This window comes from Arthrobacter sp. WCS2018Hpa-7 (genome assembly GCF_031843805.1).
Taxonomy (GTDB): domain Bacteria; phylum Actinomycetota; class Actinomycetes; order Actinomycetales; family Micrococcaceae; genus Arthrobacter.
The window spans coordinates 1-57671 of the sequence record NZ_JAVTJB010000009.1 but is presented as its reverse complement, the minus strand read 5'-3'; the positions used below and the strand labels follow the sequence as shown (position 1 = coordinate 57671).

At 63.1% G+C, this 57671-nt stretch carries 52 protein-coding genes and 1 riboswitch (1 of these 53 running past the window's edge); of the genes, 40 read left to right on the top strand and 12 right to left on the bottom strand.

Translation table 11 applies throughout. The annotated features are described in order from the left end of the window. From leuD to RQH14_RS11790, 5 genes are all read left to right on the top strand, one after another. Positions 1–481 carry the 3' portion of a 3-isopropylmalate dehydratase small subunit gene (leuD, locus tag RQH14_RS11810; protein WP_311213423.1) on the top strand. The gene continues 128 nt to the left of window position 1, outside the view, so only the last 481 of its 609 coding nucleotides appear in the window; its start codon lies off the left edge, out of view; it ends in the stop codon at positions 479–481. A gap of 209 nt (positions 482–690) precedes the next feature. Further along, entirely contained in the window at positions 691–2016 is a 1326-nt protein-coding gene (gene murA, locus RQH14_RS11805) for a UDP-N-acetylglucosamine 1-carboxyvinyltransferase (protein ID WP_089595453.1), read from the top strand. Between the two features lie 11 nt (positions 2017–2027). Beyond that, positions 2028–2801, top strand: coding sequence for a lysophospholipid acyltransferase family protein (locus RQH14_RS11800; RefSeq protein WP_311213422.1), 774 nt, complete (start codon positions 2028–2030; stop codon positions 2799–2801). Continuing rightward, on the top strand, positions 2798–3850 hold the full coding sequence (locus tag RQH14_RS11795) for an NAD(P)H-dependent glycerol-3-phosphate dehydrogenase (protein ID WP_311213421.1): 1053 nt from the start codon (positions 2798–2800) through the stop codon (positions 3848–3850). Before RQH14_RS11800 ends, RQH14_RS11795 begins: the two co-directional genes overlap by 4 nt. Then, a complete protein-coding gene (locus RQH14_RS11790) occupies positions 3850–4986 on the top strand; it encodes a D-alanine--D-alanine ligase family protein (protein WP_311213420.1) in 1137 nt (378 codons plus the stop codon). The genes RQH14_RS11795 and RQH14_RS11790 overlap by 1 nt, the downstream gene beginning before the upstream one ends. Before the next feature lie 32 nt (positions 4987–5018). Here RQH14_RS11790 and RQH14_RS11785 read toward each other — a convergent pair whose 3' ends face one another. After that, positions 5019–5528 (bottom strand): DUF3515 domain-containing protein, encoded by a 510-nt coding sequence (locus tag RQH14_RS11785; protein WP_311213419.1) that lies wholly within the window; start codon positions 5526–5528, stop codon positions 5019–5021. Between the two features lie 122 nt (positions 5529–5650). On the opposite strand from RQH14_RS11785, the gene RQH14_RS11780 reads away from it, so the two are divergent. The 4 genes from RQH14_RS11780 to rsmD are packed head-to-tail and all read left to right on the top strand — an operon-like array spanning position 5651 to position 10590. Beyond that, a complete protein-coding gene (locus tag RQH14_RS11780) occupies positions 5651–6664 on the top strand; it encodes a thiamine-phosphate kinase (protein WP_311213418.1) in 1014 nt (337 codons plus the stop codon). A 22-nt stretch (positions 6665–6686) separates the two neighbouring features. Further along, the gene (locus RQH14_RS11775; protein ID WP_311213417.1) at positions 6687–7727 is read left to right on the top strand and encodes a DAK2 domain-containing protein; all 1041 of its coding nucleotides are present in this window, start codon (positions 6687–6689) and stop codon (positions 7725–7727) included. After that, on the top strand, positions 7717–9972 hold the full coding sequence (locus RQH14_RS11770) for an ATP-dependent DNA helicase RecG (RefSeq protein ID WP_311213416.1): 2256 nt from the start codon (positions 7717–7719) through the stop codon (positions 9970–9972). Before RQH14_RS11775 ends, RQH14_RS11770 begins: the two co-directional genes overlap by 11 nt. A 51-nt stretch (positions 9973–10023) precedes the next feature. Further along, positions 10024–10590, top strand: a complete 567-nt coding sequence (gene rsmD / locus RQH14_RS11765) for a 16S rRNA (guanine(966)-N(2))-methyltransferase RsmD (RefSeq protein ID WP_311213415.1) — start codon at positions 10024–10026, stop codon at positions 10588–10590. Between the two features lie 36 nt (positions 10591–10626). Here rsmD and RQH14_RS11760 read toward each other — a convergent pair whose 3' ends face one another. Beyond that, a complete protein-coding gene (locus tag RQH14_RS11760) occupies positions 10627–11421 on the bottom strand; it encodes a fused MFS/spermidine synthase (protein WP_311213504.1) in 795 nt (264 codons plus the stop codon). After that, positions 11418–12683, bottom strand: a complete 1266-nt coding sequence (locus RQH14_RS11755; RefSeq protein WP_311213414.1) for an aminotransferase class I/II-fold pyridoxal phosphate-dependent enzyme — start codon at positions 12681–12683, stop codon at positions 11418–11420. Before RQH14_RS11755 ends, RQH14_RS11760 begins: the two co-directional genes overlap by 4 nt. A gap of 35 nt (positions 12684–12718) precedes the next feature. On the opposite strand from RQH14_RS11755, the gene coaD reads away from it, so the two are divergent. From coaD to RQH14_RS11715, 8 genes are all read left to right on the top strand, one after another. Beyond that, entirely contained in the window at positions 12719–13219 is a 501-nt protein-coding gene (coaD, locus tag RQH14_RS11750; RefSeq protein ID WP_159702284.1) for a pantetheine-phosphate adenylyltransferase, read from the top strand. A 166-nt stretch (positions 13220–13385) separates the two neighbouring features. Then, positions 13386–13913 (top strand): DUF177 domain-containing protein, encoded by a 528-nt coding sequence (locus tag RQH14_RS11745; RefSeq protein WP_089595442.1) that lies wholly within the window; start codon positions 13386–13388, stop codon positions 13911–13913. Between the two features lie 33 nt (positions 13914–13946). After that, entirely contained in the window at positions 13947–14150 is a 204-nt protein-coding gene (gene rpmF / locus RQH14_RS11740) for a 50S ribosomal protein L32 (RefSeq protein WP_011775139.1), read from the top strand. Positions 14151–14173: 23 nt separating this feature from the next. Continuing rightward, positions 14174–14884 (top strand): ribonuclease III, encoded by a 711-nt coding sequence (gene rnc, locus RQH14_RS11735; RefSeq protein ID WP_311213413.1) that lies wholly within the window; start codon positions 14174–14176, stop codon positions 14882–14884. 6 nt (positions 14885–14890) lie between these two features. Beyond that, on the top strand, positions 14891–15859 hold the full coding sequence (mutM, locus tag RQH14_RS11730; RefSeq protein WP_311213412.1) for a bifunctional DNA-formamidopyrimidine glycosylase/DNA-(apurinic or apyrimidinic site) lyase: 969 nt from the start codon (positions 14891–14893) through the stop codon (positions 15857–15859). Between the two features lie 183 nt (positions 15860–16042). Continuing rightward, entirely contained in the window at positions 16043–16765 is a 723-nt protein-coding gene (locus RQH14_RS11725; RefSeq protein WP_311213411.1) for a hypothetical protein, read from the top strand. Positions 16766–16851: 86 nt separating this feature from the next. After that, on the top strand, positions 16852–18075 hold the full coding sequence (locus RQH14_RS11720) for an MFS transporter (protein WP_311213503.1): 1224 nt from the start codon (positions 16852–16854) through the stop codon (positions 18073–18075). Further along, positions 18072–19100 carry a hypothetical protein gene (locus tag RQH14_RS11715; RefSeq protein WP_311213410.1) on the top strand — a complete coding sequence of 343 codons (1029 nt, stop codon included), beginning with the start codon at positions 18072–18074 and terminating at the stop codon, positions 19098–19100. Before RQH14_RS11720 ends, RQH14_RS11715 begins: the two co-directional genes overlap by 4 nt. A gap of 184 nt (positions 19101–19284) precedes the next feature. Here the strand turns inward: RQH14_RS11715 and RQH14_RS11710 are convergent, their stop codons facing one another. After that, a complete protein-coding gene (locus RQH14_RS11710; RefSeq protein ID WP_311213409.1) occupies positions 19285–24195 on the bottom strand; it encodes a DUF4082 domain-containing protein in 4911 nt (1636 codons plus the stop codon). 357 nt (positions 24196–24552) lie between these two features. Here RQH14_RS11710 and smc point away from each other — a divergent pair, with 357 nt between their 5' ends. After that, complete coding sequence (gene smc, locus RQH14_RS11705) at positions 24553–28131, top strand: chromosome segregation protein SMC (RefSeq protein ID WP_311213408.1); 3579 nt, start codon at positions 24553–24555, stop codon at positions 28129–28131. Between the two features lie 20 nt (positions 28132–28151). Then, positions 28152–29357 (top strand): signal recognition particle-docking protein FtsY, encoded by a 1206-nt coding sequence (gene ftsY, locus RQH14_RS11700; protein WP_311213407.1) that lies wholly within the window; start codon positions 28152–28154, stop codon positions 29355–29357. A gap of 80 nt (positions 29358–29437) precedes the next feature. Here ftsY and RQH14_RS11695 read toward each other — a convergent pair whose 3' ends face one another. After that, positions 29438–30658 (bottom strand): MFS transporter, encoded by a 1221-nt coding sequence (locus tag RQH14_RS11695; protein WP_311213406.1) that lies wholly within the window; start codon positions 30656–30658, stop codon positions 29438–29440. A gap of 260 nt (positions 30659–30918) precedes the next feature. Between RQH14_RS11695 and RQH14_RS11690 the strand changes: the two genes are divergently transcribed. Then, positions 30919–32247 carry an ammonium transporter gene (locus tag RQH14_RS11690; protein WP_311213405.1) on the top strand — a complete coding sequence of 443 codons (1329 nt, stop codon included), beginning with the start codon at positions 30919–30921 and terminating at the stop codon, positions 32245–32247. Then, positions 32244–32582: a P-II family nitrogen regulator gene (locus tag RQH14_RS11685; protein ID WP_089595433.1), complete on the top strand. Its 339-nt coding sequence runs from the start codon at positions 32244–32246 to the stop codon at positions 32580–32582. The genes RQH14_RS11690 and RQH14_RS11685 overlap by 4 nt, the downstream gene beginning before the upstream one ends. Positions 32583–32686: 104 nt before the next feature. Here the strand turns inward: RQH14_RS11685 and RQH14_RS11680 are convergent, their stop codons facing one another. Continuing rightward, a complete protein-coding gene (locus RQH14_RS11680; protein WP_311213404.1) occupies positions 32687–34087 on the bottom strand; it encodes a glucose-6-phosphate dehydrogenase in 1401 nt (466 codons plus the stop codon). 167 nt (positions 34088–34254) lie between these two features. Between RQH14_RS11680 and ffh the strand changes: the two genes are divergently transcribed. Then, positions 34255–35835, top strand: coding sequence for a signal recognition particle protein (gene ffh, locus RQH14_RS11675; RefSeq protein WP_311213403.1), 1581 nt, complete (start codon positions 34255–34257; stop codon positions 35833–35835). A 64-nt stretch (positions 35836–35899) separates the two neighbouring features. Next, on the top strand, positions 35900–36622 hold the full coding sequence (locus RQH14_RS11670) for an alpha/beta hydrolase (protein WP_311213402.1): 723 nt from the start codon (positions 35900–35902) through the stop codon (positions 36620–36622). Here RQH14_RS11670 and thiC read toward each other — a convergent pair. Further along, on the bottom strand, positions 36605–38458 hold the full coding sequence (gene thiC, locus RQH14_RS11665; protein ID WP_311213401.1) for a phosphomethylpyrimidine synthase ThiC: 1854 nt from the start codon (positions 38456–38458) through the stop codon (positions 36605–36607). The genes RQH14_RS11670 and thiC overlap by 18 nt on opposite strands. Further along, positions 38454–38561, bottom strand: a riboswitch (TPP riboswitch). Its footprint overlaps the gene before it by 5 nt. Before the next feature lie 96 nt (positions 38562–38657). Between thiC and RQH14_RS11660 the strand changes: the two genes are divergently transcribed. From RQH14_RS11660 to RQH14_RS11580, 17 genes are all read left to right on the top strand, one after another. Further along, complete coding sequence (locus tag RQH14_RS11660) at positions 38658–39740, top strand: amidohydrolase family protein (RefSeq protein ID WP_311213400.1); 1083 nt, start codon at positions 38658–38660, stop codon at positions 39738–39740. A 78-nt stretch (positions 39741–39818) separates the two neighbouring features. After that, positions 39819–40691 carry a VOC family protein gene (locus RQH14_RS11655; protein ID WP_311213399.1) on the top strand — a complete coding sequence of 291 codons (873 nt, stop codon included), beginning with the start codon at positions 39819–39821 and terminating at the stop codon, positions 40689–40691. 120 nt (positions 40692–40811) lie between these two features. After that, on the top strand, positions 40812–41264 hold the full coding sequence (locus tag RQH14_RS11650) for a hypothetical protein (protein ID WP_311213398.1): 453 nt from the start codon (positions 40812–40814) through the stop codon (positions 41262–41264). A 236-nt stretch (positions 41265–41500) separates the two neighbouring features. Continuing rightward, complete coding sequence (gene rpsP, locus RQH14_RS11645; protein ID WP_017199647.1) at positions 41501–41920, top strand: 30S ribosomal protein S16; 420 nt, start codon at positions 41501–41503, stop codon at positions 41918–41920. 1 nt (position 41921) lies between these two features. Then, positions 41922–42164, top strand: coding sequence for an RNA-binding protein (locus RQH14_RS11640; protein WP_011775119.1), 243 nt, complete (start codon positions 41922–41924; stop codon positions 42162–42164). 129 nt (positions 42165–42293) lie between these two features. Continuing rightward, positions 42294–42848, top strand: coding sequence for a ribosome maturation factor RimM (rimM, locus tag RQH14_RS11635; RefSeq protein WP_311213397.1), 555 nt, complete (start codon positions 42294–42296; stop codon positions 42846–42848). Further along, entirely contained in the window at positions 42849–43649 is an 801-nt protein-coding gene (gene trmD / locus RQH14_RS11630) for a tRNA (guanosine(37)-N1)-methyltransferase TrmD (RefSeq protein ID WP_311213396.1), read from the top strand. A 265-nt stretch (positions 43650–43914) separates the two neighbouring features. After that, entirely contained in the window at positions 43915–44268 is a 354-nt protein-coding gene (rplS, locus tag RQH14_RS11625; RefSeq protein ID WP_014922079.1) for a 50S ribosomal protein L19, read from the top strand. An 80-nt stretch (positions 44269–44348) separates the two neighbouring features. Beyond that, complete coding sequence (lepB, locus tag RQH14_RS11620) at positions 44349–45023, top strand: signal peptidase I (RefSeq protein WP_311213395.1); 675 nt, start codon at positions 44349–44351, stop codon at positions 45021–45023. After that, positions 45024–45902 (top strand): signal peptidase I, encoded by an 879-nt coding sequence (gene lepB / locus RQH14_RS11615; RefSeq protein ID WP_311213394.1) that lies wholly within the window; start codon positions 45024–45026, stop codon positions 45900–45902. After that, positions 45902–46678, top strand: a complete 777-nt coding sequence (locus RQH14_RS11610; protein ID WP_311213393.1) for a ribonuclease HII — start codon at positions 45902–45904, stop codon at positions 46676–46678. The genes lepB (RQH14_RS11615) and RQH14_RS11610 overlap by 1 nt, the downstream gene beginning before the upstream one ends. 106 nt (positions 46679–46784) lie before the next feature. Beyond that, entirely contained in the window at positions 46785–47129 is a 345-nt protein-coding gene (locus tag RQH14_RS11605; RefSeq protein ID WP_018776202.1) for a DUF2469 domain-containing protein, read from the top strand. A gap of 103 nt (positions 47130–47232) precedes the next feature. After that, positions 47233–47598, top strand: coding sequence for a YraN family protein (locus tag RQH14_RS11600; RefSeq protein WP_311213392.1), 366 nt, complete (start codon positions 47233–47235; stop codon positions 47596–47598). Then, positions 47599–49137 (top strand): YifB family Mg chelatase-like AAA ATPase, encoded by a 1539-nt coding sequence (locus tag RQH14_RS11595; protein ID WP_311213391.1) that lies wholly within the window; start codon positions 47599–47601, stop codon positions 49135–49137. Beyond that, positions 49134–50366 carry a DNA-processing protein DprA gene (gene dprA / locus RQH14_RS11590; protein ID WP_311213390.1) on the top strand — a complete coding sequence of 411 codons (1233 nt, stop codon included), beginning with the start codon at positions 49134–49136 and terminating at the stop codon, positions 50364–50366. The genes RQH14_RS11595 and dprA overlap by 4 nt, the downstream gene beginning before the upstream one ends. Positions 50367–50453: 87 nt before the next feature. Then, entirely contained in the window at positions 50454–51353 is a 900-nt protein-coding gene (locus tag RQH14_RS11585; protein ID WP_311213502.1) for a tyrosine recombinase XerC, read from the top strand. Between the two features lie 241 nt (positions 51354–51594). Further along, positions 51595–52098: a DUF3145 domain-containing protein gene (locus RQH14_RS11580; RefSeq protein ID WP_026005636.1), complete on the top strand. Its 504-nt coding sequence runs from the start codon at positions 51595–51597 to the stop codon at positions 52096–52098. A 149-nt stretch (positions 52099–52247) separates the two neighbouring features. On the opposite strand, the gene RQH14_RS11575 is transcribed toward RQH14_RS11580, so the two are convergent. From RQH14_RS11575 to RQH14_RS11555, 5 genes are all read right to left on the bottom strand, one after another. Then, entirely contained in the window at positions 52248–53483 is a 1236-nt protein-coding gene (locus RQH14_RS11575) for a beta-ketoacyl-[acyl-carrier-protein] synthase II (RefSeq protein ID WP_311213389.1), read from the bottom strand. A 133-nt stretch (positions 53484–53616) separates the two neighbouring features. Then, complete coding sequence (locus RQH14_RS11570; protein WP_011692310.1) at positions 53617–53862, bottom strand: acyl carrier protein; 246 nt, start codon at positions 53860–53862, stop codon at positions 53617–53619. 116 nt (positions 53863–53978) lie between these two features. Further along, a complete protein-coding gene (locus tag RQH14_RS11565; RefSeq protein WP_311213388.1) occupies positions 53979–55040 on the bottom strand; it encodes a beta-ketoacyl-ACP synthase III in 1062 nt (353 codons plus the stop codon). Then, positions 55037–55966 carry an ACP S-malonyltransferase gene (locus RQH14_RS11560; RefSeq protein WP_311213387.1) on the bottom strand — a complete coding sequence of 310 codons (930 nt, stop codon included), beginning with the start codon at positions 55964–55966 and terminating at the stop codon, positions 55037–55039. The genes RQH14_RS11565 and RQH14_RS11560 overlap by 4 nt, the downstream gene beginning before the upstream one ends. Before the next feature lie 88 nt (positions 55967–56054). After that, positions 56055–57299 carry a helix-turn-helix domain-containing protein gene (locus RQH14_RS11555; protein ID WP_311213386.1) on the bottom strand — a complete coding sequence of 415 codons (1245 nt, stop codon included), beginning with the start codon at positions 57297–57299 and terminating at the stop codon, positions 56055–56057. Positions 57300–57671 lie beyond the last annotated feature (372 nt).

The window sequence follows — 57671 nt, the reverse complement described above, 5'->3', positions numbered from 1 at the left end:
CGCCGCCTGGCGCAAGGACGAATCCTTCATCCTCAACCAGGTCCCGTTCAATGCCGGTTCCGTCCTGGTGGCTGGGCCGGACTTCGGCACGGGTTCATCCCGTGAGCATGCTGTCTGGGCGCTGAAGGACTACGGCTTCAAAGCCGTGTTGTCTTCCCGGTTTGCCGATATCTTCCGGGGAAACTCCGGCAAGCAGGGTCTGCTCGCCGCGCAGCTCGCACAGGATGACATTGAGCTCATTTGGAAAGTGCTGGAAAACGCTCCCGGCACCGAAGTCAAGGTTGACCTTGTCAGCAAGACCGTGGAGTGCGGCAACATCGTGGCTCCGTTCGACATTGACGACTACACCCGCTGGCGGCTCCTGGAGGGCCTCGATGACATCGGCCTGACACTTCAGCATGAAGAAGACATCACCGCCTACGAGGCCACGCGTCCTTCCTTCAAGCCCAAGACGCTTCCCGCGAAGCTTCAGGCTGGATAGCGGCGCCATCTGAGGCCGCAGAGCGGCAGAATATGGACCGGTGGGCACCCGTTGGGAGTGCCCACCGGTCCTTTTTCGTCAACGTTCAACTGATGCCTGAAGCTCGCGGCGCCGGGTGCGTCCATTTCGGTTCGGTAACGCGAGCTTCTATGCTTAGCTGGAGCCTTTGTAAGTTTGGGGGGCGAGTAGTCGTGAGGAAACCGGTATAGATGAGTAGTGTTCTGACAATCCGCGGTGGCGTCCCCTTAACAGGACGAGTGACCGTTCGCGGTGCCAAGAACCTGGTGCCCAAGGCCATGGTGGCGGCGTTGCTGGGCAGCGAACCATCGGTGCTGAGGAACGTGCCGGAAATCAAGGACGTAGAGGTTGTTACCAGCCTGCTGCAGCTGCACGGCGTGACAGTAGTGAAGGATCCGGTCACGGGTGACCTCACCCTGGATCCCAAGGATGCCAAGACTGCGTCCAGTACCGCGATTGATGCCCACGCCGGGGATTCCCGGATTCCCATCCTGCTGTGCGGACCCCTGATCCACGCCATTGGCGAGGCCTTTATCCCTGACTTGGGTGGCTGCAAAATTGGCGACAGGCCCATCGATTACCACCTGAACGTGCTCCGCCAGTTCGGCGCAGTAGTTGAAAAGCGCCCGGGCGGCATCCACATTTCCGCGCCGCACGGCCTCCATGGAGCCAAAATCTCCCTTCCGTATCCGTCGGTTGGTGCCACGGAGCAGGTGCTGCTGAGCGCAACGCGAGCCGAGGGAATCACTGAACTCATCGGCGCCGCAACTGAGCCCGAGATCATCGACCTCATTGCTGTCCTGCAGAAAATGGGCGCCATCATCAGCGTCCAGACTGACCGCACCATCCGGATTGAAGGCGTCAAGGATCTCCGCGGGTACAACCACCGTGCTCTCCCGGACCGCAACGAGTCCGCGTCCTGGGCGTCCGCTGCGTTGGTGACCCGGGGCGACATCTTCGTTGAAGGCGCATCGCAGCGGGACATGATGACCTTCCTGAACACCTACCGCAAAGTGGGTGGCGGAATGGACATCGGCGACGACGGCATCCGCTTCTACCACCAGGGCGGGAAGCTCTCCCCCTTGGTCCTGGAGACGGACGTGCACCCCGGGTTCATGACGGACTGGCAGCAGCCCCTGGTCGTGGCCCTGACACAGGCAGAAGGCGTGTCGATCGTCCACGAGACCGTCTATGAAAACCGGTTCGGGTTCACTGATGCGTTGGCCCGGATGGGCGCGAATATTCAAGTGCACCGCGAGTGCCTGGGCAGCGTCCCGTGTCGGTTCGGACAGCGGAACTTCCTTCACTCCGCCGTCATCTCAGGACCCACCCCGCTCCGGGGTACCGACATCGATATCCCGGACCTTCGGGGCGGCTTCAGCCACCTCATCGCGGCGCTGGCAGCTACTGGTACCTCCAGGGTGACGGGCATCGACATCATCAACCGCGGTTACGAGCGCTTTACCGAGAAGCTGGCCGGCCTGGGCGCCGACTTCGATATCACCACCACCAAGTAGCGGGGGATCCCTTGAAGGAATCGGCCAAGAGCCGTGCCACGTTCGTGCTGCTGGCGGGCCTCGCGCGCCCGTTGATGAACCTCCTGATGGCCAAAAAGTGGGAGGGTGTTGAGAACCTTCCGCCAGGCGGTTTCATTGCGGCACCAAACCACTGCACTGAGATTGACCCCATCGTGATCGGGCACATGGTGTACAACCAGCAGCGTCCGCCGCACTTCCTGGCGAAGAAGGGCCTCTTCAAGGTGCCCGTGCTCGGAGCCCTGTTGCATGCCACCAAGCAGATACCCGTGGAACGCTCGACGGCGGGAGCGAACCGCTCGCTGCAAGTCGCCAAAGAGGTGGTGGATGCCGGCGGTGCCATCATTATCTATCCCGAAGGTACGCTGACCCGCGATCCCGACCTTTGGCCCATGAAGGGGCATACGGGGGCCGCCCGGCTTGCCTTGCAGACCGGAGCGCCTGTAGTGCCCATGGCGCACTGGGGTGCGCAGGAAGTCTTCCCGCGCTACGCCAAGCGCTTCCACCTTTTCCCGCGCAGGACGGTGCGGGTCCTCGTCGGTAAACCGGTGGACCTCAGTGCCTTCGCGGACCGGCCGATGGACCGCTCCACGCTGACTGAGGCAACCGAGGTCATAATGGATGCCATCACCGGGCTGCTGGCGACACTGCGCAACGAGCCCGCTCCTGCTGAACGCTGGGATCCGGCTGTTCACAAACAGTCAAAGCACGGCCGTTTCGTTGAGCGCGGATCCTCCGACGCGCCGGAACCGGAGGATGGTAAGTGACACTTCTCCAAAGCCCCGTCCACACACCGGACATCGTGGCGGTTTTGGGTGCCGGATCGTGGGGCACTACCTTTGCCAAAATCCTCGCCGACGCCGCGGAGGCTGCCGGCGCTGAACGCACCATCCGAATCTGGGGCCGCCGTCCCGAGGTCGTGGAGCAGATCAATTCGCAGCACCGCAATGCCCAGTACCTGAAAGACATCGAGCTTCCCGCAACCATCACCGCGTCCACGGACGTGGCGGAGGTCCTGAAGGACGCAACGTTGGTGGTCCTCGCGGTTCCGGCCCAATCCCTCCGGCCACAACTGGGCGAGTGGAAGCCGTTGCTGGCCCCCGACGCCGTGGTGGTGTCCCTGATGAAGGGATTGGAGCTGGGGACTGATGCCCGGATGAGCGAGGTCATTGCGCAGGAGCTGGGGCTTCCCGCCTCCCGTGTAGCAGTGGTTTCCGGTCCCAACCTGGCGATGGAAATCGCCAGGGAGCAACCAACCGCGTCCGTGGTTGCCTGCAGCGACGCTGATACCGCCGCTGCGATCGCGTTGTCCTGCACCGCGCCCTACTTCCGGCCGTACACCAGCACAGACGTTGTGGGTGTTGAGATTGGCGGAATCGTCAAGAATGTCATTGCCCTTGCCGTGGGCATATGCGAAGGCCGGCAAATGGGCGACAACACCAAGGCCTCGGTGATCACCCGGGGACTCGCAGAGACCTCCAGGCTCGCCCTGGCCCTCGGCGGTGAAGCCCACACCATGGCCGGGCTGGCCGGCTTGGGCGATCTGGTGGCCACCTGCTCATCGGCGTTGTCGCGCAATCACACTGCGGGCCGGTTGCTCGGAGAAGGGCTCAGCCTGGAACAGGTTGCAGAACAGATGACGCAGACCGCCGAAGGCATCAAGTCCGGCCCCGCCGTGCACGAGCTGGCCGGCAAGTTGAACGTTGAAATGCCCATTACGGCAGCCGTGGTAGCGGTGCTGGAAGGCAGAATGTCCGTTGATGACCTGGGACCACGTTTGCTGGCCCGGGCACTGAAGTCCGAAGGCGACTACTGATGGTGTCAGATCACTCCACCCCTGCAACCGGCCGCCCCCGCGTAGCGGTTCTCTTTGGCGGGCGCTCCAGCGAACATGCCGTCAGCTGTGTCACCGCGGCCGGCGTCATGGGCGCCATCGATAAGAGCAAGTACGAGGTCATTCCCATCGGCATCGCCAAATCCGGACAGTGGGTCCTGGCCTCGGGCGACACCAGTCAGTGGTCCTTAAGTTCCGCAGCGCTTCCTGAAGTGGCGCCGTCGGGAAAGACTGTGACGTTGGCCGAAGTGGGCGGTGAGCACCAGCTGATCGTGACCCAGCCCAACGCCGTCCCGCAAGAGCTGGGATCCGTGGACGTCGTATTTCCGCTGCTTCATGGGCCCTGGGGCGAAGACGGAACCATCCAGGGCCTCCTGGAACTCTCCGACACCCGCTATGTTGGCGCCGGCGTCCTGGCCTCCGCAGTCGGGATGGACAAGCACTTCATGAAGGTGGTGTTCGAGTCCGCGGGTCTGAGCGTTGGACCGTACATTGCAGTCACGGACCGTGAATGGCTGACCGACGCCGAGGCTGTCCGGAAGCGCGTGGACAAGCTCGGGTTCCCCGTGTTCGTCAAGCCTGCCCGCGCCGGTTCGTCCATGGGAATCTCGAAAGTGGATTCCCTGGAGGGCTTGGACGCCGCGATTGAAGAAGCCCGCCGGCATGACCTGAAGCTGGTGATCGAAGCCGGCATTGTGGGCCGCGAGATTGAATGTGCCGTCCTCCAGGGACGCGGCACCGATGCGCCCCGAACGTCCATGCCCGGTGAAATCGCGGTGGCAGCGGGGGAGCACCAGTTCTACGACTTCGCCGCCAAGTATGTCGAAGACGGTGCGGCCGCTCTGAGCTGCCCGGCCGACATGCCCGAAGAAGCCATCAGCCGCGTGCGTGAGCTCGCTGCTGTGGCTTTCGATGCTGTGGGAGCCGAAGGCCTCAGCCGTGTGGACTTTTTCTACACCCCTGCCGGCGAGCTGATCATCAACGAGATCAACACCATGCCGGGCTTCACACCCAAGAGCATGTACCCGCAAATGTGGGCAGCATCAGGTCTGGCCTATGGTGAGCTGATCGACGAATTGATTCACCTGGCGCTGACCCGCAAGACCGGCCTGCGCTGACCCATGGCCTGCTGACCGTGGCCGGCCGGGCACTATTTGCCGGCCGGCAGGTTCTGCAGGTCTTCCTGGCCCACGCATTTGCCGGTTGCCTTGATTTTGCCCACCGCGGCCGCGAGTTCAGTGAGCACCGTTGCGGAGCTGATGTTCGCCGCTTCCAACTTGACCGGATCAATAAGGATCTCGGTGGCCGGTTCGCGGCCAAAGGTGGTCAGGGTGTAAACAGGATCGCCTTCTTTGATGACCCAGTCGATGTCATTGACGCTCACGCAGCGGTCTGTAGTGGGCCCGGGAACATTCACTCCGCACCGGAGGATAACCTGCGACGGCTCGCCCCAAGCTGCCGTGGCCTGGCTGTTGGTCTTGCGGAGTGCGGCATCGCCGATCTGGTCGGGCAAGGCGACCATCATCGGGGCGCAGGCAGGATTGGCGGCGTCGGTAGCGGCCGTGACATCAACGGTAGGGGCACAAGCCGACAAAGCGAGGACGGCCACAGAGGCCATGGATACTGCCAAGGCTGTCCGGCGGAGGGTCTTTCGATGCATCCATCCAGCCTATCCCGCGCGTCCCGCCCGGCAGACCCGCGTATCCGGGGTCACATTCCCTTACCTGCTCCGCGGCAGGTGCACGGCATTATTCTGTCAGTGGATCGCGATAGCGTAGAGCCGTGCCCGCAGAACAATTGACCGTCCAAGACCTTTCGGAATCCGAGCTCCTTGCCAGGATCTTTCCGCGCCTGAACCACAGCCCCGGCGTCCTGCTGGGCCCGGGAGACGATGCTGCCCTGATCGCGGCACCGGATGGCCGCGCCCTGGTTTCCATTGACACCCAAACCCAGGACCAGGACTTCAGGTTGGAGTGGAAGAACGGATACCGGACCACTGGATACGACGTCGGGTGGAAGGCTGCGGCGCAAAACCTGAGCGATATCAATGCCATGGGCGGCAGCGCCACTTCTCTTGTCGTCAGCCTGACCATGCCGCCGGACACTCCAGTCGAGTGGGTCGAGGCATTCGCCGATGGCCTCACTGCGGCAATCGTAGGCCTGGGCGCCCCTGATTGTTCCGTCGCCGGTGGAGACCTCGGACGGGGCCGCGAGCTGGCCGTCACGGTGGCTGTCGTAGGAACTCTGGGTGGTGTGCCGCCGGTGCTGCGGTCCGGAGCCAAACCGGGTGACATGGTGGCCGTCGCAGGGACCTTGGGGAGGGCTGCTGCCGGCTGGGCATTGTTGGAAAGCGAAATTCCCATGGACAACCTGGACACAGAGCAACGGGGTTTGGTGGAGAGCCAGTGCCGTCCGCAGCCTCCTTTGGCAGCAGGACCCTTGGCAGCCCGCGCAGGGGCAACCGCCATGATGGATATTTCCGACGGCCTGCTTCGGGACGGGAGCAGGCTCGCTGCCGCCAGCAACGTTGCCCTCGACTTCGACCCCGTGGCCTTGAAGACCCATGCGCTGCCGCTGGAACCGGCCGCCGCCCTCCTGGGCCGCGACGCGATGACCTGGGTCTTGGGCGGGGGAGAGGACCATGGATTGCTTGCCACCTTCCCAGCAGGAATTCAGCTGCCGTGGGGGTTCACTGCGATAGGCTCAGTTCAAACCGTTGTCGAGCCGCCAGGCAGCGGCGTCCGGATCGCCGGGCAAGCTGCTGACACCGTTGGATGGGATCACTTTGCAGACTAAGATCGCCGCGAATGCGCACGCCATGAAACGTTGGCTCGGCAAGGCGGAGGTTGTCCTCGGCAACCACAGTGATCGCCTCAACGCGATCAACATCTTCCCCGTAGCCGACGGCGATACCGGAACCAACCTGTACCTCACGGTTCGCGCAGCGGTGTCCGCCCTTGATGGCGCAGCCCCGGACACTACCGAAATGGGCAACGACGTCGGTGCTGTCCTATCGCGCGCCGGCCAGGCTGCCATGGAGCAGGCGCGGGGTAATTCGGGCACGCTGTTCGCTGTCTTCCTGTGTGCTGCTGCCGAACCGTTGGCCGGCAAATCGCGACTCAGCGCACCGCTGCTTGCCACAGCGCTGAACAGGGCCCAGATCCGGGCCTGGTCCGCGTTGAGCGAGCCGGTAGCCGGAACCATGCTTTCGGTCCTGGAAGCGGCATCGGATGCTGCGCAGGCGGTGGAAGCTGCCCAGAACGCCGACGACAGCAACCACGCCCTGGGCCTTTCCCTTGACGCCATTGTGGAAGCTGCCTACCAAGCAGTTGTCCGAACCGAGGGTGAGCTCGCCCAACTCCAGGAAGCCCACGTGGTGGATGCCGGGGGCGTTGGCATGCTCCTGATCCTGGACTGCCTGCGTTCTGCCGTCCTGGGCGAAGAACTCCAGGACGAACTCCTGGACGGGCTTCACGGCTATAAACTGCAGGACCCGCACATCCATGAGCACATGCCGGCCGACGACGGCGTGGAAGTCATGTGCACCATCAACCTTTCCCCCTTGAATGCGGCCATCCTGAGGCAACGCCTGGATGAGATGGGTAATTCGGTCATCATGAGCCAAGTGGGCGGTGCCCGGGGCCAGGAGGATGAGGACGAGGAATCCACGGTGGAAGCAAGCTACCGGTGGAGGGTCCATGTTCACGTTCCGGATCCCGGTCCGGCGGTCGCCCTGATTCGTTCACTGGGCGAGCCCACCGACATCGCTGTCAGCCAATTGGCGCTGCCCAGCGGGGATGGAACGGCGCCAACGTCACAGGAGCCCAGCATTACAGGCCAGTCACGGCATGATTACTGAGCTGGAACTTCCCCTCGAGCGCAGAATCGGCAAGCGGTCCGCGGCGGTCATCGAAAAGCATCTGGGCCTCAAAACCACGGGTGCCTTGCTGAACTACTTCCCGCGCCGGTATCTGAGCCGTGGCGAGCTGACCCCCATCAGTAACCTTCCGTTGGATGAGGAGGTCACTTTGATTGCCCGGGTCCTGTCCAACAGCACGCGCCAGATGCGTGCCCGCCGAGGCTCCATCACGGATGTTGTGGTGACGGACGAGGCCGGTGGAAGCGGTGCTCCGGGCACGCTGAAAGTCAGCTTCTTCAACGGTTTCAGGGCCAAAGCGGAACTTCAGACAGGCAGGCGGGCCATGTTCTCCGGCAAAGTGACCCGCTATGGTGGCTCACTTGGCCTGACCAACCCGGACTTTCTGCTGCTGGACGAGGACCCGGAAGCCGAAGGCTTCATGGACCCCGAAAAGCTTGCCGCCATGCCCATCCCTGTCTATCCGGCAACCGCCAAACTGACCAGCTGGTCCATCCACAAGGTGATCACGGCCCTGCTTCAGACCATGGACCTTGACGCCCTGGAAGATCCACTTCCGGCAAGCATCGTCCGCAGGGATGGGCTGCTCAGCGTAGTTGAGGCCTACCGCCTGATCCATTCGCCGGAGACCGCCAAGGACTGGCAGCGGGCACAGGAACGCTTTCGGTATCAGGAAGCACTGGTCCTGCAGACGGCCCTCGCGCGGCGTCGCGCCCAGCTTGCGGCCGAGGAAGCCACCGCCCGCCGACCCCGAGCCGACGGATTGCTCAGCAGCTTTGACCGAAACCTGCCCTTTACACTGACCGCCGGCCAGTCCGCCGTCGGAAAGACGCTTGCTGAAGAACTGGCGCGGGATGCGCCCATGAACCGGCTGTTGCAGGGCGAAGTGGGTTCCGGAAAAACCATTGTTGCCCTCAGGGCCATGTTGCAGGTGGTGGATGCCGGGGGCCAGGCTGCGCTGTTGGCACCGACCGAAGTGTTGGCGGCACAACATTTCCACTCGATCCGCCGGACGTTGGGATCGTTGGCACGTGACGATGTCTTCGGCGGGGCGGGGATGCTCGGCGGGGACCCGGCGCAGGAATCCGTCCACGTGACGCTCCTGACGGGCTCCATGCCCACAGCGGCGCGCAAACAGGCCATGTTGGACGCCGCCTCGGGTAATGCCGGAATCGTTATTGGCACCCACGCCTTGCTCAGTGACAAGACCAGCTTCCAGGATCTCGGCCTTATTGTGGTGGACGAGCAACACCGTTTCGGCGTTGAGCAACGTGACGCCCTCCGGGCCAAAGCGCAGCGGCCGCCCCACCTGCTGGTCATGACGGCAACCCCCATTCCGCGCACCGTGGCGATGACTGTTTTCGGAGACCTTGAGACCTCCATCCTGGATGAGCTTCCCGCTGGTCGGGCCCCTATCACCACGCATGTGGTGGGACTGGTGGAGAACCCCGGGTGGGTGGATCGTATCTGGAAACGGTCGCGTGAAGAGGTTGAGTCGGGCCATCAGGTGTACGTGGTGTGCCCCAAGATTGGAACGGACGACGACGGCGATTTCAGTCCGGGGGAGGCCGAACCCAGCGATGCCGACCTCGCGGAAGAAGGATCGGCGCGGGAGCTGGCATCGGTGACGGCCGTCGTCGAGAGCCTTCTGCAGGAGCCGGCCCTGGCCGGTGTCCCTGTGGCGCCGCTTCATGGCCGGCAGGACCCGCAACTGAAGTCCGAGACCATGGCATCCTTTGCCGCGAACCAGGTCAAGGTGCTCGTCTCCACCACGGTCATTGAGGTGGGTGTGGATGTCCACAACGCCACCCTGATGGTGATCCTGGACGCCGACCGTTTCGGAATTTCCCAACTTCACCAGCTCCGTGGCCGTGTAGGGCGTGGCGGCTTGCCTGGCACTTGCCTGCTTGTGACCACCTTGGAACCCGGGCACCCGAGCCGCCGGCGGCTTGAGGCCGTGGCATCAACCACAGACGGGTTTGAACTCTCGCAGGAAGACCTGAAGCTCCGCCGCGAAGGCGACATCCTGGGGGCCTCACAATCCGGTGGGCGCTCCACGCTTAAGCTGCTCCGTGTCCTGGAGCATGAAGACATCATTGCCCGCGCACGCACAGACGCCCAGGGCTTCGTTGCAGAGGACCCCACCCTCCAGCACCAGCCGGGACTTGCCGCGGCCATCGATGAGTACTTGAACCCTGAGAAGGAGGCGTTCCTTGAACGCGGTTAGAAACCCAGGCAATGGCGGCCAGCAAGGCGCGTCAGCTCCCGGAGCGATCCTTTGAGCCGGATCATTGCCGGAGTCGGTGGTGGGAATCCGCTGACCAGCGTCCCCGGAACTGCCACGCGGCCTACGACCGACCGTGTCAAGGAAGCGCTTTTTTCCCGGCTGGAGTCGTTGGCGGTTATCGCCGATGCCCGCGTCCTGGACCTTTACGCCGGCTCGGGAGCCCTGGGCATTGAGAGCGCCAGCCGGGGTGCAGGCAGCGTGGACCTGGTGGAGTTTGATGCCAAGGCGAGCGACGTCTGCCAGCGCAATGCGGACTTGGTGAACCAGCTTCTGGGCGGCAGGAAGGTCTCGGTCCACCGGTCCAAAGTGGAGTCGTTCCTGGAACGGGCACGTGAGGGCGCGCTGTGGGACTTGGTTTTCCTCGATCCGCCATACCCCTTGGACGAACCGGCCCTGAGCGAGGTGTTGGATAAACTCGCGCCCCATTTGGATGAGGGCGCCGTGGTGGTTGTCGAGCGGAGTTCCAGGAGCCCGGAACCGGCGTGGCCTGAGACCATGGAGTGCTTCGCCGACAAGAAGTACGGCGAAACCAAGCTATGGTTCGCTGAACCGGCCTAGCGGGTCGAGCTGCCGTGGTGGGTGGGGGACGGGGCCTTAGCCGGCAATCCGGTCCAAGTCCATCCCGGTGAGGACAGCGGCAGGATGCGGGCCGCGGGCCAGCAACTCCACCGTCCATTCCGTCGTCCACCGTCTGCGTGTGCCAACAAGAATGATGTTGCCGGGAAAACGGCCCTCAAACATGCCCGTTTCCGCGACGGCGGCAACATCCTGCATGGCCTCACGCAGGGCCGTCACCTGGCTCCGCACCAGGGTCAGGGCGGGTTCGTCTCCCACATTGACGATCAAGACCCCGTCAGGGCTCAGCCGTGCGGCAGCTTCCTCATAGAACTCTTTGCACGCGATGTGTGCCGGGGCCTCCGGCCCGGAGAAGATATCAAGAATCACGACGTCGAACGTCACCTCGGCGCCAAGCTCCGCCAGCGCGTCGCGCGCGTCACCAATGTGGGTAGTCAAGGTGGTGCCCTCGGGCATGGGAAGTTTGTGGAGTACGAAGTCCAGGAGCTCGCGTTCCAGTTCCACGGCATACTGTTCCGAACCAGGGCGGGTGGCCTGGATATAGCGGGCAAGGGTCAAAGCCCCTGCACCCAGATGCAGTGCGCGGATGGGCGCCCCGGGCGTAGCCGCCAAATCCACCACATGACCGATCCTACGGAGGTACTCATAGAAGATCTCCCGCGGATCCGCGAGGTTGACGTGTGATTGCTCGGCCCCGCCGATGCTGAGGATGAAGCTGCCCTCAATGAGGGTATCTGCGTCAATGGTGGCGTGCTGCCCGGTGGTCCGGAGGTAGCGCGAGGCGACGTGGTGTCCGGAGCCGGTGGTACTCAGAGCCGGTCCTTGAGCGAGGCGAGGCGTTCTGCGGCTTCTTCAAGGACGGACGTCTTTTTGCAGAAAGCGAACCGCAGCAGGCTGCGGGTGCGCTCGGCTCCCTCTGGATGGCAGAAGACCGGCACCGGAATTGCCGCAACGCCCACCAGGCCTGGCAGGCGCCTGGCGAGGTCCACGGAATCGCGGATACCCAAGGGGGCGGTGTCCACGTTGATGAAGTAGGTGCCGTTGGGGATGTACACCCCGAACCCTGCCGCACGCAGCCCTTCGGCCAGAATGTCGCGTTTGTGCTGGAGCGTACTGGCGATGCCGGAAAAGAACTCGTCGGGAAGGCCGAGGCCGACCGCGATAGCTCCCTGGAACGGTGTCCCCGAACTGTAGGTCAGAAACTGTTTCACTGTGCGCACAGCAGAGACCAAGTGTTCAGGACCGCTGAGCCAGCCGATTTTCCAGCCGGTGAAGGAGAAGGTCTTGCCTGCGGAGGAAATGGTGATGGTCCGGTCCGCTGCTCCCGGGAGCGAAGTGACGGGGACGTGGTCTACGTCAAAGGTCAAGTGCTCGTAGACCTCGTCGCTGACAATGATGGCATTGTATCTGGCCGCGAGTTCCACGATCTTTGCCAGGACATGGTGGGGGAAGACGGCGCCCGTAGGATTGTGCGGATTATTCAAGAGGACAATGCGGGTCCGGTGGGTGAAGGCACCTTCAAGGGCAGAGAGGTCAGGGAGGAAATCCGGTGCCAGCAGGGGAGCGGTGACGTGTGTGGCACCTGCCATGCCAATGATGGCGCCGTAGGAGTCATAGAAGGGCTCGAACGTCAGGACTTCGTCGCCCGGTTGGGTGAAGGCGAGCAGTGTTGCCGCGATCGCTTCCGTTGCTCCGGTGGTGACAAGCACTTCGGTCCCGGGGTCAGGGGCCAGGCCGTAAAAGCGCTGCTGGTGTGCCGTGATGGCTTCCCTCAGGACGGGAAGGCCTTTGCCGGGTGCGTACTGGTTGGCCCCGGATGCAATGGCCGACTGGGCTGCCATCTTGATCTCATCGGGCCCGTCCTCGTCTGGAAACCCCTGGCCAAGGTTGATGGCACCGGTGGAGAGCGCAAGCGTGGTCATCTCCTCGAAGATGGTCACCCCCAGCCCGCCCTCGGGTGAGAGCAGATTGGCTCCGATGGCGGCCCGTTGCCAAGGTGCTGTGCTGGTACCTGGGGTGGTGCCGGCGCTCGTATCGAGGGAGGGGCTGCTGCCTGCGGATGCCATGTCTGCCATGGTATCCCGGCGAAGCTATGGGGTAGGTTCGTCTCATGAGACGAGCGGTTTGCCCTGGATCCTTTGACCCCATCCACAACGGACATCTCGAAGTCATTGCCCGGGCAGCCGGCCTCTTTGACGAAGTCATTGTGGCCGTGTCCACCAACTACGCCAAAAAGTACAGGTTCAGCCTGGAAGACCGCATGGAAATGGCACGCGAAACGCTGGCGTCCCTTCGCGGAATCATCGTGGAGCCCATGGGCGAGGGACTGCTGGCTGAATACTGCCGCCACCGGGGAATATCGGCCATCGTCAAAGGCCTCCGCTCATCCTCCGATTTCGACTACGAATTGCCCATGGCCACCATGAACCGTCAGCTGGCCGGCGTGGAAACTGTATTCCTTCCCGCTGAAGCGCACTACGTCCACCTGTCCTCGACACTCATCAAAGAGGTGAACGTGTTGGGAGGGGATATTTCGGATTTTGTCCCCAAGTCGGTGCTGAAGCGTCTCCTTGCTGGCGAGCCTGCAACGGAACACCCGCGCAAAGGGTAGGCTTGATGGGTACCTCGCGCCCTTTCGCGGAGTGCCCCAAGCTGAAACCACCGTGCATTTATGCGCGCCCGGCGTCAGTTTGAGTCCTCAAGCGTGATCAGGCTAAGATGGTACGTCGGTCATATGTTCTACAGGAGTTCTCATTAAGCGAGATGCAAGTTCGCCCTTGGCGCTGGTAGTCAAGGACCTTGGACGTAGTCCAGGGACCATGCGGACACTCAACGAGCATGTACCTGCGCCAAGTGACCTTGGTGTGGCGCTCATTGGCGTGAAGGAAGGCTCGGATATCGAGCTGGATCTTCGCCTTGAGGCCGTACACGAAGGAATTCTGGTATCCGGCACCGTAATCGTCGATGTAACCGGCGAGTGCGGCCGATGCCTGGATCCCCTTGCGTATGACCTTGAAGTCAATGTGCAAGAACTTTTCTTCTATGAAGGCGTAGAGCTTTCGGGCGGAGAAGACGATGAAGAGCAACGTCGAGTCGAGTACGATCTGATCGATCTTGAGCCGGTGTTGCGGGACGCAGTTGTCACTATGCTGCCGTTCCAGCCGGTGTGCCGGGAAGACTGCCAGGGTCTGTGTTCCGAATGCGGAGCGCGCCTGGAAGACGAGCCGGGGCACCACCACGAGGTCATTGACCCTCGCTGGGCTGCCCTAGCTGATCTGGCTAAGACTGACCGGCAAACCGATTAGTAAGTGTTCGTCTAAGAGAGAAATGAGATAGCCGTGGCTGTTCCCAAGCGGAAAATGTCTCGCGCAAATACACGCGCCCGCCGTGCCCAGTGGAAGGCAACTGCCCCCAACTTGGTCAAGACCATCGAAAACGGTCAGGTTACCTACAGCCTGCCGCACCAGGCAAAGGTCGTTACTGACTCTGCCGGCACCGCGCTGTTCCTTGAATACAAGGGCCGCAAGGTCGCAGACGCCTAATCTGCCGTACAGGCTGACTAAGGATGTCTTCAACTGAAGAGCTTCTGAAGCGTCTCGGTGTCTCGATTGACACCGAGACGCTTCGTCTTGCTCTGACACATCGCTCATACGCGTATGAGAACGGCGGGATTCCCACCAACGAGCGCCTCGAGTTCCTCGGCGACTCCATCTTGGGCTTCTCTGTCACTGACTCTCTCTACCGTGAGAACCCCACGCTGCCTGAAGGCGAGCTCGCAAAGCGGCGCTCCGCCGTCGTCAGTACCCGCGCCTTGGCCGGGATCGGACGGGAAATTGGCGTTGGCGAGTTCATCTACCTCGGGCAAGGCGAGAAGCTGACCGACGGTAAGAACAAGGCCTCCATCCTGGCCGACACCATGGAAGCCTTGATTGGCGCCACCTATCTGTCCAACGACATGGAGACCGCACGCCAATTGGTGATGCGGCTGGTGGGTCCGCTCCTCAAGGACGCCGGAGCCCTTGGCGCCGGAACGGACTGGAAGACGAGCATCCAGGAATTGACTGCCAGCCGGCAACTGGGTGCCATCCACTATGCCGTGGAAGGTTCCGGACCGGACCATGCCCGTACTTTTGAAGCCGTGCTGAACATCGGTGGAACCCCCTACGGGCGGGGCTCGGGTCATTCCAAGAAGGAAGCGGAACAGGAAGCCGCCGCTGATGCCTGGCGTGCTCTGACTGCCTTGGATCCGACTGCTGCCGGTCCTGCTTCCGTTTGAGCCCCGATGCCTGAGCTTCCCGAAGTAGAGGTAGTACGCCGCGGCCTGGCACGCTGGGTCCGCGGCCGTTCCGTGACCGGCGTCGACGTCCTGGATCCGCGGTCCATCCGACGGCATGCCCTCGGAACTGAAGACTTCATCGGGAACCTGGAACACGCCACGGTGCTGGATGTGGTGCGGAGAGGTAAATTCCTGTGGATGCCCCTTGCCATGCCGGGCTTACCTGACGCCGAATCAGGCCCCATTGAAGAACTCCCTGCGGTGGCCCTCATGGCGCACCTGGGGATGAGCGGCCAACTACTGATGCAGGACCCGGACGTTCCGGACGAAAAACACCTTAAGGTCAGGATCACGCTCAGCCCGGTGGAAGGCATGCCTGAACAGTTGCGGTTCGTGGACCAAAGGATTTTCGGCGGCCTGTTCGTGACGTCCTTGGTACCGACGCCGGATGGCGGCCCAGGCGGTTTGGGTGAAACACCCTTGCCGGAGATCGCGGAGGAAGCGGCCCACATTGCCCGGGATCCGCTGGATCCCTATTTTTCCTTCGACGCGTTCCATCGAAAGATCAAGAACCGGAAGACGGGCATCAAGAGGGCGCTGCTGGACCAGTCCGTCATCTCCGGCATCGGCAATATCTATGCGGACGAAGCCTTGTGGCGCGCCCGTCTCCACTACGCCAGGGCTACGGACACCATGCGCCGAGCGGATGCTGAGAGGCTGGTTGAAGCGGTCAAGGACGTCATGAATGCCGCACTGGCCGCTGGAGGGACCAGTTTTGATTCCCTCTATGTGAACGTCAACGGTGACTCCGGATACTTTGCACGGTCGCTCAATGCGTATGGGCGTGCCGGCGAACTGTGCAGCCGTTGCGAAGAAATCGGCCTTCACAGTGTCATGAAAAGGGAACAGTTCATGAACCGTTCCTCCTATACGTGTCCTGTATGCCAGCCCCGGCCTCGGAACGGACGTTGGTAGGGCCAAAACTGTTCCGGAATCCGGAACGCAATGGCAGACTGTCCCCATGAACAGCTTGGCGCTTCGAATCGCCATCGCAAGGATCAACGCCACCTCAATCCGGGTGGCGTCACTTCTACCCGCGGCCGTTCTGGATGCAGATTCCAACTGCCACTTCAACGTCCCAGCCGGTCCAGGTAAGCCATGATGGCGCGGCGGCTGGTCATAGCGGGTATCTGTCTTGCTGTGCTCATTGCCGCCGTGGCCATTGTGTTCGATCAATTGGCCAGGCCAGGCGCTACGTCCGCGCAGGGCCCTGCGTCGTCAAGTTCGAGCCCTGAGGGGAGCGCCGGTTCCACCGACGCCGCCGCACCGACGTCCGGCAGTACGGCCTCGGGCGCTGCGAACGGTGCAACCGGAGGCAGTGCAACCGAGGGCAGCGGCAGCGGTACCAGCGGCACTGAAGGCAATGCCGGTACATCTACTGCCAAGCCGCTCGAAGTCCTCCCTCCCGTCACTGCCACGCCAACAGGCTTGCCTGAACCTTCCGCCCCGGCTCCGCTCATCACTGGTGCACTCCCTGAGCCCGGCAGTGCGTCGGGTGAGCTGGTGGACGGCTGGCCCGACGGCGTCCTGTCGCTGCCGGCCGGAACCACTATTGGGTCTACCTCGGTTTCCACGTCCGGTGACATCCTCCAGCTGACAGCGGACGGCATTATTGCAAAGCCGCGGGCTGAGGTCCTGGATTCCTTCCGCCAATCGTTGGTATCACACGGATTTTGGACCGAGGACGCGCCAGCCGCGGAAGGCTCGGTGGCGGCGCGCTTTGTGCGGGGCACTGACACGGTCACGGTTTCAGTGTCCACCACAGGAACCGGCAGCTCGCGCTTCCAGCTGCTGGGCAGCCTGCACACAACGGCGGAGTAGGGGAATCGATGTATATTTCGCTCTCAGACCGCAGCGGCGGTAAGCGGGACAAGTCACGGAACAACGCAACGGCACTGGCAGCGGAGGTGCCGTTCCGTTTGTCCCCGGTCATCCTGTGGTTGGGCATCGTGAGCATGGTGACCGATGTTTCCTCCGAATCGGTCACGGCGATCCTTCCCTTATATGTGACGGGATTTCTGGGGCTGTCCACTATCGCGTTTGGCTTCATTGACGGCATCAACCAAGGCGCCAGCGCCATCGTCAGGATTGCGGCCGGGTGGGCAGCGGATCGCAGCGGGCATCCCAAACGGATAGCGCTGGCCGGGTACGGCCTTTCCATGCTCGCGAGGATAGGTTTCCTGTTTGCCGGAGGATTCTGGGCGATTGCGGCAATCGTGACAGGCGACAGAATCGGGAAGGGCATTCGGACGGCACCGCGGGACGCACTGATCTCGGTGTCCGCCCAGCCGGAACATTTGGCGCGGTCCTTTGGCGTTCACAGAATGCTGGACAATATTGGGGCGGCGGCGGGGCCCTTGATCGCCTTCTTTGTCCTGTTGATGATTCCCAACGGATTCAGCACCGTCTTTGTTGTCTCTCTGGCTTTCGCGGTGATCGGGGTCGCCGTCCTGGCGCTGGTCGTTCCGGATATCCGTGCCCATGGCCTGAAGAGCACTGAGGGACGGGAGGGCAAGCCACTCTTCGCCTTTTCGTGGAGCCATCTGAAGGAACCGGGTTTGGGCAAGCTGTTGATCGCTGCAGCCCTTTTGGGTGTGGTGACCATCGGTGATGGCTTCATCTATCTGGTTCTGCAGGCCAGGGATTCCTTCGCCGTCCAGTGGTTCCCGTTGCTGTTCGTCGGCACCAATGTGGTTTTTCTCGCCCTCGCAATTCCGCTGGGACGGCTGGCTGACCGGGTGGGCAAGGTTCCGGTTTTCGTGGGTGGGCACATTGCCTTGCTGGCAACCTACCTTCTCGCTGCGGCACCTTTCGGTGGACTGTGGGGCACCGTGGGATGCCTGGTCCTGCTGGGAGCATTTTACGCCGCAACGGATGGTGTCCTGGCCGCCTTGGCCAGCCAACTCACTCCGGCGGGCAAGCTTGCTACAGGGATTGCTTCAGCACAAACGGTGGTGGCGCTGAGCCGGATGACCGCCTCTGCAGGCTTCGGGGTGCTCTGGTATGCCGTGGGTGCGCCGACGGCCATGGTGGTGGCCAGTGGACTCCTGGGCTGTGCAGTGGTGGCTGTCACCGTGATCCTGCGGAGTGCCAAGCCATCCGCACGCCGGGACGTGGGCAGTGGGGCATGAGCGGGACACTGACCGGCAGCAAGGTGCGGTGGGGCGTTCTCCTGGCCGTGACAGCACTTGTCCTGGCAGCAGCCGGGATTTACGCGGTCGGCGCCTATCAGCGGTTCGAAGAGAGCCAGGCTGCGGCATCGTCCGTGGGCGTCACTGCGGGCCAGCCACTTCCCACTGCTCCCTTTGTTCTTTTCCGGAACACGGCCTCGGGCCAGGGGTACGGCAACGCGGCAACCGTGCCCTTGTCCGCTCCCGGGGGTACCCGGGCGGTGAGTGAACAAGAATGCGACCGCGTCTATGGAACGGCCGATACCGTGGTGTGCCTGAAGACGAACCGCGGACTGGTGACAGCCTTCGAAGCAGCAGTCATGAACCGCGACTGGCAGATCCAGCGCTCATGGCCCGTCCCGGGCATTCCGAGCAGGACCAGGGTCAGTGCTGACGGCTCCATGATCGCCACTACCGTCTTTGTCACGGGTCACTCCTACGCTACGTCGGGATTCTCCACAGCCACTGAGATCAGCCTGCCCGGGGGCACGACCGGGAACCTCGAGGATTTCGCGTTGATGGTCAACGGTGAGCGCCTGGTAGCCACGGATAGAAACATCTGGGGAGTGACCTTCGCGCCGGGACAGAGTGATGTCTTCTACGCCACAGCGGCATCGTCCGGCCGTATCTGGCTGGTCCGGGGGAGCCTGTCCGCGAAGACCCTCACCGCCATCCACGACCATGTGGAATGCCCGTCGATCTCGCCTGACGGCACTCGGATCGCTTACAAGAAGAACGACGGCGGCGGGCTGGTTGCCCATTGGAAGGTCGCCGTCCTTGACCTCGCGTCAGGTCAGGAAACGGTTCTTTCGGAGAAGCGCAGCGTGGATGACCAGATTGAATGGCTGGATAACCGGAACCTGCTCTATGGCTTGGCAGATGATGCAGTGGAAGGCGACAGCAACATTTGGCAGCTGGGCACCGAACCGGGCTCGCAACCGAGCCTGTTCATCGCGCACGCGTGGTCGCCAAGCGTCGTTCGCTGAAGCAGGTGCGCTGAAGCAGGCACGCCGAAAGCACTCACGCTGAAAACACTCACGCCGCAGCGATTCGGCTGAAGTGGACGCGCTGATGCATACCGCGGTGAAGAGTGAGCCCGGCACAGCTCCGCTGGCGCCCGGCCCGGAGTTCAGGGGTCGGACGCCAGCGGAAGTGGTGTGTCAGGCAGCCTCAGCAGAGCCCAAGCAAGCCGCAGAGCAACCCACCTGACTGGGTCGGACTGGGAGATGGACTGGGCGAGGGGCTCGGGGAAGCAGTAGCAGTAGCCGTTGCCGTTGGTGACGGTGTGGGCGTGGCCGTCGGAGTAGCTGTGGGCGACGGAGACGGGGCCGCGATCTGCTGTGCCGGCGCAGTGGTGGAATACACCACATCCACAAAGTAGTTCGTCGCGTTCCACGAGGTGGTTGGCATGACGCCCCCGGATCCATACCGGTAGCGGCCGTTGTTCGGGCCACTGGCCGTGAATACCCCGCTTGTGTAGGTCTGGTTGAAGAAAGCAGAGGTATAGGAGTAACGGCCGTTGGGTGCCCTGTAGGACACCACGTAGGTTTGGCCTGTCACCAATGCGACAGGTGCCGACAGGGTGGCAGTTTGCCATCCCGTGGCCGTTTCATTGGTGAAGGTCACCTGCGCCAGGCGCGTGCCCGCGGAGTTCCACAGCGAACCCACGTGGGTACCGGTGTTGCCGGCCCCCTTGTAGAAACGTATGCCCGTCACGTTCCCGGCCTGCGAAACACTGAATGCAGTTCCAAGTTCCACAGGCAGGAAGTCAGCAGCAGAGACTATTTGGGGTGTCAGCGATCCAAAGATCGTGGACACCTGGACGGTGGGCGCCGCAGTGGTGAATTGCCAATTGGTAGTTGGGAACGGCTGCCCTTGTTGGGAGACGACATTACTCACGCTGGCCGAGATCACGGTGCTGTTGGGCAGCGCCGCGGTGGGGGTGAACGTGACGGTTCGGCTGTCCGCAGAGAGGGCGGCCGCACCAGCCACCGGATTGCCGTTCGCTGTCAGGGTGAACGACGCGCCCGGCCGGATGGCGGAGGAGAAGGTGATGGAAGGCTTCACGTCCGTTGGAATGCCCGTGGCCCCAGGAGCCGGTACCTGTTCGGAGATCGTCAGGGGCTGTGCGGCGGTGGCGAAGACCACGTCCACCAGGTAACTGGCGGTGGAGGAGGATCCTGGGAAATCACTGTTGTAACCGAAAGCTCCCGAGTCAGCCGCCGTACGCAGTGGCCCGCTGGTGAACCCTTCACCGAATCCGCCGGCGGTGTAGGAGTACTTACCAGTGGGTGCCTTGTACGCCGCCACATACTCAGTGTCGGCCGTAATGGTCACCGGTTGGCTGAATGTTGCCGTCTGCCAGCCGGTACTCGACTCATTGGTGAAGGTGACCGTGGCCAGGAGCTGTCCCGTGGCTGTGTAGAGCGAACCGGTGTGGGTCCCCGTGTTGCCGGCCGCCTTGTAGAAGCGCACGCCGGTGATCTGGCCCGCGGTGTCGCTGGCGAACCGGACTCCGAGTGACAACGAAACCCCGTCATCGGCGTCGGGCGTGGCAGGCGTCACTGTGTCCTGGTAGAGCGTGCACGGGCAGACGCCGGGAGTACGCGGTGCTGGAACTGTGGTGAAGGCCCACGTTCCACCCGCAGACATTGGCTGTCCGGACACGGACGTTGCCGTCACGGTGGCTGTGTAGGAGGTCCCTGGGGCCAACGGAGCGGTGGGGGTGAACGTGACTTTACGGGTAGCTGAATCGTAGGCCGACGCGCCGGCTACTGCGGCGCCCCCCGTCACCTTCACTGCCAGGCTGACGCTGGACGCCACCGCGGCCTCGGACAGCACTGCGCTGACTGCGGTGTTCAGCGGAACACTCGAAGCATTCGGCAGCGGCGAGTGCGAGCCGACCGTGAACGGCGTGTTGGGTACAGTCACCACGACGTCCACCAAATAGCTGGCAGTCGATCGTGAGGCGGCAAAGTCGCCGCTGTAGGTGTACGCGCCGGCATCCGAGGCCGCCCGCAGCGGGCCAACACTGAGCCCTGACCCGAAGCCGTTGGCGGTGGCCGAGTAGGTACCGGTCAGCGACTTGTAGGACACGATATACTCCGTGTTCGCGGCCATCTGGACAGGCTGGCTGAACATGGCGGTCTGCCATCCTGAGGCACTTTCGTTGGTGAATGCCACCGTGGCCAACTGCTGTCCGGCGGCGGTGTACAAAGCACCATTGTGGGTACCGGTGTTGCCAGCGGACTTGTAGAAGCGGATACCCAAAACCTCACCCGCGGAAACACTGGAGAACCTCACTCCGAGGGTCACCGGCACGCCTTCACGCAGTTCGGCGATCCCGGGTGTGACGGAGTCATCGAAGAGGCTGCAGGGGCAGGCACCCGGAACAGGCAACGTCGCTGCGGTGGTGAAGGACCACGTGCCACCGGAGGTGACCGGACCGCCGATCGAATCGGTGCCGGACAATGTCGCGGTGAATTGGGTGCTGAACGCCAAGGCGTTCGACGGCGTGAATGTGGCCCGACGCGTCGCGGCGTCGTACGCCGTAGTGCCTGCTACAGGTCCCGACGGCGACTGCAACGTCAGCTGGACGCTTGCCGCCGTGACGGGCTTGGAGAAGACTGCACTCACTTTGGTGTTCACGGACACGCTCGACGACGACGGAATGGGCGTATGGCCCGAGACGGTCATGGGGGAGCTGTCTACCGTGCTGAAGAGCGCGTCCGCGAAGTAGTTGCCACCATTGAAGCTGGTGGTGGGGAATCCTGGCGAGGTGCTGTATACGCCCGCCGGTTCAGCCCCGAAACCACCAGCAACCTTCAACGGCGCGTCGGTGGAACCGAAGCTTGCCCATTGATGGTCCTTGGTGGCGTAGTGGCCGTTGGGTGCCCAATAGGACGCCGTATATTTCTGGCCGGCCGCAACAGGCACGGCCTGGCTGAACAGGGCTGTTTGCCAGCCGGAGGCCGTTTCATTGGTGAACGTAGCCGTCGCCAGGCGCTCGCCGGTTGCGCTCCACAATGAGCCGGTGTGCGTGCCGGTGTTGGCGGTGCTCTTGTAGAAGCGGACGCCGGTGATAAAGCCGTCCACTGATGGGGTGAAACGCAGACCCATTTCGTAGGCTCCACCGTCACCTGAGTCCTTGACCACAGGAACTGTTTGGCCGAACACGCTGTACGGTCCGCTGAGGGTCAGGTTCCTGGTGACGGCGGCACCGATGTTGGCGCTGTCGTCGATGGCCCGCGCCTGGATGGTGGCCGTAGCGAGGCCCTTCTGGATGTACGTATAGCTCCAACTCTGCTTGCCCGTGGCGGGGTGCCAGGTGGCGCCCGCGTCCGTGGAAACTTCGACGCCGGCCACCACTCCACCCACGTCTGTGGCCGTGCCGGTCACGGTGACGCTGCTGCCGTGCGCCACGGTGGCTCCGTTGGCAGGTGTGGAGATGGCAGCTGTGGGCTTGGTGGTATCGGTGCTGGCGACTGCAGCAACCAGTCCTGCCGCGCGAGTGGCTGGTTGCGCACCCATGTCGGCGAGGATGTTGACCTGCGCCTGCCGCATGCGGGCATCGGCGGGTGCGCCGTCGCCGTCGTGCTCCTGGTCCAGGCCCCATGTCCACTGGACGCTGCCTGCTGAAAAGACCAACGCGCCACTGGCTGCGCGGTAGAGGGTTACATTATGGGTGGTGCTGCCGGGAGCTACTGTGTTGCCGAAGTCCTGCAGATATTCCGGGACGTTTCCCACGGTGGTGGACAGCCTGACGAGTCCAGCGGGCCGGAACCCGTTGTCCAGGTCCTCGTTGGATTCATATCCCACGGTGTGGGGTGCAAGTGCTGTAGAGGAACCCGCCGGCATTGATGCCAAGGTGGTGTTCCGCCAGAGCCTGGTCTTGCCCTCGTCGGCTTTGACGGTCACCGGGAGGTCCGAGTGATTGGACATATAGATTGTCCCCGTCACGGCATTCTCGGGCAGGCCTCCGCCGTTGGCTTGGGAAGCGAAGCGGGGGTCACGCCACGTGCCGGTCCACTCCGTGCTGGGATCGATCTTGGCGTTTCCCCAGGTTTCCTTGTAGCAGGTCAGGGTGCGGTTGGCGGCACTGTCAACGGTTGAGGGCTCAAACCTGGTGCGCCAGTACATTTCGTTGCCCGACAGGAACTGGAGATTGACGCCGGCGTCCCTCGCGGCAGTGACGTTGGCCCGTTGGGGGCCCGACCAATACTCGTCGTGGCCGACCGAGAGGAACACCTTGTGGTTCAACAACTCGGCGCCGTTGCGGTGCGTATCCAGGCCGCTGATGTAACTGACGTCATAACCGTTCTGCTCCAGGAACCGCACCATGGGGTATTCGTTGGAGAAGTAGAAATCCCTGCCGCCAGGGCCGTCCCTGGTTGCCATGGGCCGGTTGTAGCTGACTTTGTAGGACCTGCCGTTCGCGGCGCCCTGGTAGAAGTCCGAGCCGCCGTAGGTGTTGTAGGCCTGCCATGTCTGGTCAGCTGTTTGGAACACGACAGCGGAGCGGCTGCCGTCGTTGCGGACGATGAACGTGATGTGGCTCTTCGCGCCCGTATCGGGACGCCGGAGGAGCGCGATGTAGACGCCCGAGACAGCGGTAGCCGGTACCTGCCACGTTGCCGATACTGCCCACGTCCCGCAGTCGTACAACTCTGTGGCGACGTCGTTGCGGCAAGCGGGCTGGGTCTGGCGTAGCACTGATGGCGTCACGTCGGCGATCTTGCGGGCGCCGTTGCCCGCATACCAGCCGGTCCGGTAGATCGCGATGGTGTAGCTCGGTGCGTTCGTATCCACCTTGAACCGGATGGGTTGGCCGGCGTTGACACTGATTTCAGTGGAGAAGCCCTGGATGCTGTCGTCGCCGGCACCATTGATGTCCCACTCCGACGACGGACTTCCGGTCTTGGAGTTCTCACAGGCCACGAGGTTCACTACGGGGTCGCAGGGACCTGCAGCTACCGCGGCGGACGCCGTGAGGGGTAAGAGGGCCGCCACCAGGGCGATCACCAAGGGCACGAGAAAACCCTTGAGGACTCGCTGGGGTCGGTTGGCTGAAGTACCGGGCATCAGAACTCCTGGGGGTGGCGCGCCGAAAATGCGAATGCGGGTCCGCGATTTCACGCACGGTCCCTGCTTGCCGCTCCCCAGCCAGGGTCAAACCAAGATCTTCAGTTACAAAACAGAGGGCATTGTGCACTTGTCTCGACGTTCCGAAGATCGGGACCGGATCCGGAAGTGGCTGAACCGAAGTTCATGCTCCTGCCGGATCACCGGAACGAACAGGTCAAGTTGCCCTTGGCAGGAGTGTAGGGGTGTGGCTGGCCGACCACAAGGCGTTCCGGCAACAGATCCGTGGATTTCGCTCAAACGGCAGTAGATTTAGGGGATACAACCACCCGGGCCACCCAGGAGAACCGAAGCGCCTTGCACCTGAAAAGTTTGACTGTCCGAGGATTCAAGTCGTTTGCGTCGGCTACGACGTTCGACTTTGAGCCCGGCGTCACTGCTGTTGTCGGGCCCAACGGGTCGGGTAAATCCAACGTGGTTGATGCCTTGGCGTGGGTGATGGGGGAGCAGGGCGCCAAGACCCTGCGCGGCGGCAAGATGGAAGATGTCATCTTCGCCGGCACATCCGGCCGGCCGCCCTTGGGCCGCGCGCACGTGTCCCTCACCATAGACAACGCGGACAACGCGCTCCCTATCGACTACAGCGAAGTCACCATCTCCCGGACTCTCTTCCGGACCGGCGGTTCCGAATACGCCATCAACGGAGCGCCCTGCAGGCTCCTGGACATCCAGGAACTCCTCTCCGATTCCGGCCTCGGCCGTGAAATGCACGTCATTGTGGGTCAGGGACAGCTGGACCGGGTTCTGCACGCCACACCGGAAGACCGGCGGGGTTTCATTGAAGAGGCCGCAGGCATCCTCAAGCATCGCCGCCGCAAGGAAAAGACTGTCCGCAAACTCGAAGCCATGCAGGCCAACCTGGCACGGCTCGGCGACCTCACCGCGGAAATCCGGCGGCAACTGACTCCGTTGGGCAAGCAGGCGGAAATCGCACGCCGCGCCCAGACAGTCCAGTTCGATGTCCGGGATGCCAGGGCGCGCCTCCTTGCCGATGACCTGGTGCAGCTCACTACCAGCCTTGAAAAGGATGTTGCTGACGAAGCCGCGTTGAAAGAACGGCGACTCGTGGTGGAGGCGGAGTTGGGGAGCGGACGTCGGCGCCAGGCTGCCTTGGAACAGCAGGCTGCCGAAGCAACCCCGAAGCTCAACGCCGCGCGGGATCATTGGTACCAGCTCTCTGCCGGCCGGGAAAGGCTGCGTTCTCTGGGATCCCTCGCTTCTGAACGTCGCCGTCTTCTGGGTTCTTCGGAGGCTGCGGCGGACACAGGCCGGGACCCGGAACAGCTGGAACGCCAGGCGGCCCGGGTCCGCGACGAAGAGTCTGACCTGCAGCACGATATCCTGGCGAAGCAAGCCGCACTCCTTGAAGCCACGGTGGCCAAGGACGCTGCTGAATCGCTGGCGGCCGCTGAAGACAAGAGACTGACTGCGATGTTGCGCGCCGCTGCCGACCGCAGGGAAGGGCTCGCCAGGCTGGCAGGCCAAGTGGCTGCGGCCAGGTCCAGGGCTGAAGCCGCCGAAGCTGAACGCGGCCGGCTCAGGGAATCCCTCGCATCCGGCGATGAACGTCGCCGCAAGGCCCAGAGCGAGTTCACTGCCCTTGAATCCCAGGTGGCAGGCGTTGAGGACGGCGAGGAGAGCCTGGACGCCGACTACGAAAATGCGAACGATGTCCTGGATGCCGTGCTTGCCGAAATTGAGGAACTGAAAGCCGCGGAACGGGAGGCTGTCCGCGAGCGGGATGCCTTGACGGCGCGCCGGGATGCTCTTCAACTGGGACTCAACCGCAAGGACGGCTCCGGCAGCCTGCTCTCGGCTGAGGGTGTTCTTGGGCCCCTGGCTGCGCTGGTAGCCATCGAACCGGGGTTTGAGGCTGCCATTGCTGCGGCTCTGGGTAGCGCCTCGGAGGCCTTGGTGGTGGCAGATGCAGATGACGCACTGGCGGCCATCGGTTCCTTGAAGAATAACGACGCCGGCCGCGCAGCATTGCTCCTGGCCGGCGGATGTGCCGGCAGTGCTGAAGCCCGCGCCGGTGTGCTCCTTCCCGCCGGCAGCCGCTGGGCTTCGGACGTCGTCAAAATTTCCGATCCCACGGCCCAAGGCGCGTTGGCCCTGCTGGTGGGGACCGCCGTCGTCGATGACCTTCGGACCGCGGCAGGGCTCGTCAAGGAACACCCGGATCTCACAGCGGTCACGCGTGAAGGCGATGTTTTCACAGCCTTGACCATCACCGGCGGCTCGGCCACAGCGCCGTCGCTGCTGGAAGTCCAGGCTGCAGTGGACGACGCCGGTGCCCGCCTCCAGGAGGTCACAGCCCGTTTGGAGCGGGGTCGCTTTGCCCTCGCCGGCGCCCAGTCCCGCCGCGCCGAAGCGCAGGACCGGGCCGACGCCGCGCTGGAACGCTTGCACGAGTCCGATGCCCGTCTGGCGGCAGTGGCGGAACGCCTGGGCCACCTCAATTCCGTCCTTCGCAGTGCCGTGGGTGAAAGCGACAGGCTTGCCGCCTCCATGGCCAAGGCCGAAGCCAACATTGCGGACGCCCAACTGGACCTTGAAGTCGCCGCGGAGCGGCTCGCCGCCGCCCAGGAGGCCCCCGACGAGGAACCCTCCACGGATCAGCGCGACGAACTCGCCGCGCAAGCCAGGATGGCCCGTTCCCTCGAGACAGAAGCCCGCCTGGCGCTCAGGACCGCCGAAGAGCAACTGGGGGCCATCAGCAACCGGGCCGCATCGCTTGAGAGGGCGGCCGCAACGGAACGGCGCGCCCGTGAAGAGGCGGCCCGTAGGGCCCAGCGCCGCCGTGCCCAAGCCCAGCGCGCCGCAGCTGTGGCGTCAGCCGTGGAAGAAACACTGCGGTTCATCGATGTCTCAGTGGAGGCTGCCAGCTGGGAGCGCGACCTCGCAGAGCAGACACGGGAGCGGTTGGAGACGGAACTGACGCTCGTCCGGACCGGTAACGATGCTTTGGCGAAGGAGCTGGCCGAACTGACGGATTCCGTGCATCGGGACGAGATGGCGCGAACCCAGCAACGCTTGCGCATCGAGGCCTTGGAGACGCGTTCCATCGAGGAACTCGGCCTGTCCGCAGAGCAACTCGTGGCAGACTACGGACCCGAACTCCCTGTTCCAGTGCCCGCGGGCACGGCAACCGACAAGTGGGCAGAGCTCCGGACACCAGTCGATGAGCATGGCGAAGCAATCGTGGAAGGCATTCCGTTTGTCAGGGCTGAGCAGGAGAAGCGGCTGCGAAAGGCTGAGCGTGAACTGGCTGCCTTGGGCAAAGTAAACCCGCTGGCGCTGGAGGAGTTTGCCGCGCTGGAAGAACGGCATCAGTTCCTCAGCTCGCAGCTCGAAGACCTCAAATCCAGCCGCAAAGACCTGTTGGACATCATCAAAGAGGTGGACGCCCGGGTCCAGCAGGTCTTCACTGAGGCCTTTGCTGATACGTCTGCCCAGTTCGACCACGTCTTTGCCCGGCTTTTCCCGGGCGGTGAGGGCAAGCTGGTGCTCACGGATCCTGACGACATGCTGACCACGGGAATCGAAGTGGAAGCCCGGCCAGCAGGCAAGAAGATCAAGCGGCTGTCCCTGCTCTCCGGTGGTGAACGGTCCCTCACAGCAGTGGCGCTGCTGGTGGCGATTTTCAAAGCCCGCCCGTCGCCGTTCTACGTCATGGACGAAGTGGAAGCTGCCCTGGACGACACCAACCTGGGCCGGCTCATCACCATTTTTGAGGAATTGCGGGAGTCCAGCCAGTTGATTGTGATCACCCACCAGAAACGGACCATGGAAGTGGCAGACGCCCTCTACGGTGTGACGATGAGGGGCGATGGCGTCTCCACCGTCATCAGCCAGAGGCTCGGTGCCGGGGCGTAGCTTTATGAGAAGGTAGGGGAGTGAACGATTTCCTACCCATAATTCTGTCCATTCTCGCTGCCCTCGTGGTGGTCGGCGGACTCGTGCCGGTACTCCTGAAAGCCCGGAAGTCCGGAGCGAAGTACCCTGCAACCCGGGACGCCAACGACCCCCAGCAGTCGTCGGCAGCGGGCGGCGGAACCTTGGTGGAAGAGCGCCCGGAAGCGGTGAAAGCCCCGGCGCCCACCTTTGATGGAACCGTTGAGGGCGCGGATGTGCCCGACGACGCCGCAGGGCTCGAAACCATCGACATCGACACCCCCGCGCCTGTTGAAGGCCGCCTGACCCGCCTGCGTGCCCGATTGGTCAGGTCCAACAGCATCCTGGGCAAGGGCCTCTTGGCTCTGTTGTCGGGCGACAAGATCGACGAAAACGTGTGGGACGAGGTGGAGGAAACCCTCCTGCTGGCCGACCTCGGCACCGAACCCACCATGCAGCTGGTTGATGCACTGCGTGAGCGCGTCAAGGTCTTGGGCACCCGCAGCCCCGAGCACGTCAAGGCGATGCTCCGCGAAGAACTCATCAAGCTGGTGGATCCCTCCATGGACCGTTCCCTGAACGTCGAGCGCAAGGGTGACCGTCCCGCCGTCGTGCTTGTTGTTGGTGTGAACGGTGTTGGCAAGACCACCACAGTAGGCAAGCTGGCACGCGTCCTGGTTGCCGAAGACAAGGACGTCCTGCTGGGCGCAGCTGATACCTTCCGCGCAGCTGCTGCCGAGCAGTTGGCCACGTGGGGACAGCGTGTTGGCGTGCCTACCGTCAGGTCCGACATCGACGGCGCCGACCCCGCCTCGGTGGCTTACGAGGCCGTGAAGGCCGGCATCGACCAGGAAGTCGATGTTGTCATGGTGGACACCGCGGGACGACTCCAGAACAAGACCGGCCTGATGGACGAACTTGGCAAGGTCAAGCGCGTCATCGAGAAGCTGGCTGAAGTGGACGAGGTCCTGCTGGTACTGGACGCCACCACCGGGCAGAACGGCCTCAACCAGGCCCGCGTTTTCGCCGAGGTGGTCAACATCACCGGCATCGTGCTGACGAAGCTGGACGGAACCGCAAAGGGCGGCATCGTTGTGGCAATCCAGAAGGCGCTGGGCGTGCCGGTCAAGCTCATTGGCTTGGGCGAAGGCCCCGACGACCTCGCACCCTTCGACGCCGAGAGCTTCGTGGACGCTCTGCTCAACTAGCGCAGCTCCACAGCTTTCGCACTCAACTGGCTGGCAGCCACGGGGTGCCCTGAGGACTCAGGGCACCCCGTGGCTGCCAGTCAGTTTTTGGGTTTTAGGGGTTCGCGGGCCAGCAGCCAACCTGCTGCCGTGAGGAGGAGAACGCCACCTGTGATGCAAAAGGCCCAACCATAGCCCAGTTGGTCTGCCAGGAGGCCCGCCACAACTGGTCCGATGATGGCGCCAGTGTCTGCAGCCATTTGGAAGACCGCCAGCACCTTGCCTCCGGAGCGTCCCCGGCCGATGACATCGGCGACGGCGGCTTGTTGGGCCGGGCCCAGCAAGCCGGATCCGAACCCAGCCACCGCGGAAGCGATCAGGAATCCGGTCAGGTCCGTGGTGAGACCGATAACGCCGGTGGCCGCGCCCGTGATGACCAGTCCCGGGATCAGCAGGGGCTTCCGTCCCCAGGCGTCGGCCAAACGCCCGGAGAAGGTCAACGCCAAGGCGTTGCCCACGGCAAAGATGGCCAAAGCCCACGCTGCCGTCTCAGGTTTGGACTGCAGGACAGCCACTGCGAAGAGTGGAATGGTGGCCATGCGGACGCCGAAGGTCACCCAACCGTTGCCGAAACTCGAGAACACCGCGGCACGGTAGGCGGAATCGGAGAGAGCTTCCTTCAGGGTCATGGCCGGCGCCGGCTCAGCATCTTGTGCGGCGTTGCCTTCACCGCTCAGCATGGTCCGGACCACCAGCGCGGCTACCAGGAGCGCTCCTGCGTACGCCAGGAAGGGTACCCGGAGGCCGAAACCTGCCAGCAGTCCTCCCACTACCGGCCCCAGGACGCTGCCGATCAGGAAAGCCGAGGCGTACGCACCGGAGACCCGACCCCGCCGTTCAGGGGGCGCCAGGCGGATGAGCAGTCCCATGGCGGCCACGGTAAACATGACGGAGCCGGCTCCTCCGAGGCCGCGGAAAATCAGAAGTTGCCAGTAGTCCTGGGCAAACGCGCACGCCGCCGTGGACACCGCCACGATCAGCAGACCTGAGACGTAGACGTTCCGCTCTCCAAAGCGTCCGATCAGGGCACCGCCTGCCGGAGCAAACACCAGCCTCATGAAGGCGAAGATGCTGACGATCACCGCGGCAGCCGTGGCGCCAACGTCGAATGTAGTGGCGAATTGCGGCAGTACGGGCGCCACCAGCCCAAAGCCCAACGCGATCAGGAACGCTGCAGCCAACATCACCTTGATGTCGCGGGGCAACGGGGCTTTCTCCTGCCGGATCCTTGGAGCTTTGACGGATCTGGGCGACTCGGTCATACGGGGCGGGTCCTTCAAGGTGATGTGGGGCGGTGGTGGGCCGGATGGTCAAAACTGGGGATTTCCAGAGAAGTCCGACGCCTGAAACATATCCGTAACACCGAAGATATGCACCATTTACGTTGGGGAGGTTGTTGTAACCAGCGCGCAATATAAAACCCGAGCAGGTGAAACACGGCGGCACAAAACTCTTAAGCAGGACGCAAACGGCGTCAGGACAGCGGTTGAACCGCAGATCTAGCAAGAGAGGAACGTGCACCATGGAACTTACCGCAGGTCACGTATGGGTCATGGTGGCGGCGGCGCTTGTGCTGTTCATGACACCTGGTCTGGCATTTTTCTACGGCGGCATGACACGCGCCAAGGCAGCCTTGAACATGATGATGATGAGCTTCATCTCCATCGGCATCGTGGGCGTCGTCTGGGTGCTGTGGGGCGCCTCGATGAGCTCCGGCGAGGGCTTCATGGAGATCGTGGGCAACCCGTTCGCTACCTTCGGCCTTGAAGGCATCGATACCCCTGATGGCCTCATCAAGGTTGGCTATGCAGCCACCTTCGCCATCATCACCGTTGCACTGATCAGCGGCGCGATCGCTGACCGCGCCAAATTCGGCGCCTGGAGCATCTTCGTTCCCGTCTGGGTGACCTTGGTCTACTGCCCGCTGGCCTACATGGTCTGGGGTGGCGGACTGTTCGGTCCCGAAGGCGCAATCGGCAAGGCCCTCGGCCCTGCCATCGACTTCGCCGGCGGCACCGTGGTGCACATCAACGCCGGTGTGGCGGCACTCGTCCTGGTCCTCATCATCGGCAACCGCCGCGGCTTCGGCAAGGACCCGAACCACCGCCCGCACAACATTCCGTTCGTCATGCTCGGCGCAGCGATCCTCTGGTTCGGCTGGTTCGGCTTCAACGGCGGTGCCGCAACAACAGCAGAGCAGGGTGGCCTGATCTGGATCAACACCCTGGCAGCTCCCGCGGCGGCCATGATCGGCTGGCTCATCACCGAACGTGTCCGTGACGGACACCCGACCTCGCTGGGTGCCGCATCCGGTGTTGTTGCCGGCCTCGTGGCCATCACCCCCGCATGTGCCAACGTGAGCCCCGTCGGTGCCCTTGGGCTTGGCGTGGTCGCCGGTGTGGCTTCAGCCCTGGCCGTTGGCCTCAAGTTCCGCTGGGGCTTCGATGACTCCCTGGATGTTGTGGGCGTCCACCTCGTCTCCGGCATCATCGGCACCGTGGCATTGGGCTTCATCGCCCTTCCCACCGACGGCGTGGGCGGCGGCCTCTTCTACGGCGGCGGCATGGCCCAGATGTGGGCCCAGCTCGCAGCGGCCGGCATTGCCATCGCATTCTCGGCCATCATGACGGCCATCATCGCCTTCGCAATCCACAAGACCATGGGCTTCCGGGTTTCCACGGAACAGGAGAACGTTGGCGTCGACCTCAGCCTCCACGCTGAGACGGCCTACGAATTTGGAGTCAACGGCCACGGTGGCAGCTTCCAGCCGCTGCACAACGCAGTGACAGGAAAGTCGGAGACCGCCGCAGCCAAGACCCCCGCAGAAGGCAAGGAGAGTGTCCAGGCATGAAGCTCATTACAGCGATCGTCCGTCCCGAAAAGCTTGAAGCAGTCCGGGAAGGCCTCGAATCATACGGGGTCCAGGGCCTGACGGTCAGCGCGGCCAGCGGCTACGGCCGACAGCGCGGCTACACCGAGGTGTATCGCGGAGCCGAGTACAACGTGGACTTGCTGCCGAAGATCCGCATTGAGGTCCTCGCCACGGATGAGCAGGCCGACGACATCCTCGATGTCCTCATCGCCAGCTCCAACACCGGACGCGCCGGTGACGGCAAGGTGTGGACCGTGGATGTCTACGAAGCAGTCCGGGTCAGGACCGGTGAGCGCGGCTCGGCCGCAATCTAGGTCCTCCACCCACAAAGCGGGCCGGGTACCATTCAAGGTACCCGGCCCGCTTTCGCGCTTTGAGGCTGGGGTCACGCCGGTTGCCTTTAGTCCGCTGCCTGTCGTTAGTCCACGACGCCGGTGGGCCAGTCCGCCGGCCCCGCGCTGCCGGCGTCGTACTCTTCCAGCGGGACGTCGCCGCTCTCCCAGGCGCGAAGGACCGGCTCGATGATCCGCCAGCAGTCCTCGGCCGTATCACCGCGGACGGACAGGAGGGGATCACCGCTGAGGATGCCCTCCAACACCTCACCGTAGGGCAGCATGCCGGCGGCGTTGAGCTCGGTCACCAGGCTGGCGCGGTCCAGGGTGAAGATGTCGCCGGGGCCGTTCACGTCAACATCAAGCTGGAGTACGTCCGGACCGAAACCGATGCGCAACTGGTTGGGGGAGTCCACGCCGGAGAAGCCCCTGGGGAGGTGGGGGACCGGGCGGAAGGTGATGACGGCTTCCTTGCGCCGCCGTCCCATGGCCTTGCCGGAGCGCAGGATGAACGGAACCCCATTCCAACGCCAGTTGTCGATGTCCACACGGACCTCGGCGAGGGTCTCAGTATTGCGGGCCGGATCAACCCCGTCTTCCGCTGCGTAATCCGGCACCGACCGCTCCCCGAGGGTTCCGGCGGTATACCGTGCCCGTCGTGTGGAGTCTTTGAACGGGGCCTTGATGCTGCTGGCACGCAGAACGGTGGCCACGGCATCGCGCAGGTCCCGCTCTTCGAGGGTTGCCGGCGCATCGATCGCCAGGAAAGCCATGATGTGCAGGACGTGGCTCTGGATCATGTCCCGGAGCGCCCCGGCAGTGTCGTAGTACCGGGCGCGTCCCTCGAGGGCCAGATCCTCGTCAAAGACGATCTCCACTTTTTCGATGTGTTCGCGGTTCCACACAGGCTCCAGGAACCGGTTGGCGAATCGAAGGCCCAGGATGTTCAACACCGTGGCTTTGCCCAGGAAGTGGTCCACGCGGTGGATGTGGTCTTCGGGGACCAGGGCTGCGAGCGTCTTGTTCAGCTCGTGGGCGGATTCCGTGCCTGAGCCGAAGGGCTTCTCCATCACCAGGCGTGTCCCGGCAGGCACCTGATCGCTGTGGAGTACCTCGCAGGCCTTCTGGCTGACCTGGGGAGGCAAAGCGAAATAGATGGCGACAGGTCCCTGCAGCCTGGCCAGGAGGTCAGCCAGGGGACCGTCCGCTGTGACATCAAGCTGGTGGTACTCGGTGGCGTCCGCGACTGTTGCCAGTGCCGCCCGGCCGGCATCATCAGCCGTGCCGGAAGCCGCGTTGAACGCGCCCGCAACCCGCTCCCGCCATTGTTCCGGAGACCAGGGGTCCGAGCCCGCACCCACCAGCCGTAATCCGGGAGCCCTGCCGGAAGCCAGCAGTCCAGCCAGTCCGGGAAGCAGGAGCCTTCCTGTCAGGTCCCCGGAGGCGCCGAGGATGAGCAACGTTTTTACAGTTGTTTTGCTGGTCACTGTGCCAGCATGCCATCTTGCAGGTGCGACTTGGTACCCTAGATAGTCGAGTCCCCTAGTCGATTCAGATTTGTTGGGTTGAGACATGTTTGCTGGGGGCAATCGTCAAGACTCTGGTGTGCCGCATTGGCCGCCATTCGCAGACCATCGAAAGAAGTGCACGGCGCGTGTTCAATTCACTCTCTGACCGGTTGACAGCAACCTTCAAGAACCTTCGTGGCAAGGGCCGCCTCACCGAGGCTGATGTTGATGCCACAGTCCGGGAGATCCGCCGCGCCCTGCTGGACGCGGATGTTGCAGTACCCGTGGTCCGTGAATTCACCGGCCGCGTGCGCGAACGTGCCTTGGGCGCCGAGGTTTCGGGTGCGTTGAACCCGAGCCAGCAGATCGTCAAGATCGTCAACGAGGAACTCAAAGAGATCCTCGGTGGCGAGACCCGCCGGATCCGCTTGGCCAAGAACGGCCCCACCATCATCATGCTTGCCGGACTCCAGGGTGCAGGCAAGACCACCCTTGCCGGCAAGCTGTCCAAGTGGCTCAAGGCCCAAGGACACAGCCCCATGCTGGTTGCCTGCGATCTTCAGCGGCCCAACGCCGTCACGCAGCTCCAAGTGGTGGGCCAACGCGCCGGCGTCCCGGTGTTCGCTCCGCACCCTGGTGCCACCTCCGAGCTCGAGCACCCGGCCGGCGACCCCGTAGCCGTCGCGAAGGCCGGCGTTGAGGAAGCGCGCCAGAAGCTCCACGACGTCGTGATCGTTGATACCGCCGGCCGCCTTGGCGTCGACGCCGAGATGATGGACCAGGCCCGCCGGATCCGCCAGGCCATCATCCCCAACGAAGTCCTCTTCGTGATCGACTCCATGATCGGCCAGGACGCCGTCAACACGGCGATGGCATTCGATGAAGGCGTCAACTTCACGGGCATCGTGCTGTCCAAGCTCGACGGCGACGCCCGCGGTGGTGCGGCGTTGTCGGTTGCGTCCGTGACCGGCAAGCCGGTGATGTTCGCCTCCACCGGTGAAGGCCTGGATGACTTCGAGCTCTTCCACCCGGACCGCATGGCTTCGCGCATCCTGGACATGGGTGACGTCCTTACCTTGATCGAACAGGCTGAGAAGGCCTGGGACAAGGACGAAGCTGCCCGGATGGCGAAGAAGTTCGCCGACCAGGAAGACTTCACCCTGGACGACTTCCTCGCCCAGATGCAGCAGATCCGCAACATGGGCTCCATGAAGAAGATGCTCATGATGATGCCGGGTGCACAGAACATCCGTCAGCAGCTGGAGAACTTCGATGAGAAGGAGATCGACCGCGTCGAAGCAATCGTCCGGTCCATGACGCCGCACGAACGCGTCGCTCCGAAGATCATCAACGGCTCACGCCGCGCCCGTATCGCCAAGGGCTCGGGTGTCCATGTGTCCGAGGTCAATGGCCTGCTGGAACGCTTTGCCCAGGCCCAGAAGATGATGAAGAAACTTGCCCAAGGCGGCGGGATGCCGGGGATGCCCGGGATGCCTGGCCTTGGTGGGCCCGGCGGAGGCCGCAAGGGCGGCAAGAATGCGCCCAAGAAGAAGGCCCGTTCAGGCAACCCTGCCAAAGCAGCACAGGAACTGCGGGATGCCGAAGCCAAGCGGGCGAACGCAGCCTCGGCAGCACCGTCGGGTGCCGCTTTCGGCCAGGGCGCGGCAGACTTCGACCCCTCATCCCTCAACCTTCCCAAGGGCTTCGACAAGTTCCTCGGCAAATAGGCCGTGGCTGACATCCCAACCGCGTCGCAGTTGGGATGCCAGGGCCGTGGAATAGGCTGAACCAATGCATAAGCAGCGCGTAGTCTTCCTTCACGGCCTGGGCGGCTTCGGTGCTGCGGCATGGCCGAAACAGCACGGCATGGCCCTCGCTTATGATGCGCTGTTCCTGCGCCGGCACGGCTTTGACGCCGCCGCAGACCCCGTGGAATCGAGCGTTGCTGCGGACGTTGCCATTGTGATCAATGCCCTGGCGGATTCGGGAGGTGGCCACGTCGTTGCGCACGAGCAAGGTGCCATCTCCGCCATGCTTGCTGCCATCGAACGTCCGGACCTGGTGTATTCGCTGAGCTTGGTTGAGCCTGCTTGTTTGTCCCTGACGGCAGAGCTTCCAGCCACAGCTTCCCACCGTGCCCTCATGGCACCGCTGTTCGATGTACGGAGCCAGCTCAACGACGCCGACTATCAACGTGAGTACTACCGCCGGGCGTTTTCTGCCGAAACGGGGGGATTGGATACTCCCGAAGCGCGCCGTTCCGCCCGCAGGCTCAGGCTTCAAGCCCCGCCTTGGGAAGCTCCGCTGCACATCGTACCCGGCGTCCCCACGTTGGTTCTCACCGGTGGGTGGGAACCCCTGTACGAAGAAATCGCCGGCTATCTCCAGGAAACCGGCGCCCTCCGCCGTGTTGCTGCGGGAGGACACCGGCCCCAGGATTCAGTGGACGGCGATCACATCATCCGCTCGTTTGTTGGCGACGTCGGACGGGCCATGTCAGTTCAGGCTTCCTGAGCCGGCCTCAACCGTGCCTGGGCTGCCGGGTACCTGAAGTTCCGGCAAATAGACCTTTCCGCCCGATGCCAGGAATTCCTGGCTCTTTCCGCGCATGCCACTGTACATTTCCGCTATGGCCGTCTGCGCCTCTTCTGATCCGTATTCGTCACGGATGTCCTGGCTGATGCGCATCGAACAGAACTTGGGGCCGCACATGGAACAGAAATGGGCGGTCTTGGCCGGTTCGGCCGGCAGCGTTTCGTCATGGAAGGCTTCCGCTGTCACAGGGTCCAACGAGAGGGCAAACTGGTCCCGCCAACGGAATTCGAACCTGGCCTTTGACAGGGCATCGTCACGCTCATGGGCCCCTGGATGGCCCTTGGCGAGGTCGGCGGCGTGGGCTGCGATCTTGTACGTGATGACACCGGTCTTGACGTCGTCCTTATTGGGAAGACCCAAATGTTCCTTGGGGGTCACGTAGCAGAGCATGGCAGTGCCGTACCTGGCGATCTCGGCGGCGCCGATGGCTGAGGTGATGTGGTCATAGCCAGGAGCGACATCGGTGACCAAGGGCCCCAAGGTGTAGAAGGGGGCTCCTTTGCACAGTTCCTGCTGGCGTTCCACATTTTCCCGCACCAGGTGGAACGGCACGTGGCCAGGTCCTTCCACCATCACCTGCACATCGAACTCCCACGCCCGCTGTGTCAGGTCGGCGAGTGTATCCAACTCGGCGAACTGGGCTGCGTCGTTGGCATCGGCGGTTGCGCCCGGGCGCAGGCCGTCGCCCAGCGAGAAGGCGACGTCGTACTGGGCGAAGATTTCGCAGAGCTCGTCAAAATGCGTGTAGAGGAAGTTTTCCTGATGGTGCGCCAGGCACCAACCCGCCATGATCGACCCGCCACGGGAGACAATTCCCGTGACCCGGTTGGCGGTCAGCGGCACATATCGCAGAAGCACGCCGGCGTGGATGGTCATGTAGTCCACGCCCTGCTCACATTGCTCGATCACAGTGTCCCGGAATATCTCCCATGTCAGCTTGTTCGCCTCGCCGTTGACCTTCTCCAGCGCCTGGTAGATGGGGACCGTCCCGATGGGGACCGGGGAGTTGCGGATGATCCACTCCCGGGTGGTGTGGATATCGTCGCCAGTGGAGAGATCCATGACGGTATCGGCACCCCACTGAGTGGCCCACTGCAGTTTGTCCACCTCCTCCGCGATGGAGCTCGTCACGGCTGAGTTGCCGATGTTGGCGTTGATCTTCACCAGGAATGCCTTGCCGATGATCATCGGCTCTGACTCGGGATGGTTGATGTTGTTGGGAATGATCGCCCGTCCTGCGGCGACTTCGCTGCGGACCAGCTCAACGTCGCAGCCCTCCCGCAACGCGACGAACTGCATCTCCGGAGTCACCGTGCCCTGCTTGGCGTAGTGCATCTGCGTGACGGTTTTACCTTCGACGGCGCGGCGGGGCACCGGTTGAGTGCCCTTCCACTCTGCTGATGCTTCGCCGCGCCGAACCGCAGACTTGCCGTCGTCCAGCAGGTTTCGTTCCCGTCCGCGGTAAGCCACGGTGTCACAGCGGGCTTCGATCCATGAAGAGCGGAAAGGCTCAAGCCCTACAACGGGATCGCTGCCGGGACCCGCCGTGCGGTACACCTGGAACGCCGGGTTTGCTTTGCCGTTGGGGGAGGGCTCCAAAGCGATCTCCGTGACGGGCACCCGGATCCCGTGGTCCGGGTCCTCAAGGTAGGCCAATGAATGGGATTTCAGCGATTGCGTCACGGATTCCGGTGTCTTTGCGCTGGAGTCGGCCCGGTTTTGGGCAGGGCTGTGCTGTGTTTTGGTGGTGCTCAAAGGATCACTCACTTCCTTCGCCGGCATTACCCGGACAGGTTCAACGGTCGCAGACTGCATCAGTCCGATCTCAGCCCCTGCAGGGGCCCCCGTGTGGTCGTAGACGAAGCTACCACAGCTCCCCGGAGGCTCCCAGTCACATGGAGTCCGGGGTTGCAGCAACCTGAACTCCCTTGGACTTGCGGACTAGGCTTTTTCCATGGCCAAGATCATCGAATTCACCGGACCCGTGCTCGTGTCACGGAACGACCAGCGCCATGGGATGTGGTCCGTGGACGGCACCTTGACGTTTGTGCGCCCCACGAAGGCACCGGACTGCGTTCTAGATGGCTGGGTCCTCCCGGGCTTCGTTGATGCCCACTGCCACATCGGTTTGGGAGTGGGCGGCGCTGTTGACGAGCGGACCACCCTTGCCCAAGCCCAGGCTGACCTCGACGCCGGGACTCTGCTGATCCGGGACGCCGGATCACCCAGTGACACCCGTTGGGTCCAGCAACGTTCGGACGTGCCCCGGCTGATCCGGGCCGGAAGGCATATTGCCCGGAGCCGGCGCTACCTCCGCGGTTTGGGGCATGAAATCGAACCGGACCAACTCGTGGAGACCGTTCGGAAGGAAGCCCGGGATGGAGACGGGTGGGTCAAGTTGGTGGGGGACTGGATTGACCGTGGCGTGGGTGACCTCGCTGCCTCCTTCCCCGCGAAAGTCGTCAAGGACGCCATCTCTGCCGCCCACGATGAAGGTGCCAGGGTGACGGCCCACTGCTTTGCCGAAGACACAGTGGACGACATGCTGGATGCCGACATCGACTGCATTGAACACGCGACCGGCCTGCTGCCACGACACATTCCGCGTTTGGTGGAACAGTCCGTGCCGATCGTTCCTACCTTGGTCAATATCGCGACCTTCCCGGACATCGCTGCCCAGGCTGCTCCGAAGTTTCCTGTCTATGCGGACCATATGGTGCGGCTTTGGGAGCGGCGGCGTGAGCGTGTGCTGGAGGCCTTTGAGGCCGGGGTGGCCATCTACACGGGCACAGACGCCGGAAGCGTGATCAAGCACGGCAGGATCGCCGAGGAAATGAAGGAATTGCACGACGCCGGCCTGCCGCCGGCGGCGGTCGTGGACGCCGCGGCGTGGCGTGCCCGGGAGTGGCTGGGAGCCGAAGGCATCAGCGAAGGGGCGAGTGCCGACGTCGTGCTGTGTTCCGAGGATCCCAGGATCCGGCTGGAGACTGTTTCCAACCTCAAGCACATCGTTCTTCGGGGTTCCTTGGTCCATTAGGAATAAATTGAAGCTTCAAGTAATTTAGAGAAGTAGGAACGGTGCTGATGAGCGGCACCTCGAACTCGGGAGCTTCACATGACCACACCACTCAGCCAGGATCTTCTGCCTGCCGAACTGACCATGGGCACTGTCATGCTCAAGGTCGGCGACATGACGGTTATGAGCGACTACTATCAGCGGGCCCTTGGCCTTGACGTCGTGGCCGAGCAGGATGGTGGGCTTTACTTGGGGCGCGTCGGAAAGCCCGTGGTGCACCTTGCTCCGGCCTCAGGGCTCCAGATTCCAGGCCGCGGGGAGGCCGGCCTGTTCCACACGGCCATTCTCTTCCACGATCAGCCTTCACTGGCTGCCACCATCGCCACCGCTGCCGAGTACGAGCCCCGCGCGTTTGCGGGCAGTGCCGACCACCTGGTCAGCGAAGCGTTCTACTTTACCGATCCTGAAGGCAATGGGATTGAGCTCTACTACGACAAGCCGCGTGAACTCTGGCAGTGGGACGGCAAGAATGTGGTGATGGACAATGTTGCCTTGCCTCCGCAGCGATTCCTCCAGCAGCACCTGAGTGAAGCGGCGGTGACCGGACAGCGCGAGGCGGAGGCCGGAATCGGACACGTTCACCTGCAAGTGGGCGACGTCGCAACTGCCCAGCACTTCTACGTGGAAACCCTGGGCTTTGAGCGGACCGCGGGCTGGCATGGCCAGGCGTTGTTCGTTTCCGCCGGCGGCTACCACCACCACATGGCCATGAACGTGTGGAACAGCCGTGGCGCCGGGCCCCGCAAGGACACGCTGGGCCTGGGGGAAGTGCTCATTGAGGTACCCGGCACGGACCACGTCGCGGCGCTGGCGGATCGCCTGAGGATCGCAGGAGTGCAGAACCACCACACCGGCGCCGAACTTCACTTCGAGGATCCGTGGCGGAACAAACTGCGGGTCGCTGTCCGCTAAGCACCGCCACTCCTGCTGCGCCGGCACACACCCGCTGCACTGCCTGCTCCTGCATTAGGCTGGGCATTGACGGCATGGAACCAATCGGGTTTTGTGCCGCCACCCCGTCAGCACGAAGGAATGAGAGTACTTTCCATGGGCTTTGCCGAAATTTTTGTAGCCACCCACGATGAAGCGCTCAAGCGGGCAGCAGCCCTGGATAAGGGCGCGGATGTCACCGGCCCCGCCGTCAGGATTGAGGGCATTACCGATTTCGAAGTGGAGCAGTTGGGTGACCTTGCCGGCCAGGCGGTCCACGCAGCCGGTGCTGACTATGAACTTGCCCTGGTTGATGTCACCAGTGATGCACTTCTGGGTGTCCCGGAAGCCATGGTGCGGGCACTGGCCGAGCTGTTGACTTACGAGAGCGAAGGAGAGGAAAACGTCCTCGATGACGTTGCTGCGGCCTGGGCTGCGCAGGACGACATGCCCTTCGATGCCGCTCAATCCCGCCAGTACGTCCAGCAGTTGGCTGCCTTGGCAACCGATGTTGAAAAGGTGGAACGGTCCGGGCTCTACGTCTGGTCCGAATAGCACCCCGGCCCCTGTTTGCACGCACCTTGCACCCCCCGCGGGTGAGCAACAACACACGGGCCCACGTGGCGTAAGTCGTATTTGCTCCGGGCATCTGGCACAATAGACAGGTACTCGATCGGTGCGGCCCCTCTCTCCGTGCTCGTATCTTGTCCTTCGAACCGTCCAGTATGGCCCGCCCCACGGGTGCAGAACGTCGGGTTCACCTCGTTTCAGAAACAGGAGTGACCACAAAAGTGGCCGTAAAGATTCGCCTTAAGCGCTTCGGTAAGATGCGCGCACCGTACTACCGCATCGTCGTCATGGATGCCCGCGCCAAGCGCGATGGCCGTGCCATTGAAGAAATCGGCAAGTACCACCCCACCGAAGAGCCGTCGTACATCGAGGTCGCTTCCGAGCGCGCCCAGTACTGGCTGTCCGTTGGCGCCCAGCCGACCGAGCAGGTTGCTGCGATCCTCAAGATCACCGGTGACTGGCAGAAGTTCAAGGGCCTCCCGGGCCAGGAAGGCACCCTGAAGACCAAAGCTCCGAAGGAAGCCTTCGTAGCACCGGAGAAGGGTTCCGTCATCATTCCGGAAGCCATCACCAAGAAGGCCAAGAAGGACGAAGCAGAAGCTCCGGCCGAGGCTGAAGCAGAGACCACCGAGGCTGAGTAAGTTGCTGGCAGAAGCGCTCGAGCACTTGGTCCGTGGGATCGTTGACAGCCCTGAGGATGTCAAGGTCAGTGCCAAGAACAACCGCCGCGGGGAATCCCTTGAGGTGCGCGTTCACCAGGAGGACCTCGGACGGGTGATCGGCCGTCAAGGACGCACCGCACGCGCATTGCGCACAGTGGTTGCAGCTTTGGCTGGTGGCGAGCAGGTCAGGGTCGACGTCGTCGACACCGACCGCCGCCGGTAACGCGCTCAGCACTGCTTGTCTTAGGTCCGGCCCCTTCACCGAATATGGTGGAGGGGCCGGATTGCTTTATCCACCATTTCATCACCGTGGCTGCCCGGCGGCGCGGTACACAAGAATTCAGAGGAACCCATGCAGCTCCAGGTGGCCCGGATCGGCAAACCCCATGGCATCCGCGGCGAGGTGACCGTCCAGGTACTCACCGACGCCCCTTCCGAGCGTTTCGTCGCAGGAACCGAGTTCATTGTGGAACCGGCAGCTGCCGGCCCGTTGACCATCCGCAGTGCCCGGTGGAACAAGGACATCCTGCTGTTGGGTTTCGATGAGATCGCCGACCGCAACGAAGCTGAAGTCATCCGTGGTGCGAAGCTCTTCATCGAGACCGAAGAGCTTGACGACGAAGACGACGACGAAGGCTGGTACGAGCACGAACTGGTCGGCCTTGAGGCGCGGGTTGGTTCGCAGGTGGTTGGCAAGGTGGCCGCCCTCAACACCATGCCCGTCCAGGACCTGCTGATGGTCAAGACGGACGACGGCAAGGAAATCCTGGTGCCCTTCGTCGAGGAGATCGTTCCCGAGGTCAATGTTGAGGATGGGTACATCCTGATCACCCCGCCGGCCGGCCTCTTTGAGGTCAACGACGACTCACCTGAGGAGCCCAAGGACGGCGCGGGGGATGAAGCCTGAATGAGGATTGATGTTGTCAGCATCTTCCCGGAGTACCTTGCACCGTTGGAGCTCTCGCTCATAGGGAAAGCCCGCCAGGACGGTCTGCTGGAACTCAACGTCCACGACTTGCGCGCGTTCACCACGGACAAGCACCGGACCGTGGATGATACCCCGTATGGTGGCGGCGCCGGGATGGTGATGAAGCCGGAACCGTGGGCACAGGCCCTCGAATCAGTGGCCGGTGCTCGCGAAGGGTCCAAGCCGGTACTCATCGTTCCGTCTCCGGCGGGGGAGCGTTTCAATCAGGCCCTCGCCTATGAGTTCGCCGAGGAGGAGCAGCTGGTCTTCGCCTGTGGGCGCTATGAAGGCATTGACGAACGCGTCATCGACTGGGCGCAGGACCACTTCACTGTCCGGCCTGTCAGCCTTGGTGATTACGTGCTCAACGGCGGCGAAGTTGCCGTGCTGGCCATGGTCGAAGCCATTGGCCGGCTCCTTCCCGGCGTGGTGGGAAACCCTGAGTCCCTGGTGGAAGAGTCCCATTCGGACGGCCTCCTGGAGTACCCCGTCTACACCAAGCCGTCCTCGTGGCGCGACCATGACGTCCCTGCTGTCCTGCTGAGCGGCAACCACGGAAAGATCGCCCAATGGCGACGCCACGAGCAATTCCGGCGGACCGCAGAGCGCCGTCCGGACCTTCTGGAAACGTTCGACGCCGGTGCCCTGAGCCGCGCTGACCGCAACGCCCTCGCTGACCTCGGGTACGACTTCGTTGACGGGCGCTTGCGTCCCCGGTCCGGTGGCGACGCCGCAATCTGAGGTCCGCCGCCGCCGTCGAACGTTCAATAGTCCTGACAGTTGGCCCGATGGCAGCGCATATGGCAGAATTAACCCTTGTGTCTACTGGGCTGACACCTGCCACAGGGGGAGTTCAGCCAACAGTCGGACAACCCGGCCGCGCCAATCAGTGGCGGAGCCGGACACTAAGAAACTTCGGCGGAGATTTCCGGTGGCCTTTCGTGCCCCGGGCTTGTCTGCCGTAACCCAAAGTGAATGACCTGTGGCGTTCACCAGGAGTGGATTAATGCATATCCTCGATAGCGTAGATGCAGCCTCGCTGCGTAACGATGTTCCTGAGTTCCGCGCGGGTGACACCCTCAAGGTTCACGTCAACATCATCGAAGGCAAGAACTCCCGTGTCCAGGTTTTCCAGGGCTTCGTCCTGGGCCGCCAGGGTGACGGCGTTCGCGAAACCTTCACTGTGCGCAAGGTTTCCTTCGGTGTCGGCGTAGAGCGTACCTTCCCGGTACACTCCCCGATCATCGACAAGATCGAGGTCGTCACCAAGGGTGACGTCCGCCGCGCCAAGCTTTACTACATGCGCGCACTGCGCGGTAAGGCTGCGAAGATCAAGGAAAAGCGCGACTTCGCCAAGTAAGTCCTGCGACTTATGTAACGGGTCCAGGATTCGTGCCCGGTTGTTCCGGAGCAATCCGCAACGCAACAGGGATACGAGTCATGGACACATCAGAACGCCAGCCCCGGAAACAGGGCTGGCGTTTTGTTTTCCTGGCACTGGTCCTCGCTGTAGCCATCAGCGGACTGGTCCGGTCTCTGTGGCTTGACGTTTATTACATCCCGTCCGAATCCATGGAACCCCTCCTCGGGGCAGGGGACAGGATCCTGGTGTCACGGACAGCCTTTAATTCCGAGCCGATCCGCCGCGGTGACATCGTGGTCTTCGACGGCCGCGGCTCATTCGCTCCGCTGAGCAGCGGGCAAGGCCCTTTTGTTGACGCAGTCTCGGCCGCAAGCCAATGGTTTGGACTCACCGGCAGCGACACCACCTACGTCAAGCGGGTCATCGGCGTTGCAGGGGATCGTGTCCAGTGCTGCGATTCCAGCGGCCACCTCACAGTCAACGGCCAGCCGTTTGAGGAACCCTATGTGTATCCAGGGGATGAACCCAGCAAGCAGAAATTCGATGTCACAGTACCGGAGGGCCGTCTGTGGTTGATGGGTGACCACCGCTCCCGGTCTGCCGACTCCCGTGGACTGCTGGGTGCGCCGGGCGGCGGTATGGTTCCTGTGGAACGCGTGATCGGACGACCGGTCCAGATTATCTGGCCACTTGATAGATTTGCAGAAATGCCTCGCTCTACGCGGGCCGAAACATCGAAGAACGGACAGTAGATGCCGGACAAAGCTCCAGAGAATCCCGAGCGGTACGACGACGACGCCCGGGTCTCGGACGGAACGGCACCTGCCGCCGGGGTGGCTGATTCGCGCCATCCTGACGCCAGTGCTTCCGGCAACGCAGCTTCTGCCGGCGACAACGGCAATCCCGCGGCCCGTGACTCCACAGGCGGCGCCCACGCAGTGGAGAAGCCCCGCAAGAACCCTGTCCTGGTCTGGGTCAAAGAGATCGTGACCGTGGTGGCCATCGCGCTGGTGCTGTCCTTCCTGCTCAAGACTTTCCTTTTCCGGGCGTTCTACATTCCGTCGGAATCCATGGAAAGCACCCTTGACGTCAACGACCGCATCTTCATCAACCTGCTGGTTCCTGAACCTTTCGCCCTGCAACGTGGCGATGTCGTGGTGTTCAAAGACTCACAGAACTGGCTGACGCCGGTCGTAAAAGAGCCGGCCGGCCCAATGGACTGGGTGGGGGACGCACTGGAGTTTGTGGGTCTGGCTGCCGACGACAATGAGCAGCACCTCGTCAAGCGTGTCATCGGGCTTCCCGGGGACCGGGTTTCCTGCTGCGATGCCCAGGGCCGTGTCAGTATTAATGGTGTGCCGTTGGATGAGACGTACATCAACCCTGCCGAGATACCGCAGCCGAATGCCTTTGACATTGTTGTTCCGGAGGGCAAGGTGTGGGTGATGGGCGATAACCGCAATCATTCCGCGGACTCACGGGCTCACCAGGAGAGCAACGGCGGGTTCATCAACATCGAAGACATTGAGGGCAGGGCCACTGTCATAGCCTGGCCCGTGAATCGCTGGACCTACCTCGACAACTTTCCGGACGTCTTCCGCGATGTCCCCGAAAGCACCCCGGCAAAGTAATGGCAACCACGGCTGCCGGCTCCAAGGGCACGACGCAGGTCAAGGTCCCAACCAAGACCAATAAAAAGGCCAAGCCCACCACCAAGGCGAAGAGCCCTGTGGGTTTCCCCACCCTTGAGGTGGAGCGCTCCTTCCTGTCGCCCGGCGTGCGGTTGTTGGCCGGCGTGGATGAGGTAGGCCGGGGCGCCCTGGCCGGACCGGTCAGTGTAGGGATTGCCGTGGTCAACCTTCAGGATCATGGCTTGTTGGCCGATGTCCGCGACAGTAAACTCCTCAAGCCCGAGGACCGTGACAGGCTGGAACCCTTGGTCCGCGAATGGGCTGTTGCCTCCGCTGTAGGGCACGCGTCGTCCAGGGAAATTGATGACATTGGCATTATTGCCGCCTTGCGCCTGGCAGGGACGCGTGCGTGGCTGGAGATCCTGGCCGGCGGGATTACGCCTGACATCGTCCTCCTGGATGGCAGCCACAATTGGCTCTCCCCGGAGATTCAGGCTTCCCTCTTTGACGAGCCCGCTCTGGGACCATGGTGCGAGGCTCCCGTACATACCCGTGTCAAAGCAGACATGAGCTGCCTCAGCGTTGCCGCCGCCAGCGTCCTGGCAAAGGTGTCGCGTGACCGCATCATGGTTGACCTCCACTCCGAGGTCCCTGCCTACGGGTGGAATGAGAACAAGGGATATGCCACGTCCGCCCACAGGGACGTGATCCGGCTTCAGGGGCCCAGCGCTTACCACCGGACCAGCTGGAACTTGACGGGGCCTGAAGCCGTCTGACGGCACCCTGCACAGAGTCGCGGCTCTGCAGCGGCCTCGTTGGCGCGGTCTGTGTGGCGCGTCCTGTGTGGCGCGTGCCGCCCGGCAGATAGTGCAAGATGGAACTATGAGCGCCGAGGACCTTGAGAACTATGAAACCGACATGGAGCTGCAGCTCTACCGCGAATACAGGGATGTTGTCGGTCTTTTCAGCTACGTCGTGGAAACTGAACGGCGGTTCTACCTGGCCAACCATGTGGATCTGCAGGCACGCAGCGCGGACGGTGAAGTGTACTTCGACCTGACCCTGCAGGATGCCTGGGTGTGGGATGTTTACCGTTCAGCGCGTTTCGTGAAGAACGTCCGCGTCATCACGTTCAAGGACGTCAACGTCGAAGAACTGCCGCGCAGTGAAGACCTGGCCTTGCCCAAGGATGGCGGGCTCGGAGACTTGGGCGATCTCGGAAACTAGCCTTTGACTCTTCCTCCACAGCAGTGATCCCGGAGGGTTTACCCACATAGCTTCGTGAGCCACTGCCGCCCACCGCCCCCGGCCGGAAAGCTGGTAAGCGGAGGTGATGGTCATGAGAGCAAAAGACCTGCTGGGCCGTAGCGGCGAGGCCCTGGCGGCCGGTTTCCTGGAAAACCAGGGGATGCGGATCGTCGATCGGAATTGGCGATGCGCAGACGGTGAAATCGACATCGTCGCGATCGACGGAGACACCCTGGTGGTGGCTGAAGTCAAAACCCGCCGAAGTCTGGACTACGGTCATCCTTTTGAAGCTGTGGGGACTGCCAAGTTGGCCCGTCTCCACCGATTGGCTTCATCGTGGTGCCGGGAACACGAACTGAAGGCACCACGCAGGCGAGTGGACGTCGTGTCGGTCATTGACGACGGCGTGGGCGAGCCCGAGCTTGACCACCTACGGGGTGTGGGCTGAATGGGGGTGGGGCGCAGCTACTGCGTTGCCTTGGTGGGCCTCAACGGCTACATCGTGGAGGTTGAAGCCGATATAGGCCAGACGCTTCCGAACTTCGTCATTCTGGGTCTGCCGGACGCCGCGCTGAACGAAGCCAAGGAGCGAATCCGATCGGCTGCCCAAAACTCCGGGATACCCCTGAGCCGGCGAAAGATCACGGCCAACCTGATACCGGCGTCCCTCCCAAAACGGGGCTCCGGCTTTGACCTGGCGATCACCATGGCGGTTCTCTGCGCCGCAAACGACGTCCGTTCCATCGGCGGGACTGTCTTCATCGCGGAACTGGGTTTGGACGGCCGGTTGCGGCCGGTCCGGGGCATCCTGCCGGCGGTGATGGCGGCCGTTCAGGCCGGCTATCCCGACGTCGTCGTAGCGGACTCAAACGCCGTGGAGGCTTCGTTGGTCCCGGGGGCGAACGTCCGCGGGTACAGGACGCTCGCAAGGCTTGCGTTCGACTTCGGGGCCGACCCCAAGGAACTGGCCCTCGACTACGATCCCGGCGACGGCTGCGTCCCCGACGACGACGGCTACCATGCCGTGGCACCGGACCTCTGTGATGTGTCTGGCCAGGGCGAGGCGCGCCGGGCGCTTGAAGTCGCTGCCGCAGGCGGCCACCATATGCTCCTGACCGGGCCGCCGGGAGCTGGAAAGACCATGCTGGCTGAGCGTCTGCCGGGACTGCTCCCGGATCTGGCAGACAACGCCGCGATGGAGGTAACGGCCATCCATTCGCTGGCCGCCGTTCAGTCATCTGCTGTGCGGTTGATCCGCAGGCCGCCGTTCGAGAATCCGCATCACAGTGCCACAGCCGCGGCCATCATTGGCGGTGGATCCGGACTTCCCCGGCCGGGTGCTGCCTCCCGGGCGCACCGCGGCGTCTTGTTCCTGGACGAAGCTCCGGAGTATGAGCGCCGGGTGCTCGATGCGCTCCGGCAACCGCTGGAAAGCGGGGAGCTGGTGATTCACCGCTCGGCAGGAACCGCGGCGTACCCAGCTCGTTTCCAACTCATCCTTGCTGCCAACCCTTGCCCGTGCGGTAAGGCGTCCGGCAAGGGAATGGACTGCACCTGCACTGCCATGATGCGTCGGCGGTACTTCGGGAGGATGTCGGGCCCACTGTTGGACCGGGTGGACATCCAGCTTCAGGTTGAACGGGTGTCCTTGGCGGATTTTGGTCAAGCAGGAAAGGAAGAAGACTCAGGCGCTGTAGCAGCCCGGGTGTTGGCGGCAAGGGAAGCCCAGTTGGAACGATTGCGGACACTGGGGCTTGAAACGAACTCCCAAGTTCCAGGACGCACCTTGCGAGGCGAGCTGCGGCTGTCGTCGGGGACCACCCGAATCCTGGACGCCGCTTTGGAACGCGGCACGTTGACTGCCCGCGGTTACGATCGCGTCCTCCGGCTGGCGTGGACGCTTGCAGACCTTGGACACAGCGGGACACCGGACGTTGATCACATCGGCCAAGCACTCGGACTGCGGCAAGCAGCGGGTACGACATGACAGACATCGAAACGAAGGGAACCAAGCAAGTGGCCGCAGCGGGGATGCAGGACAAGGAACGGATTGCGCGGGCAGCACTTGCCCGGCTCATGGAGCCACAGGACTCTGTTGGGCTCGCCTTGGTACGTGCTCTCGGGGCGGTCGACGCCTTGGGTGTGGCTACCGGAGAACTGGCGACAGGTCCCACCGTGGAGCAGGAGATTTCCGCCCTGATTGCCGAAGCCGGGGGACCGTCCACGTGGGTGGGACTCCCCGCCACTCTCCGGCGATGGGCGCCACGCGTCAATGACCTTGCCCCGGACCGTGACCTGGAAACCATGCGTCGGCTGGGTGGGCGCTTGATCATTCCCGGGGACGAGTTGTGGCCAAAGCAACTGGAGGACCTTGGACTTCAAGAACCGCTATGCCTGTGGTGGCGGGGCCAGGAGCAGCCGCTGCCGACCCTGGATCGAACCATTGCCTTGGTGGGGTCCAGGGACAGCACGAGTTACGGCGCGTCCGTTACGGGCGACTTCGCGTATGGCTTGGCGCAGCGTGGCTATACGGTGATCTCCGGGGGCGCCTACGGCATTGATGCCCATGCGCACCGTGGCGCGCTCAGCGGCGGGGGAGCCGGTCTGCCCACCATTGCCGTGATGGCCGGCGGCGTTGACCGCTTCTATCCCTCCGGCAACGAGGACTTGCTCCGGGCTGTTGCCACCCAGGGGGCTGTCGTCTCGGAGGTACCGCCCGGGTCAGCCCCTACCCGGTACCGGTTCCTGCAGAGGAACAGGATCATTGCCGCCCTGGCGTCCGTCACCGTCGTGGTGGAGGCCCGTTGGCGCTCCGGTGCTCTCAATACTGCTCATCATGCAGAATCGATCGGCAGGGTTGTGGCGACCGTTCCGGGGTCCATTCACAGCGCCAACTCGGCAGGTTGCCACCGCCTGCTGCGGGACGGCGGAGCTGTGTGTGTCACCGACGTGGGTGAGATCGCCGAGTTGGCCGGAGCAATTGGAGAGTCCAACAGTGAGGAAAAGACAGCCGACGCGTCAGTGCACGATGGCTTGTCGTTGGAAGATCTCATTCTCCTGGATGCCCTGCCCCTCCGATCCACCAGTTCAGTGGAGAAGCTGGCGGTCGTGGCGGGCCTGAGCCCGGATGCTGTGCGTGCAGGCCTCGGTCGGCTGGGGCTCATGGGATTGGCCAGCCAGGAGCGAGGCACCTGGAAACGGGCCAAAAACACCTGACCATCATCGGAAGACATGTTGATCCCTTCCGTTGGTACTGGATGCTGGCACAGTGGAAGTGTGAACGCACAATCACTGCCATCATCGATGCACAGCGCACTGGCCGGCTTTCGCCGATACCTGGAAGGTGAACGGGCGAGGTCGGCGCACACTGTGCGTGCTTATCTTGCTGATGTGGAGAGCCTTCTCGGTTTTGCCGTGCAGGAGGGTATCGACGACCTCGGACAGCTGGAGTTGGGTTCCCTGCGTCGCTGGCTTGGTGCGCAGAGTGAATCGGGCATGGCCAGGTCTACCCTGGCCCGACGGGCTGCCACGGCCAGGTCCTTCACCGCCTGGGCCCTGAGAGAAGAACTCATTGCCACAGATCCGGCGATCCGCCTGCAGGCACCCAAACGGGACAAATCTTTGCCAGGCGTCCTCCAGCAGCAGCAGGTAGCCCGGATGGTGGACGACCTGAACACGGCCGCCGCAGAAGGAGGCCCCATGGCTGTTCGCAACCGGGCCATGGTGGAACTCCTTTACGCCACCGGAGTTCGTGTTGGCGAACTCGCCGGCCTGGATATTGATGACCTCGACCCAGACCGGCGGACGCTCCGGGTCCTGGGCAAGGGAAACAAAGAGCGAACTGTGCCGTACGGGGTTCCAGCAGCTGTGGCAGTCGATGACTGGCTTCGTCGGGGACGTCCTGCGGTGGTCACCTCCAGCAGCGGGCCGGCGCTCTTTTTGGGTGTGCGCGGCAACCGGGTTGATCCACGCCAGATCCGGGCCGTGGTCAGCGAACTGCTGCAAGCCCTGGGCGACACGGCGGCCACGGGACCTCATGCCCTCAGGCACAGCGCGGCTACCCACCTTTTGGAAGGGGGAGCCGACCTGCGTGCCGTCCAGGAGATCCTTGGCCACAGCAGCCTGGCAACCACCCAGATTTATACCCATGTGTCCGTTGACCGGCTCAGGAAGAGTTATCAGCAGGCACACCCCAGGGCATGAGCAGGACCGCTCATGTGCCGCACTGGCGGAAACCGGCGCCGTACGGCAAAATAAGAGCACCACGGGGAAACCTTCAATTCACAGTTGAGGGTTACCTCTGTGCCAAGATCGTCAGTAGTACTTCACACAACTGAATAGCCTGTCAGGGACCGCAAATATTTTTCATGGCATCCGGCAGCAACAGCAAAACATCCAGGCAGAGGTCGTTGGGGAAGACGTACCTACAGCTATGGAGGATGGAATGTCTGTTGCAACAACCCGCGGTGTCCTGTTTGTGCACTCGGCCCCTACGGCACTTTGCCCACACGTTGAGTGGGCCATTGGATCGGTCGTGGACAAGCGGACCGATCTTGAGTGGACCCCTCAGCCGGCTGCGCCTGGAATGTTCCGGGCGGAGTTGTCGTGGACCGGAACGCCCGGTACGGGGGCGCAGTTGGCGTCGGCACTTCGGGGCTGGGCCCACTTGCGTTATGAAGTTACCGAAGAACCGAGCCAGGGAGTGGACGGCGCCCGTTGGTCCCACACCCCGGAGCTCGGGATCTTCCATGCCGTCACAGACGTCCATGGCAACATCATGGTCACCGAGGACCGCATCCGCTATGCCTATGAATCAGGTGCCGGCGACCCTTCAGCTGTCTACCACGAGTTGTCCCTGGCGCTGGGTGAGGCGTGGGACGAGGAACTCGAGCCCTTCCGGCATGCAGCGGAGGGCGCTCCGGTCCGCTGGTTGCACCAGGTCGGTTAGCAGGGCAACCAAGACGGCTGACCGCAAAGAGTCCGCCGGCCGCAACCAACAAAAAGTGTCTCCCATAGCAATGAGAAGGGCCCCATCTGGTGGTGGGGCCCTTCTCACGTTCCACTCAAGTTTGGATTCAAGGGTGTGCTCTGACGCGGTCAGACGTTCCTGACCGCTATGACGGCATTGTGTCCGCCGAAGCCGAAGGAGTTGCTCAACGCCACGATGTCGCCGCTGGGAAGATCCCGGACGGATGTCACGACGTCGAGGGGGATCTCGGGATCCTGGTTTTCGAGGTTGATGGTCACCGGTGCCTTGCGCTCGTAGACCGCCAGCACGGTCAGTACGGCTTCAACGGCGCCTGACGCGCCCAGGAGGTGGCCCATCTGCGACTTGGTGGCTGAGACCGCCACGTTGTCTACGTGAGTCCCCAGAGCAGCACGCAGCGCCGTGTATTCGGGCTTGTCACCAACAGGAGTCGAGGTGGCATGGGCGTTGACGTGGACAACGTCCTCGGCCTGGATGCGGCCATCGAACATTGCGGCCTTCAGTGCGCGGGTAGCACCAAGTCCTTCGGGGTCCGGCGCGGTGATGTGGTAAGCATCCGCCGTGACGGACGTTCCGGCCAATTCGGCATAGATACGGGCGCCACGGGCAATGGCGTGTTCCTCGGCCTCGAGGACCAGTGCGCCGGCACCTTCACCCATGACGAAGCCGTCGCGGTCGATGTCGTACGGGCGGGAGGCACGCTCCGGCTCGTCGTTGCGGCGGGACAATGCCTGCATGGAGGAGAACGCGGCCAACGGCATCGGGTGGATGGCAGCTTCAGCGCCACCGCACACTACGACGTCCGCTTTGCCGGAACGGATCAAGTCCAGACCGAGGTGGAGGGCTTCTGTGCCGGACGCGCAGGCCGAAACCGGGGTGTGCGCTCCGGCGCGGGCGCCCAGATCAAGGCTGACTGCTGCGGCCACACCGTTGGGCATGAGCATGGGAACGGTCATGGGCAGAACCCGGCGCGGGCCCTTGTCCCGGAGCGTGTCCCAAGCATCCAGGAGGGTCCAGACGCCGCCGATGCCGGTTGCAAAGGCTACGGCGAGGCGGTCGTGGTCGATCTCTTCGATACCGGAGTCGGACCAGGCCTCACGTGCGGCGATGACACCAAACTGCGTGGATGGGTCCATGCGCTTGGCCTCGACGCGGCTCAGAACCTCAAGTGCCGGCGTCGAGCACCGGGCAGCAAAGTGGACGGGGAGGTCGTATTTGGCCACCCACTCGTCTTCGAGCGTGCGGGCGCCGGAGACCCCTTTCAGCGCGTTCTGCCACATTGTGGGTACGTCGCCGCCGATGGGAGTGGTGGCCCCCAGACCGGTTATGACTACTTTGCGTGCCATGCGATCACTCTCTGTCGGATCAGCCGTCCCTCCTGCAGCTTTCACAAGGGGAGGCAAAAAAATCTTTGGGTGGTATTGCGGCTGTGCCGGGCGCAAGGATGACAATCCCGGCCCGGCACAGCTGGTGTCAGGACTAGGCCTGTGCGTTGGCGATGAAGCTGACGGCGTCGCCGACGGTCTTGAGGTTCTTGACCTCTTCGTCCGGGATGCGAACGCCGAACTTCTCTTCAGCGTTGACAACGATGGTCATCATGGAGATGGAGTCGATGTCCAGGTCCTCCGTGAAGGACTTGTCGAGCTCTACGGCTTCGGTGGCGAGGCCGGTCTCTTCGTTGACGATTTCAGCCAGGCCGGCCAGGATTTCTTCGTTGCTAGCCATTGTTGGCTCCTTTTCTTGTTGTACCGGCTACTGCCGGAAAGGGGGCAAACCGCGGTTTGCGATTTGGGTTTGTAAGTCGTATTCAGTTGGCTTGTGGTAGCCGGGACGAGCCCCGGCTAAGGCAGGACCACTACCTGGGCGCCGAAGACCAGTCCGGCGCCGAACCCGATCTGCAGGGCCAGGCCGCCGCTCAGCTCAGGGTTTTCTTGGAGCAAGCGGTGCGTTGCCAGCGGGATCGACGCCGCGGACGTATTGCCCGCTTGGGCGATGTCGCGGCCGATGACAACGGATTCGGGAAGCTTGAGCTTCTTGACCATCTCGTCGATGATCCGCATGTTTGCCTGGTGCGGGACGAAGGCAGCGAGGTCGCTTGCTTCAATGCCGGCGGCATCCAAGGCCTGCTGGGCAACCTTGGCCATTTCCCAGACGGCCCAGCGGAACACGGTCTGACCGTCCTGGCGCAGGGTGGGCCAAACATCCTGGGTTGCCGAAAGAATGGCGGGATCGTCGATTTCATCGGAGTGCCGGGCTGACTCGCCCAACTTCTTGACGTCCTCGAGGGAGTGGGTCATGCCGATGGCGTCCCACTTGCTGCCGTCTGAGCCCCAGACGGAGGGGCCGATGCCGGGAGTGTCGGACGGGCCAACCACCACAGCACCTGCGCCATCGCCGAGGAGGAACGAGATGGTGCGTTCGTGGTTGTCGATGACATCGGAGAGCTTCTCCGCGCCAACGACCAGGACGTATTGGGCTGCGCCGGAACGGACCAGGGCATCGGCCTGGGCCACGCCATAGCAGTACCCGGCACAGGCGGCCGAAATATCGAAGGCCGGTGCCGGCGTCGCGCCCAAACGTTCGGTGAGTGCAGCAGCAGCCGAAGGCGTGGCGTAAGGGTGCGTCACGGTGGACACGATCACGGCGCCCAGTTGGGACGCTTCGATGCCGGCTTGCTGCAGCGCTTCGCGTGCGGCGCCTTCGGCCATGTCGATGACGCTGACGTCAGCAGCAGCACGGTGGCGGGTGATGATGCCTGTGCGCTGGCGGATCCATTCGTCGGAGGAGTCGATCCACTGGCAGACGTCCTCGTTGGTGACAATGACATCGGGGCGGTAGGCGCCGATGCCGAGGATGCGTGCATTCTCGTTGACAACAGCTTTGTTCAACACGGGAGTGCTCATGCCTGTCCCTCCAATTCTGCGAAGAGCGCGAGAGCCGCGGACAGGTCATCCGGGGTTTTGACAGCAACAGTTTTGACGCCGGGCATGCCGCGCTTGGCGAGTCCGGCGAGGGTGCCGGCAGGGGCCAGTTCGATCACGCCGGTGACACCACGGCCCACGAGGGTTTCCATGCATTTGTCCCAGCGGACGGGACGGGAAACCTGGGCGATCAGGCTGTCGACGGCGGCAGCTCCGGCAGTGACTTCCTTGCCGTCGTAGTTGGACAGCAGGGGAACGGCCGGGTTCTGCGGTGAAAGCGAGGGTTTGAGGGACTCAAGAGCGCTGACGGCCGGAGCCATATGGGAGGTGTGGAATGCTCCTGCAACCTTGAGCGGGATCACGCGTGCCTTGGCCGGCGGGTTCTCTGCCAGGGCCTTGAGTTGGTCGAAGGTGCCTGCTGCGACCGTCTGTCCGGCACCGTTGACGTTCGCGGGCGTGGCGCCGGCGGCTTCGATGGCTGCGAGTACCTCAGCGGGATCGCCGCCCACCACGGCACTCATGCCGGTGGGGGTGACAGCAGCCGCGGCGGCCATGCTGTTGGCGCGTTCCCGCACGAAGTTCATGGCTTCAGTTTCCGTGAGGACACCGGCCAAGGCAGAAGCCGTGATCTCGCCTACGGAGTGGCCTGCGAGGATCACAGGGAGCGTGCTGAGTTCGACGTCGAACAACGACGTGGCAGCTACGAGTCCCGCCGCGACAATCAGCGGCTGGGCCACCGCAGTGTCCTTGATGGTTTCTTCATCCGAGGTGGTGCCGTGGGCCTTGAGGTCAATGCCTGCGATCTCGCTCAGGTTGGCCAGTTGGCCTTCGACGGAGGGGAGTTCCAGCCAAGGGGCCAAAAATCCGGGGGTCTGGGAGCCCTGTCCAGGGCAGACGATTGCAAGCACGTATCCAGCTTTCCAAATTGCCACGTGATCCACTGGTGTTTTGGTACACCAAGCTCACTGGGTCAGTTTGTAGGAAGTCTACAACGGTTCAGTTCTGTGAACGCGACGTATGACGTTCGGGAGCGGCTTTCGGTTGGGCTGAAAGCCGGCCTACCACCAGGGCGGTTTGGAGTACGAAAGCTTCCCTTGGGAGGAGCGGATCCCAGCCCGTGACGTCGCAGACACGCTTCAAACGGTAGCGCACTGTGTTGGCATGGACGAACAGTTCGCGTGCTGTGGCTTCCAAGGAATGCCCCAGCTCGAGATAGGTTCCCAGGGTCTCCACCAAGCCGTTGGAGGCGGCGAGCAGCGGCCGGTAAATGTTCTTGATCAAGGACCTGCGGGCCGCGTCATCACCGGAGACAACGCGCTCTGGAAGGAGGTCGTCGGCGGCAACTGGTCGTGGGGCGGACGGCCACGCACGGGCGGCAGTGAGCCCAGCGAATGCTGCCTGGGCCGAGCTGCTGGCCTCCAACAACGACCCGGCCTCGGGACCATAGACCACAGCCCCCGGCGCAAAAAGCTCACTGAGTTTGAGGTAGGCGGTGTCACGGTCCTGGACACCGCCAAGGATCAGGATGAGCCGGTCACCCTGGATTCCCACCAGGGCGTCCTCGGCGAAACGCCCGGCAGTCCGGCGAAGTTCGCTGACATAGCTGGCGCTTGGTTCCGAGGGCGAATTGCCCACCATCACCGTGAAGCGCTCCTGGGCTTTCCACCCAAGGGCTGCGATCCTGGATCGCAAAGCATCGGTATTCTCACCTCGAAGGATGGCATCCACAATCAGTGCTTCCAGGCGGGTATCCCAGGAGCCGCGGGACTCGGCGGCCCGGGCGTAGACGTCCGCAGCAGCAAAGGCCACTTCGCGCGAATACCGGAGGACGGCTTCGCGAAGTGAGGGCTGGTCCGATTCCGGCGCGATCACCGGAACCTGGTCCTCCACCACCTCCACGACGATGCGGATCAGCTGCAGGGCTTTTTGCAGGCTGATGGATCGGGTCAGTTCTGTGGGGGCGTTGCCGAACACGTCCGTGAGGATCCACGACGGCGAGCTGGGCCGTTCGTACCAGGTCACGAACGCCGCAATGCCGTTCTGTGCCACGAGCCCCAGCGCCGAGCGCTCATCGGAGCTCAAACGGCTGTACCAGGGCAGCGACTTCTCAAGTTGGCGCATGGTGCTGGTGGACAGTTGGCCCACGTTGGCGCGGAGTTGACGCAGAGTTTCGGCCTTTTCAGGCGACAATGCCTGGTTTGCTGCCTTGCGCTTGGTGGTGGTTTTGCTTGGCTCTGCCATGGAATGAGCATACGGCCCATCCCGGGCAAGCTCCATTTGTGAGAAGGCTACAACTTGCGTTGTTGCTGGTCACATGCGCGGGAGTCGTCTTCCCACACGGTTAAACCACGACGGCGGCCGCCACCTTTCGGTGGAAGCCGCCGTTTCGTTGGGTGCTGGAGTAGCCCTTGGTGCCGGACTGCGTCCGAGGGTTTTCCTGCGGTTGTTAGGCGTCGCCGCCTGCTCCGCCGGTGGTGCCGGCGTTGACATCCAGGAGCCGGTACTTCTCGATGGCCTTCTCCAAGGCACCTTCTTCAACTTCTCCCTTGGCGGCAAGGAGCTGGAGGGTTTTGGCGACGATGGAGTGGGTGTCGTTTTTGAAGTAGCGGCGTG

Excerpts from the sequence above, each read along its gene's own strand:
- murA (WP_089595453.1), top strand. The coding sequence starts at position 691 with ATGAGTAGTGTTCTGACAATCCGCGGTGGCGTCCCCTTAACAGGACGA.
- RQH14_RS11790 (WP_311213420.1), top strand. The coding sequence starts at position 3,850 with ATGGTGTCAGATCACTCCACCCCTGCAACCGGCCGCCCCCGCGTAGCG.
- RQH14_RS11785 (WP_311213419.1), bottom strand. The coding sequence starts at position 5,528 with ATGCATCGAAAGACCCTCCGCCGGACAGCCTTGGCAGTATCCATGGCC.
- RQH14_RS11775 (WP_311213417.1), top strand. The coding sequence starts at position 6,687 with ATGAAACGTTGGCTCGGCAAGGCGGAGGTTGTCCTCGGCAACCACAGT.
- RQH14_RS11770 (WP_311213416.1), top strand. The coding sequence starts at position 7,717 with ATGATTACTGAGCTGGAACTTCCCCTCGAGCGCAGAATCGGCAAGCGG.
- RQH14_RS11755 (WP_311213414.1), bottom strand. The coding sequence starts at position 12,683 with ATGGCAGACATGGCATCCGCAGGCAGCAGCCCCTCCCTCGATACGAGC.
- coaD (WP_159702284.1), top strand. The coding sequence starts at position 12,719 with ATGAGACGAGCGGTTTGCCCTGGATCCTTTGACCCCATCCACAACGGA.
- rnc (WP_311213413.1), top strand. The coding sequence starts at position 14,174 with ATGTCTTCAACTGAAGAGCTTCTGAAGCGTCTCGGTGTCTCGATTGAC.
- mutM (WP_311213412.1), top strand. The coding sequence starts at position 14,891 with ATGCCTGAGCTTCCCGAAGTAGAGGTAGTACGCCGCGGCCTGGCACGC.
- RQH14_RS11725 (WP_311213411.1), top strand. The coding sequence starts at position 16,043 with ATGATGGCGCGGCGGCTGGTCATAGCGGGTATCTGTCTTGCTGTGCTC.
- RQH14_RS11715 (WP_311213410.1), top strand. The coding sequence starts at position 18,072 with ATGAGCGGGACACTGACCGGCAGCAAGGTGCGGTGGGGCGTTCTCCTG.
- RQH14_RS11710 (WP_311213409.1), bottom strand. The coding sequence starts at position 24,195 with ATGCCCGGTACTTCAGCCAACCGACCCCAGCGAGTCCTCAAGGGTTTT.
- RQH14_RS11695 (WP_311213406.1), bottom strand. The coding sequence starts at position 30,658 with ATGACCGAGTCGCCCAGATCCGTCAAAGCTCCAAGGATCCGGCAGGAG.
- RQH14_RS11690 (WP_311213405.1), top strand. The coding sequence starts at position 30,919 with ATGGAACTTACCGCAGGTCACGTATGGGTCATGGTGGCGGCGGCGCTT.
- RQH14_RS11685 (WP_089595433.1), top strand. The coding sequence starts at position 32,244 with ATGAAGCTCATTACAGCGATCGTCCGTCCCGAAAAGCTTGAAGCAGTC.
- RQH14_RS11670 (WP_311213402.1), top strand. The coding sequence starts at position 35,900 with ATGCATAAGCAGCGCGTAGTCTTCCTTCACGGCCTGGGCGGCTTCGGT.
- RQH14_RS11660 (WP_311213400.1), top strand. The coding sequence starts at position 38,658 with ATGGCCAAGATCATCGAATTCACCGGACCCGTGCTCGTGTCACGGAAC.
- RQH14_RS11655 (WP_311213399.1), top strand. The coding sequence starts at position 39,819 with ATGACCACACCACTCAGCCAGGATCTTCTGCCTGCCGAACTGACCATG.
- RQH14_RS11650 (WP_311213398.1), top strand. The coding sequence starts at position 40,812 with ATGAGAGTACTTTCCATGGGCTTTGCCGAAATTTTTGTAGCCACCCAC.
- rimM (WP_311213397.1), top strand. The coding sequence starts at position 42,294 with ATGCAGCTCCAGGTGGCCCGGATCGGCAAACCCCATGGCATCCGCGGC.
- trmD (WP_311213396.1), top strand. The coding sequence starts at position 42,849 with ATGAGGATTGATGTTGTCAGCATCTTCCCGGAGTACCTTGCACCGTTG.
- rplS (WP_014922079.1), top strand. The coding sequence starts at position 43,915 with ATGCATATCCTCGATAGCGTAGATGCAGCCTCGCTGCGTAACGATGTT.
- lepB (WP_311213395.1), top strand. The coding sequence starts at position 44,349 with ATGGACACATCAGAACGCCAGCCCCGGAAACAGGGCTGGCGTTTTGTT.
- lepB (WP_311213394.1), top strand. The coding sequence starts at position 45,024 with ATGCCGGACAAAGCTCCAGAGAATCCCGAGCGGTACGACGACGACGCC.
- RQH14_RS11610 (WP_311213393.1), top strand. The coding sequence starts at position 45,902 with ATGGCAACCACGGCTGCCGGCTCCAAGGGCACGACGCAGGTCAAGGTC.
- RQH14_RS11605 (WP_018776202.1), top strand. The coding sequence starts at position 46,785 with ATGAGCGCCGAGGACCTTGAGAACTATGAAACCGACATGGAGCTGCAG.
- RQH14_RS11595 (WP_311213391.1), top strand. The coding sequence starts at position 47,599 with ATGGGGGTGGGGCGCAGCTACTGCGTTGCCTTGGTGGGCCTCAACGGC.
- dprA (WP_311213390.1), top strand. The coding sequence starts at position 49,134 with ATGACAGACATCGAAACGAAGGGAACCAAGCAAGTGGCCGCAGCGGGG.
- RQH14_RS11585 (WP_311213502.1), top strand. The coding sequence starts at position 50,454 with ATGCACAGCGCACTGGCCGGCTTTCGCCGATACCTGGAAGGTGAACGG.
- RQH14_RS11580 (WP_026005636.1), top strand. The coding sequence starts at position 51,595 with ATGTCTGTTGCAACAACCCGCGGTGTCCTGTTTGTGCACTCGGCCCCT.
- RQH14_RS11575 (WP_311213389.1), bottom strand. The coding sequence starts at position 53,483 with ATGGCACGCAAAGTAGTCATAACCGGTCTGGGGGCCACCACTCCCATC.
- RQH14_RS11570 (WP_011692310.1), bottom strand. The coding sequence starts at position 53,862 with ATGGCTAGCAACGAAGAAATCCTGGCCGGCCTGGCTGAAATCGTCAAC.
- RQH14_RS11565 (WP_311213388.1), bottom strand. The coding sequence starts at position 55,040 with ATGAGCACTCCCGTGTTGAACAAAGCTGTTGTCAACGAGAATGCACGC.
- RQH14_RS11555 (WP_311213386.1), bottom strand. The coding sequence starts at position 57,299 with ATGGCAGAGCCAAGCAAAACCACCACCAAGCGCAAGGCAGCAAACCAG.